The 45,453-nt window shown below is 69.6% G+C and carries 49 protein-coding genes and 3 pseudogenes (1 of these 52 cut by a window edge); 20 read left to right on the top strand and 32 right to left on the bottom strand.

Annotation, left to right across the window (positions count from 1 at the left end):
• From ACBJ59_RS52565 to ACBJ59_RS52555, 3 genes are all read right to left on the bottom strand, one after another.
• A partial coding sequence (locus ACBJ59_RS52565) for a transposase (RefSeq protein WP_375117509.1) occupies nucleotides 1-153 on the bottom strand: 153 nt, incomplete at its 3' end.
• Nucleotides 154-644: 491 nt separating this feature from the next.
• Nucleotides 645-830: a hypothetical protein gene (locus ACBJ59_RS52560; protein WP_375117498.1), complete on the bottom strand. Its 186-nt coding sequence runs from the start codon at nucleotides 828-830 to the stop codon at nucleotides 645-647.
• 96 nt (nucleotides 831-926) lie between these two features.
• Nucleotides 927-1,190, bottom strand: coding sequence for a hypothetical protein (locus ACBJ59_RS52555; RefSeq protein ID WP_375117497.1), 264 nt, complete (start codon nucleotides 1,188-1,190; stop codon nucleotides 927-929).
• Between the two features lie 286 nt (nucleotides 1,191-1,476).
• Between ACBJ59_RS52555 and ACBJ59_RS52550 the strand changes: the two genes are divergently transcribed.
• The 4 genes and pseudogenes from ACBJ59_RS52550 to ACBJ59_RS52535 form a co-directional block, all read left to right on the top strand.
• Nucleotides 1,477-1,770 carry a hypothetical protein gene (locus tag ACBJ59_RS52550; RefSeq protein WP_375117496.1) on the top strand — a complete coding sequence of 98 codons (294 nt, stop codon included), beginning with the start codon at nucleotides 1,477-1,479 and terminating at the stop codon, nucleotides 1,768-1,770.
• 401 nt (nucleotides 1,771-2,171) lie between these two features.
• Nucleotides 2,172-2,474 (top strand): lipopolysaccharide assembly protein LapA domain-containing protein, encoded by a 303-nt coding sequence (locus ACBJ59_RS52545; protein ID WP_375117495.1) that lies wholly within the window; start codon nucleotides 2,172-2,174, stop codon nucleotides 2,472-2,474.
• A gap of 154 nt (nucleotides 2,475-2,628) precedes the next feature.
• Nucleotides 2,629-3,591, top strand: coding sequence for an acyl-CoA desaturase (locus tag ACBJ59_RS52540; protein WP_375117494.1), 963 nt, complete (start codon nucleotides 2,629-2,631; stop codon nucleotides 3,589-3,591).
• A 70-nt stretch (nucleotides 3,592-3,661) separates the two neighbouring features.
• A pseudogene (locus tag ACBJ59_RS52535) lies at nucleotides 3,662-4,096 on the top strand (DUF5994 family protein); the annotation flags it as partial.
• 59 nt (nucleotides 4,097-4,155) lie between these two features.
• On the opposite strand, the gene ACBJ59_RS52530 reads toward ACBJ59_RS52535, so the two are convergent.
• Entirely contained in the window at nucleotides 4,156-5,082 is a 927-nt protein-coding gene (locus ACBJ59_RS52530; protein WP_375117493.1) for an AraC family transcriptional regulator, read from the bottom strand.
• Between the two features lie 82 nt (nucleotides 5,083-5,164).
• Between ACBJ59_RS52530 and ACBJ59_RS52525 the strand changes: the two genes are divergently transcribed.
• Nucleotides 5,165-5,995 carry an NAD(P)H-binding protein gene (locus ACBJ59_RS52525; protein ID WP_375117492.1) on the top strand — a complete coding sequence of 277 codons (831 nt, stop codon included), beginning with the start codon at nucleotides 5,165-5,167 and terminating at the stop codon, nucleotides 5,993-5,995.
• 278 nt (nucleotides 5,996-6,273) lie between these two features.
• Here the strand turns inward: ACBJ59_RS52525 and ACBJ59_RS52520 are convergent, their stop codons facing one another.
• Entirely contained in the window at nucleotides 6,274-7,038 is a 765-nt protein-coding gene (locus ACBJ59_RS52520) for an SDR family oxidoreductase (RefSeq protein WP_375117491.1), read from the bottom strand.
• 68 nt (nucleotides 7,039-7,106) lie between these two features.
• Here ACBJ59_RS52520 and ACBJ59_RS52515 point away from each other — a divergent pair, with 68 nt between their 5' ends.
• The 4 genes from ACBJ59_RS52515 (at nucleotide 7,107) to ACBJ59_RS52500 (ending at nucleotide 10,453) form a co-directional block, all read left to right on the top strand.
• Complete coding sequence (locus ACBJ59_RS52515; protein WP_375117490.1) at nucleotides 7,107-7,754, top strand: helix-turn-helix domain-containing protein; 648 nt, start codon at nucleotides 7,107-7,109, stop codon at nucleotides 7,752-7,754.
• 584 nt (nucleotides 7,755-8,338) lie between these two features.
• A complete protein-coding gene (locus ACBJ59_RS52510; RefSeq protein ID WP_375117489.1) occupies nucleotides 8,339-8,833 on the top strand; it encodes a SigE family RNA polymerase sigma factor in 495 nt (164 codons plus the stop codon).
• Nucleotides 8,826-10,088: a hypothetical protein gene (locus ACBJ59_RS52505; RefSeq protein ID WP_375117488.1), complete on the top strand. Its 1,263-nt coding sequence runs from the start codon at nucleotides 8,826-8,828 to the stop codon at nucleotides 10,086-10,088. Before ACBJ59_RS52510 ends, ACBJ59_RS52505 begins: the two co-directional genes overlap by 8 nt.
• Before the next feature lie 32 nt (nucleotides 10,089-10,120).
• Nucleotides 10,121-10,453, top strand: a complete 333-nt coding sequence (locus tag ACBJ59_RS52500) for a hypothetical protein (protein WP_375117487.1) — start codon at nucleotides 10,121-10,123, stop codon at nucleotides 10,451-10,453.
• Nucleotides 10,454-10,577: 124 nt separating this feature from the next.
• Here the strand turns inward: ACBJ59_RS52500 and ACBJ59_RS52495 are convergent, their stop codons facing one another.
• Nucleotides 10,578-11,882, bottom strand: coding sequence for an RIP metalloprotease (locus ACBJ59_RS52495; RefSeq protein ID WP_375117486.1), 1,305 nt, complete (start codon nucleotides 11,880-11,882; stop codon nucleotides 10,578-10,580).
• Nucleotides 11,883-12,430: 548 nt separating this feature from the next.
• Between ACBJ59_RS52495 and ACBJ59_RS52490 the strand changes: the two genes are divergently transcribed.
• Nucleotides 12,431-12,682, top strand: a complete 252-nt coding sequence (locus ACBJ59_RS52490; protein WP_375117485.1) for a hypothetical protein — start codon at nucleotides 12,431-12,433, stop codon at nucleotides 12,680-12,682.
• A gap of 125 nt (nucleotides 12,683-12,807) precedes the next feature.
• On the opposite strand, the gene ACBJ59_RS52485 is transcribed toward ACBJ59_RS52490, so the two are convergent.
• The gene (locus ACBJ59_RS52485) at nucleotides 12,808-13,977 is read right to left on the bottom strand and encodes an FAD-dependent monooxygenase (RefSeq protein ID WP_375117484.1); all 1,170 of its coding nucleotides are present in this window, start codon (nucleotides 13,975-13,977) and stop codon (nucleotides 12,808-12,810) included.
• A gap of 29 nt (nucleotides 13,978-14,006) precedes the next feature.
• Here ACBJ59_RS52485 and ACBJ59_RS52480 point away from each other — a divergent pair, with 29 nt between their 5' ends.
• Nucleotides 14,007-14,621, top strand: a complete 615-nt coding sequence (locus tag ACBJ59_RS52480) for a TetR/AcrR family transcriptional regulator (RefSeq protein ID WP_375117483.1) — start codon at nucleotides 14,007-14,009, stop codon at nucleotides 14,619-14,621.
• Here ACBJ59_RS52480 and ACBJ59_RS52475 read toward each other — a convergent pair.
• The 7 genes from ACBJ59_RS52475 to ACBJ59_RS52445 form a co-directional block, all read right to left on the bottom strand.
• The gene (locus tag ACBJ59_RS52475) at nucleotides 14,599-15,009 is read right to left on the bottom strand and encodes an anion permease (protein ID WP_375117482.1); all 411 of its coding nucleotides are present in this window, start codon (nucleotides 15,007-15,009) and stop codon (nucleotides 14,599-14,601) included. The two genes, ACBJ59_RS52480 and ACBJ59_RS52475, sit on opposite strands and share 23 nt — an antisense overlap.
• Nucleotides 15,010-15,084: 75 nt before the next feature.
• Nucleotides 15,085-15,825: an ABC transporter ATP-binding protein gene (locus ACBJ59_RS52470; protein WP_375117508.1), complete on the bottom strand. Its 741-nt coding sequence runs from the start codon at nucleotides 15,823-15,825 to the stop codon at nucleotides 15,085-15,087.
• 35 nt (nucleotides 15,826-15,860) lie between these two features.
• Nucleotides 15,861-16,694: an ABC transporter permease gene (locus ACBJ59_RS52465; RefSeq protein WP_375117481.1), complete on the bottom strand. Its 834-nt coding sequence runs from the start codon at nucleotides 16,692-16,694 to the stop codon at nucleotides 15,861-15,863.
• Nucleotides 16,691-17,647: an aliphatic sulfonate ABC transporter substrate-binding protein gene (locus ACBJ59_RS52460; protein ID WP_375117480.1), complete on the bottom strand. Its 957-nt coding sequence runs from the start codon at nucleotides 17,645-17,647 to the stop codon at nucleotides 16,691-16,693. Before ACBJ59_RS52460 ends, ACBJ59_RS52465 begins: the two co-directional genes overlap by 4 nt.
• Before the next feature lie 100 nt (nucleotides 17,648-17,747).
• A complete protein-coding gene (locus tag ACBJ59_RS52455; RefSeq protein ID WP_375117479.1) occupies nucleotides 17,748-17,987 on the bottom strand; it encodes a hypothetical protein in 240 nt (79 codons plus the stop codon).
• Nucleotides 17,988-18,048: 61 nt separating this feature from the next.
• Complete coding sequence (locus tag ACBJ59_RS52450; protein WP_375117507.1) at nucleotides 18,049-19,257, bottom strand: NAD(P)-binding domain-containing protein; 1,209 nt, start codon at nucleotides 19,255-19,257, stop codon at nucleotides 18,049-18,051.
• A gap of 44 nt (nucleotides 19,258-19,301) precedes the next feature.
• On the bottom strand, nucleotides 19,302-19,850 hold the full coding sequence (locus tag ACBJ59_RS52445) for an OsmC family protein (protein WP_375117478.1): 549 nt from the start codon (nucleotides 19,848-19,850) through the stop codon (nucleotides 19,302-19,304).
• A gap of 72 nt (nucleotides 19,851-19,922) precedes the next feature.
• Here ACBJ59_RS52445 and ACBJ59_RS52440 point away from each other — a divergent pair, with 72 nt between their 5' ends.
• Genes ACBJ59_RS52440 through ACBJ59_RS52430 form a run of 3 tightly spaced genes read left to right on the top strand, consistent with a single transcriptional unit; the run spans nucleotide 19,923 to nucleotide 22,931 of the window.
• Complete coding sequence (locus tag ACBJ59_RS52440; protein WP_375117477.1) at nucleotides 19,923-21,116, top strand: homoserine O-acetyltransferase; 1,194 nt, start codon at nucleotides 19,923-19,925, stop codon at nucleotides 21,114-21,116.
• Between the two features lie 13 nt (nucleotides 21,117-21,129).
• A complete protein-coding gene (locus ACBJ59_RS52435; RefSeq protein WP_375117476.1) occupies nucleotides 21,130-22,452 on the top strand; it encodes an O-acetylhomoserine aminocarboxypropyltransferase/cysteine synthase family protein in 1,323 nt (440 codons plus the stop codon).
• On the top strand, nucleotides 22,449-22,931 hold the full coding sequence (locus tag ACBJ59_RS52430) for a CoA-binding protein (RefSeq protein ID WP_375117475.1): 483 nt from the start codon (nucleotides 22,449-22,451) through the stop codon (nucleotides 22,929-22,931). The genes ACBJ59_RS52435 and ACBJ59_RS52430 overlap by 4 nt, the downstream gene beginning before the upstream one ends.
• Nucleotides 22,932-23,191: 260 nt before the next feature.
• Here ACBJ59_RS52430 and ACBJ59_RS52425 read toward each other — a convergent pair whose 3' ends face one another.
• Nucleotides 23,192-24,409 carry an MFS transporter gene (locus tag ACBJ59_RS52425; protein WP_375117474.1) on the bottom strand — a complete coding sequence of 406 codons (1,218 nt, stop codon included), beginning with the start codon at nucleotides 24,407-24,409 and terminating at the stop codon, nucleotides 23,192-23,194.
• A 61-nt stretch (nucleotides 24,410-24,470) separates the two neighbouring features.
• Here ACBJ59_RS52425 and ACBJ59_RS52420 point away from each other — a divergent pair, with 61 nt between their 5' ends.
• Nucleotides 24,471-25,487 carry a DUF5937 family protein gene (locus ACBJ59_RS52420; protein ID WP_375117473.1) on the top strand — a complete coding sequence of 339 codons (1,017 nt, stop codon included), beginning with the start codon at nucleotides 24,471-24,473 and terminating at the stop codon, nucleotides 25,485-25,487.
• Between the two features lie 561 nt (nucleotides 25,488-26,048).
• On the opposite strand, the gene ACBJ59_RS52415 is transcribed toward ACBJ59_RS52420, so the two are convergent.
• A complete protein-coding gene (locus ACBJ59_RS52415; RefSeq protein ID WP_375117472.1) occupies nucleotides 26,049-26,672 on the bottom strand; it encodes a LysE family translocator in 624 nt (207 codons plus the stop codon).
• A 109-nt stretch (nucleotides 26,673-26,781) separates the two neighbouring features.
• On the opposite strand from ACBJ59_RS52415, the gene ACBJ59_RS52410 reads away from it, so the two are divergent.
• The gene (locus tag ACBJ59_RS52410) at nucleotides 26,782-27,756 is read left to right on the top strand and encodes a LysR family transcriptional regulator (RefSeq protein WP_375117471.1); all 975 of its coding nucleotides are present in this window, start codon (nucleotides 26,782-26,784) and stop codon (nucleotides 27,754-27,756) included.
• On the opposite strand, the gene ACBJ59_RS52405 is transcribed toward ACBJ59_RS52410, so the two are convergent.
• Nucleotides 27,739-28,377, bottom strand: coding sequence for a nitroreductase/quinone reductase family protein (locus ACBJ59_RS52405; RefSeq protein ID WP_375117470.1), 639 nt, complete (start codon nucleotides 28,375-28,377; stop codon nucleotides 27,739-27,741). The two genes, ACBJ59_RS52410 and ACBJ59_RS52405, sit on opposite strands and share 18 nt — an antisense overlap.
• Nucleotides 28,374-29,153: a glucose 1-dehydrogenase gene (locus ACBJ59_RS52400; protein ID WP_375117469.1), complete on the bottom strand. Its 780-nt coding sequence runs from the start codon at nucleotides 29,151-29,153 to the stop codon at nucleotides 28,374-28,376. The genes ACBJ59_RS52405 and ACBJ59_RS52400 overlap by 4 nt, the downstream gene beginning before the upstream one ends.
• A 143-nt stretch (nucleotides 29,154-29,296) precedes the next feature.
• Here ACBJ59_RS52400 and ACBJ59_RS52395 point away from each other — a divergent pair, with 143 nt between their 5' ends.
• Entirely contained in the window at nucleotides 29,297-29,941 is a 645-nt protein-coding gene (locus ACBJ59_RS52395) for a TetR/AcrR family transcriptional regulator (protein WP_375117468.1), read from the top strand.
• Between the two features lie 230 nt (nucleotides 29,942-30,171).
• On the opposite strand, the gene ACBJ59_RS52390 is transcribed toward ACBJ59_RS52395, so the two are convergent.
• Nucleotides 30,172-30,519 carry an integrase core domain-containing protein gene (locus ACBJ59_RS52390; RefSeq protein ID WP_375117506.1) on the bottom strand — a complete coding sequence of 116 codons (348 nt, stop codon included), beginning with the start codon at nucleotides 30,517-30,519 and terminating at the stop codon, nucleotides 30,172-30,174.
• Nucleotides 30,479-30,847: a DDE-type integrase/transposase/recombinase gene (locus tag ACBJ59_RS52385; protein ID WP_375117467.1), complete on the bottom strand. Its 369-nt coding sequence runs from the start codon at nucleotides 30,845-30,847 to the stop codon at nucleotides 30,479-30,481. The genes ACBJ59_RS52390 and ACBJ59_RS52385 overlap by 41 nt, the downstream gene beginning before the upstream one ends.
• A gap of 44 nt (nucleotides 30,848-30,891) precedes the next feature.
• On the opposite strand from ACBJ59_RS52385, the pseudogene ACBJ59_RS52380 reads away from it, so the two are divergent.
• A pseudogene (locus ACBJ59_RS52380) lies at nucleotides 30,892-30,975 on the top strand (IS5/IS1182 family transposase); the annotation flags it as partial.
• Nucleotides 30,976-31,072: 97 nt separating this feature from the next.
• Here ACBJ59_RS52380 and ACBJ59_RS52375 read toward each other — a convergent pair.
• The 8 genes and pseudogenes from ACBJ59_RS52375 to ACBJ59_RS52340 form a co-directional block, all read right to left on the bottom strand.
• Nucleotides 31,073-31,882, bottom strand: coding sequence for a GNAT family N-acetyltransferase (locus tag ACBJ59_RS52375; protein WP_375117466.1), 810 nt, complete (start codon nucleotides 31,880-31,882; stop codon nucleotides 31,073-31,075).
• A gap of 374 nt (nucleotides 31,883-32,256) precedes the next feature.
• Nucleotides 32,257-33,236: pseudogene (locus tag ACBJ59_RS52370) on the bottom strand (catalase); the annotation flags it as partial.
• Nucleotides 33,237-33,386: 150 nt separating this feature from the next.
• Entirely contained in the window at nucleotides 33,387-33,737 is a 351-nt protein-coding gene (locus tag ACBJ59_RS52365; RefSeq protein ID WP_375117465.1) for a Fur family transcriptional regulator, read from the bottom strand.
• Nucleotide 33,738: 1 nt separating this feature from the next.
• Complete coding sequence (locus tag ACBJ59_RS52360) at nucleotides 33,739-34,464, bottom strand: HD domain-containing protein (protein WP_375117464.1); 726 nt, start codon at nucleotides 34,462-34,464, stop codon at nucleotides 33,739-33,741.
• 83 nt (nucleotides 34,465-34,547) lie between these two features.
• Nucleotides 34,548-35,534, bottom strand: coding sequence for a GlxA family transcriptional regulator (locus ACBJ59_RS52355; protein ID WP_375117463.1), 987 nt, complete (start codon nucleotides 35,532-35,534; stop codon nucleotides 34,548-34,550).
• Nucleotides 35,535-35,636: 102 nt separating this feature from the next.
• Nucleotides 35,637-35,849 carry a hypothetical protein gene (locus tag ACBJ59_RS52350; protein ID WP_375117462.1) on the bottom strand — a complete coding sequence of 71 codons (213 nt, stop codon included), beginning with the start codon at nucleotides 35,847-35,849 and terminating at the stop codon, nucleotides 35,637-35,639.
• A 328-nt stretch (nucleotides 35,850-36,177) separates the two neighbouring features.
• Nucleotides 36,178-36,522 carry a winged helix-turn-helix transcriptional regulator gene (locus tag ACBJ59_RS52345; protein WP_375117461.1) on the bottom strand — a complete coding sequence of 115 codons (345 nt, stop codon included), beginning with the start codon at nucleotides 36,520-36,522 and terminating at the stop codon, nucleotides 36,178-36,180.
• A gap of 412 nt (nucleotides 36,523-36,934) precedes the next feature.
• Nucleotides 36,935-37,867, bottom strand: a complete 933-nt coding sequence (locus ACBJ59_RS52340) for an RNA polymerase sigma factor (RefSeq protein WP_375117460.1) — start codon at nucleotides 37,865-37,867, stop codon at nucleotides 36,935-36,937.
• A gap of 523 nt (nucleotides 37,868-38,390) precedes the next feature.
• On the opposite strand from ACBJ59_RS52340, the gene ACBJ59_RS52335 reads away from it, so the two are divergent.
• Together ACBJ59_RS52335 and ACBJ59_RS52330 are read left to right on the top strand one after the other, a co-directional pair.
• On the top strand, nucleotides 38,391-39,548 hold the full coding sequence (locus ACBJ59_RS52335; protein ID WP_375117459.1) for an ROK family protein: 1,158 nt from the start codon (nucleotides 38,391-38,393) through the stop codon (nucleotides 39,546-39,548).
• Between the two features lie 14 nt (nucleotides 39,549-39,562).
• On the top strand, nucleotides 39,563-41,314 hold the full coding sequence (locus tag ACBJ59_RS52330) for a glycoside hydrolase family 36 protein (RefSeq protein ID WP_375117458.1): 1,752 nt from the start codon (nucleotides 39,563-39,565) through the stop codon (nucleotides 41,312-41,314).
• On the opposite strand, the gene ACBJ59_RS52325 is transcribed toward ACBJ59_RS52330, so the two are convergent.
• The 4 genes in view from ACBJ59_RS52325 to ACBJ59_RS52310 are tightly spaced (each overlapping or abutting the next) and all read right to left on the bottom strand, a layout consistent with a single transcriptional unit that may run on beyond the window.
• Nucleotides 41,291-42,877, bottom strand: a complete 1,587-nt coding sequence (locus ACBJ59_RS52325; protein ID WP_375117457.1) for a hypothetical protein — start codon at nucleotides 42,875-42,877, stop codon at nucleotides 41,291-41,293. The genes ACBJ59_RS52330 and ACBJ59_RS52325 overlap by 24 nt on opposite strands.
• A complete protein-coding gene (locus ACBJ59_RS52320) occupies nucleotides 42,874-44,094 on the bottom strand; it encodes a hypothetical protein (RefSeq protein WP_375117456.1) in 1,221 nt (406 codons plus the stop codon). Before ACBJ59_RS52320 ends, ACBJ59_RS52325 begins: the two co-directional genes overlap by 4 nt.
• Nucleotides 44,091-45,098: a hypothetical protein gene (locus ACBJ59_RS52315; protein WP_375117455.1), complete on the bottom strand. Its 1,008-nt coding sequence runs from the start codon at nucleotides 45,096-45,098 to the stop codon at nucleotides 44,091-44,093. The genes ACBJ59_RS52320 and ACBJ59_RS52315 overlap by 4 nt, the downstream gene beginning before the upstream one ends.
• A protein-coding gene (locus ACBJ59_RS52310) for a glycoside hydrolase family 97 catalytic domain-containing protein (protein WP_375117454.1) crosses the window boundary here: on the bottom strand, nucleotides 45,095-45,453 show its end. Its footprint extends 1,387 nt past the window's final position; only the last 359 of its 1,746 coding nucleotides appear in the window; its start codon lies beyond the right edge, outside the window — the gene reads right to left on this strand; it ends in the stop codon at nucleotides 45,095-45,097. Before ACBJ59_RS52310 ends, ACBJ59_RS52315 begins: the two co-directional genes overlap by 4 nt.

Here is a 45,453-nt window from a genome sequence, read left to right as displayed (position 1 = left end):
CGGCATCTCCCGCCACTGCCCGCCCGTCCGGAACCGCCAGATCACGCCCTCGAACTGCTGCCGCAGCCGCTCGGGGTACGGGCCGAACCCACCGATCGGCAGGTAGGGCTCGATGAACTCCCACTCCACATCCGTCAATTGCACTCGCGTCACGCAAAACGATCTACCGGATCGGACCCCGAAACGAGGGCGGATCCCGCAGATTGATCACAACCAAATACACGCCCTAGCCGGCCCGGCAAATCATCGGAACCCATCACCAAAAACCGCGCCCACGTGTGGCCCAGACTCAGACATTCATCGCCACCACGACCACGGGCGGATCGAACAGGCGGACGGGCACTCATCGTGCTCCTGGATCGCGGCGCCCTCGCGGTCGTACACCACAGGTACTCGGCCAGGCCGCGAGCGTAGGCATCGATCGTCCGGGGCGCACGACCCAGGGCGGTCCACATCGCCGGCCATTGGACCTCCCGCTCGTGCCGAGTGAGCACCGGCCCCTTCTTCCTCCAGCACCACCGTGCCCAACAGATCTCCCCTGTCCATGGTCGTACGATGATCATTCCTGCCGTCGGCTTCCACGTAACCCATACGGAGATGGTCCGCACGACGCGGCGGGTGGTTCGCGATCGCGTGCCGCGAGGCTACTGCTTGAGGTGCCGGAAGGCGGCTGGTGCGAGCGCGGCCAGGCCGAGTGCGATGACGGCGTTGATCACGCCGACTACGTTCTGGCCGCTGGTGAAGGCCTGTCCGGCTGCTTCCAGCAACCTGTCTCCCGAGCGCGATGCCCAGGGCGTTGCCCAATCCGCCTGGGCGCCCGACACCGACACGTCGAACTCGTTCAGTTGGAGCCGGCACTCCCGGGTGCCGTACCGGAAGTAGGCGATCCCGGGAAGGCTCCATCTCCAGTACCGATCATCGGGGCATCAGACAGGCTCATCGATGTGGCTGGTGGCCGTCGGGGCGTCTTCGCCGGGCGGTGGTCCGGCGGGCAGGGCGGCGGGCTCCAGCCAGCCGAGCCGTTCGGCGAGGCGTCGGGCGCTGTCGACGACGGTGGCGATGTGGGGTGAGGCGTTGGCGTCGTGCCACAGCAGTGTCAGCTGCTGCCCCCGCCAGGACCGGGCACGGAACGCGGGCGAGCTGTCCAGAGCGACACTCGATCGACAACGGCCCGGACCGGAGCCCGACACCGCGCGAAGCCCTCGGGCGATAACACGTGTCGGCGACCCTCGCCTCAGCAGCGTAGACGGGGCCCGGCGAGATCTTTCAGGAAAAGTCACTGGATCGTGCTGACCTGCCGGATCGTGGCTTTTGGGCCCCGCCGGCCCGCAAAATCGGCCGGATATTTTCACTGGCGTGGACCTCACACCACCTTATGCCGAGAGTGGAATTCGCTAATTTGTGCGACATTTCCTTGCTATTTCTTTCGGATGGGTATTGAATAAGGATGCAAGCCAAGGAAAAGGGGAGGCTCTTATGAGCTTCGTACAGATTCTGGAATTCGACACCAAACGCGCCACGGAAGTCGAGTCGCTCATGAACGAGTGGCGGACACAGACCGAGGGGACGCGCTATGTAAGACGCGAGGTCGTGGCGAAGCACCGCGATCGCCCCGATCACTACGTGGCCGTCGTGGAGTTCTCCTCCTACGAGGAGGCCCAGCGTAACAGCAAGCTTCCGGAAACCGACCGGTTCAACGCGCACATGGCCAAACTGTGCGAGGGCCCGATCGAGTTCTCCAACTACGATGTGATTCGCGACAAGAGCTGATCATCAGCTGAACATCGCAGAAAGCTCAACCTGTGCTGTGGCGTGCGAGAAGATTCTCGCGTCATGGCGCGGGCATTTTTTTGTGCCACCCCTCATGCGAAAGAACTGCCGGCGTTGCGGCGCCCCACAACCCGGGATTCACGCCGATGCCGAGTGCGAAGGCGAACCTCCCTGAGCATCGGAGTGGCCGCTCAGCGAGTACCCCTTGGTATGCCGGGCGAGTGACGTAAAGTCGAGGTATCCGGAAACGACGACATCCCGCGCTTTTGAGGTGCCTGCCAGGCCGGCTCACCGAAAGGGTTGTCATGGACATCCTGCGCCGCTTCCGTTCCGGATCCGGGCCATCTGCTGAGACGGCTGAGGCCGATGTGCCCCAAGGCGAGAGCTCGTCGGCGCCGGCCGTGCGCCCCGCGGACCCGGGCTCCGGCGTCGAGGACTCCCGGCCGGTGCCCGTCACCCGCACCAGCGTGGCCTGGGCGGGCGTATGGGCCGCCGCGCTCGTGTCCGTCGCCTTCATCGTGTTCATGCTGCAGAACACCGTCCCCACGCAGGTCTCCTTCCTCGGGTTGCACGGCACGCTGCCGCTCGCGGTCGCGATGCTGATCGCCATGCTCAGCGGGATCCTGCTCACCCTGGTGCTCGGCACCGCCCGCATCACCCAGCTCCGCCGCCTGGCCCGCCGGCGCCGCCGCCAGAACCGCTGACCGGCCAACACCCCCACGCCCAGAACGCTTTCGCCACCAGAGCACCCCGGCAATCCCAAAACAGCCCAAGGGGAGTGTGATCGCTGAAGGCGTGGGCAGGCGAACCAGTTCAAAGGGGGCGAAAGACGCTGCACGCTTGATGGGAGAAATTGGCATGGAGTCGACGGGGACAGGCGTCGTCGATCGGGAGCGGCTCAGCGCGGTACCCATCATCGACGGGCGTAAATCGGTCGCGGCGGTGGTCGCGTTGTGGGTATTCGTGCTGGTGCCGTTCGCGGCTCTCGCCGCCGCCGTGCCAGTGGCCTGGGGATGGGGGCTGAGCTGGACCGACGTAGCGATCGCCGCCGGCGCCTACGTCCTGACCGGGCTCGGCGTCACAGTGGGCTTTCACCGCTACCTCACGCACGGCGCGTTCAAGGCCGGGCGGTCGCTGCGGATCGGCCTGGCCGCGGCCGGGTCTCTGGCCGTGCAGGGCTCGGTCATCCAGTGGGTGGCCGACCATCGGCGCCATCACGCCTTCGCCGACCGCGACGGCGACCCGCACTCGCCCTGGCGCTACGGGCACAGCGTGCGCGGCCTGGCCAAAGGGCTGCTGTTCGCGCATGTCGGCTGGATGTTCGAGCGTGACCGCACCAACCGGCAGCGCTTTGCGAAGGACCTGCTCGCCGACGCCGACATGCGCCGGGTGGACCGGCTGTTCGGGCCGCTGGTGGCGGCCTCGCTGCTGCTGCCGCCCGCCGTCGGCCTGCTGGCCACCGGCACCTGGCGCGGCGCGCTGACCGCGTTCTTCTGGGGAGCCCTGGTACGGATCGCGCTGCTGCACCACGTCACCTGGTCGATCAACTCCATCTGCCATGTCTTCGGCGAGCGGCCGCTGAAAACCCGCAACGGGGACCGGGCCGCGAACTTCTGGCCGCTGGCGATCCTGTCGTTCGGCGAGAGCTGGCACAATGGCCACCACGCCGACCCCACCTGCGCCCGCCACGGGGTGCTGCCCGGCCAGATCGACATCTCCGCCCGGCTGATCCGGCTCTTGGAGCGGTTCGGCTGGGCCCGTGACGTACGCTGGCCGACTCCGGCTCGCCTGGCCGCACGACGCCGCGAGCCTTCCTCATGACCGGCCCTGAGCAGGTACGGCTCAGCCTGGATCCCGACCTCGCACGCCGGGGCCCGGTGGACGGGCATGGTGGCCCGCCGGCTACGACGCCGGCGCGGAGCTGCCCGCCCTGATCACCGCCATAGACCAGCACTTAGGAGCGGCGTGTCCTGCGCGTCGGCCTGCAGATCGACACTGGCACAACATCCCGCACCGCATCGCCGCCCCCGGCCGCCAGGTCAAAGTGGACTGGTTCCGCACCATCGGTCACCCATTATCTCAAGCATCGAGCACCTCGACCTGCTCGTCATCCCACCTGACACCACACCCGCCGCCACTCACGAAGCACTCGCCTTGGCCATCCGGTGTCGCGGCCGTACCCGTGTACCCGTCCTGGCGACATCCTCGCCGCCGCAGTCCAAGACGGCCCCGGCCGGCGCGCGCCACCGCCGAGCGGGAGCTGAGCCTGGCCGGCTGGGACAACGGCCCGGGCTGTCGCGGACGGGGACTTCGAGACGTGGCCTGATGCCGCGTGAGGTCAAGCTGGTCAGGCGTGGAGAGTGATGCGCGTGTCGATGCGACCGGTCACGCGTGCTGTGATCGATGGTTGCTCGGGCTCATGCCCTTGACGCGCTTGAATGCCGCGCTGAAGTTGAACGCGTCGGCGTAGCCCACGCGGTTGGCGACGTCGGCGATGGTCGCGTCCGGTTCGATGAGCAGGTCCGAGGCGATGGTCATGCGCCACTCGGTGAGGTAGGCCAGCGGGGGTTGGCCCACGAGCGTGGTGAACCGGCGCGCGAAGGCGGAGCGCGAGACGCCGGTCCGGGAGGCCAGCTGCGCCACCGTCCAGGGGCGCGCCGGGTCGTCGTGCATGAGTCGCAGCGCCTCGCCCACGATCGGGTCGCTCAGCGCCGTGTACCAGGCCGGAGCGCTGGTGTCCGGGCGGTCGAACCAGGCGCGCAGGGTGCAGACGAGCAGCCAGTCCAAGAGGCGGTCGAGCACCACCTGCTGTCCCGGCCGATCGAGCGCGACCTCCGCCGCGATGTACTCGCGCACCGCGGCGGTGTCGCCGTCCACGGGCACGGTCAGCACCGGAGGCAGCGCCTTGAGCAGCCGCCCGCCGATGTCGCCGCGCACCGGATACGCGCCCACGATCAGCGTCGTGGACCCGTCGGGGTCGCCGTAGGTCCGCCGGCCGGGACGGTGGACCGTGCCGCCGTTCGCGGGGATCGCGCGCTGCTCCCCGCCGTCGGAGGCCGCCGGCGCGTTCGTGGCCGGATCGTCGACGAAGAAGAACGGTTGTGGGCCGCGCACGACCACCGCTTCACCGACCGTGATGCGCTGAGGCGCCTGTGCCTCGGCCATGATCCACCCCTCGCCTCCAAGCAGGCCGCATAGTGTCAGCGGCGCGCCGTCGGCGAACCGCAACGACCACGGCGGCGACAGGATCGAGTGCCCGAAGACAGAGCCGTTGGCGCGTACCCCGCGCAGGAGATCGGCAAAGGCGTCCATGACCGAAGCGTAGACGGATGGACATGCGAAGCGCGGTTTTGACCCATGGAAAGTCCACGCCTGGCACGGTTTCCTGAGATGCATGAGCCAAGACGTATTCCTGGTACTGGGTGCCACGGGAAAGACCGGCCGGCGGGTGGCCGCCAGGCTGCGGGCCGCCGGCAAGACCGTTCGGGCGGCCTCCCGATCGAGTGAGATGCGCTTCGACTGGGCGGATCCGGCCACATGGGACGACGCGGTCGACGGTGTCTCAGCGGTGTACGTCATCGCGCCCGAGGTGCCGGGTCCCGCGCACGAGTTCGTACCCAGAGCGGTGGCCGCCGGCGTGCGCCGGTTCGTGCTGCTGTCCGGCCGCGGCGCCGACACCTGGGGCGACTCTCCTTTCGGCCTGGACGTGCGCTCGGCCGAGGAGGCTGTGCGCGCCTGCGGCGTCGAGTGGTCGATCCTGCGCCCGACGAACTTCAGCCAGAACTTCGACGAGGACTTCTTTCACGCTCCGATCATGGCGGGTGAGCTGGCGCTGCCCGCCCGTGGCATCGTGGAGCCCTTCATCGACGTGGACGACATCGCCGACGTGGCGGTGGCGCTGCTCACCGAGCCCGGGCACGCCGGCCGCACCTATGAGCTGTCCGGCCCGCGGGGGCTCACCTTCGGCGAGGCCACCGAGGAAATCGCGCGGGCATCGGGCCGGCCGGTCCGTTACGTCGAGGTCTCGCCCGAGGAGTTCGTCGCCGCGCTGGTGGCGCAGGGGTTCTCCCCCGAGGCCGCAAGCTACGCCCGGGAGATGTTCGACCTGATGCGCCGCGGTGTGACCGCTGAGGTCACCGACGACGTGCACCACGTCCTGGGTCGCCCGGCCCGCGATTTCGAGACCTATGTCGCGCGCGCGGCGGCAGCGGGGGCATGGCGTTGATGCCGGTCCTGGTGCTTGGCGCGACGGGGAGGGCCGGCCGCCGGATGGCGACGCTGCACCGAGCAGCCTGAGCCAGACCTGCTCCGGCCGGCCGTCGAGCTCCTGGAGGAGGTCGTCCAGCCGGACGCGGGCCCGTGGACCGAGGCTACGGTCACTGGCCCGAGGAGGTACGCGCGACCGCCACGGGCCGGTGGCCTTGGGTGCCGAAGGGACTGTCCTGGCCGAGCCCGGGGCCGGCGATGAAACGTCAGATGGCGGCGGTGGCGGGGGCTGTGGGGTCAGCTCCGGGCACCGAGGTGGAGGCCGCCGCTGGCGTCGATGACCTGGCCGGTGATCCAGCGGCCGTCGTCGGAGGTGAGGAAGGCGACGGCGTCGGCGACGTCCTCGGCCCGGCCGAGGCGGTTGAGGGCGGTCTGGCCGGTGATGAGCTCCTCGACGCCCGGCGCCTCGAAGACGGGCACGTTGACGTCGGTTTTGGTGGCGCCGGGCGCGACGGCGTTGACCGTGATCCCCCGGATCCCCAGCGCACTGGCCAGGGTCAGGGTCATCGTCTCAAGAGCGCCTTTGCCCATGGCGAAGGAGGTCTGGCCGGGCAGGGCCATCCGGGCGGCGACCGAGGTCAGGGTGATGATCCGGCCGCCGTCGCGCAGCAGCGGGAGCGCCCGCTGGATGATGAAGTACGGCGCCTTGACGTTCACCGCGAACAGCCGGTCGAACTGCTCCGGGGTGTCCGTCTCGATCGGCCCGGCCGGGAGGGCCGCGGCGTTGTTGACCAGGATGTCCAGCCCTCGCCCGGCCAGACCGCGCTCCAGGCCGGTGAACAGGGTGTCGACGTCCCCAGACGTGCCCAGTTCGGCCCGGACGGCGAAGGCGTGCCCGCCTGCCTTCTCGATCATGGCGACCGTCTCGTTCGCCCCGGATTCGCTACCGCCGTAGTGCACGGCGACGTCCGCGCCGTCGGCGGCCAGACGCAGGGCGATGGCCCGTCCGATGCCGCGCGAGGCTCCGGTCACCACAGCGGTCCTGCCAGCCAGTCTGCTCATCTCACGCACTCCGATGTGTTAGTGACTCTCGACATGTTAGTAACTACCAGTACGGTACTGTATCGCACATGAGTGGCGAAAGACCGAATCTGCGCGAACGCCGGCGGACGGAGACCCAGCGCATGATCCAGTCGCACGCGATGCGGCTGTTCGTCGAGCACGGCTACGACGCGACCACCGTCGACCACGTCGCCAGGGCATCCGGGGTCTCGCCGATGACCGTCTACCGGCACTTCCCCACCAAGGAAGACCTGGTGCTCTACGACCGGTACGACCCCCTCATCGCGGCCCGGGTCGCGGCCCGACCGGCCGACGAGCCCGTGGTGCGCCGGATCGGACGGACCCTCGTCGAAACCACCCGCACCCTGCTTGAAACGAGCCGTACTGCCGCCGAACCCGCCGACGACGCGTTCGGGGCGCGCTCATCGCCCGAGAAGGACCTGCTGCTCGCCCGAGTGCGGTTGATGATGGACACGCCGGCCCTGCGCGCCCGCCACCTGGACAGCCAGTTCGCCACCCAGAAGGCCATCGTCGACGCCCTGCTCGGCGACGCGCCGGACCCCGAAACGGAGTTCCGCACCTGGGTCGCGGCCAGCACCTGCCTGGCCGCGATGCTCGTCGCCCTGATGCGCTGGGCCCAGGAGGACGGGCGCCCTGACCTGCCCGGCCTGATCGCCGCCGCTCTCCGCGCCGCCTTCGACGACGACTTCGACTGACCATCCGCGCGGAGGCCACCACACCCCGTAACCCCTTCCGCTGGCCGCCCAGCTCCTGGCCCGGCAGCTGCTGGAGGGCGATCCGGCGGGTGCGGCCACCGCGCTCGGCATGAGCGAGGTCGTCCGCGGTGCGTTCGAGCGCGGCGATCTGGAGCTGAGCGCGCTCGTGCCACCCTTCTGGACCGGCTCGGCCGCACCGGCCATGCCAGGGCATGCCCTGGCATGAAGCGATCGACAACCTGATCAACATCCGTACGGAGTCACCGAGCTGATCGACGAGGCCGCCGCGGCCGCCGCGGCGCAGGACGCCGCACCAGGTCAAGGCTGCGTGGGCGGGCAACGCCGGAGCGGCGTCGTCATTGACACCGACCCCCGCCGCCCCGGGCAGTCGGCTCCCCTTTCCCCGGTCTTGCCTGCCGTCCTCACTTCGCCGGGCCCGCCGGATGCGGACCTGGCACCGCGCCGAGCAGAACACGGCATCCGCGCGGCGCCGGCAGCGCGTGCACGGTGGAAGTCTGCGACATTCTTCCGTCGCCACTCAACCATCCGACCGGCTGGAGTGTCCTTGGAGGCCGGAGGTATGAGTGGACGACCCGACGTTTGAGAGATTCGCGGCGCAGCGGCTGCCGGCGCTCTATCGCTACGCCATGGTCTTGACCCAGAACCGGCACGACGCCGAGGACCTGGTGCAGGAAGCGCTCACTCGAACTGGCCTGCGGTGGAACGCGATCAGACGCAAGGACGACCCGGAAGGGTACGTCCGCACCACCATGGTCCGCATCATGGCCAACCGATGGCGGCGGCCCAAGCGCGAAGTGAGCGTGTCGGCGCCCCCCGAGCCGGCGGCGGAGGACGTGGGACTGGAACGCCTGCTGGACGACGACGGCATCCGCTCCAGGATCGCCGGGCTGCCGCCGCGCATGCGGGCCGTACTGGTGCTGCGTTATGTCGAGGAACGCGGCGATGAGGAGATCGCCCGGTTACTGGGGTGCAGCCGCGGGACCGTCAAGAGCCAGGCGTCGCGAGGGCTCGCCCGGCTGCGTGAGGCCGTCAAGACCGAGGAGATCGAGCATGGATGACCTGGAACGCCGTCTTGCCGCGCTGCTCAGCGAGTCTTCCCCGGGCGATCCGCCGCCCGGTCTGGCAGATCGGATCCACCGGGCCGTGGCCACGCGCCGCAGGAACAGGCGGGCCTTGGCGCTGGCCGCCGCGGCGGGAGCAACGGCGGTCCTGGTGGCCGTACCCCTGGCCGTACGCGGCGGGAACGGTGAGGCCGCAACCACGGCGAACCTGAGCCCGACCCCCGCATCGACCCCCGGATCGACCCGGTCTTCCGAGCCGACGGTGACAGTGTCCACGCGGCCCGAACCGACCATGACCAAGACCGTGACACCCACCCCGGACCAGGCGAACGTCAACATCCCTGCCGGCCTCGGTATCGAACAGGCCCTGCGTCGCCTCCTGAACGTGGCGAGCGTCGTGGACGTCGAGAGCCGCACGGCGCGGGGCGAGCCGTTCACGCCCGCAGCCCTGGGCAGCGACGGAACGGTGCTGGGAACGACACCTGACGGGCAAGTGGCAGAGGCCGGCGCGAGTGGCGGCACGCCCCAGGAACTCGGCTTCCCGGCGCGGTCGGGGCTGGGGACGGCCACGGACTTCCGCACCTGGACGGAGCTGAACGGCTCGTCGGCCGCCCAACGGTGCCGCACGGCGGACGGGAGCACACGCACGATCAGCCCGCAGGGCACAGAGCCCGGAGGGCAGGTCTGGGTGGACGGCGGCGTGATCGTCGGCAACGACGTCATGCGGCAGCCCTGGGCGGCCAAGGGATGCGCGCAGGTGGGTACGGTCGTCAAGGCCGGGGACCCGGCGAGCGGGGTGGCGGTGGCGTTCTCCTACCCCCACCTGTTCACCGCCGACCGGGCGAACGACAAGGTGCTGCGCATCCTCGACGTCGAGACCGGAAAGGTGACGGCCGAGCATCCGCTGCCGGAGGGGGTCCGCGCGCAGACCATGGACGCTCCGGACCAGAAGTGGTACGCGGCCGCATCCGGCGAGTGGTTCGCCTGGGTGGCCGACGGCACGCTGCGGTGGATGCCGCGCGACTCCTGGGGGCCGATGTCCGCACTGCCCGGAGTTCCCGCACCGACGCAGGGGGTCTCCCCGTGGATGACGGCGGGCAACCGGCTCATCACCTACAACACCGGGGCCACCTCGGTCCTGCTCGATCCGGTCACCGGCACGCGATACAAGAGCCCGGACGTCATGCTGGCGGCGGGCGACTGGCTGCTGTGGCACAACGGCGACGGCTACCGTCTGGCCAACCTCCGTTGAGGTCTCCGGCAGGTGTCCTGCTGGTGCTCGTCATGATCCCCACGATCGCGAACCTGGCCGGCGGCGGTCCAATGTACATCTGGACGCCGTCCCTCCCTCTGCCCCTCCTGCGCCTGGTCGCGGAGGCGGGACTGCTGGACGCCTGGTTGGTCGCCGACCTGCTCGCCGCCCTCGGCATGATCGGCGTACTCGCGGCGGCGGCCACGGCCGTGAGGGAGTACGCCGTGGCCGCGACACTGCTGGCCCTGGTCGCCGCCGTCAGCCTCGCCGCCACGGCGGCCGGCGCCCTGCTCCCCCTCGGCTACGCCCTCCTCTACACGGCCGGGCTCGTGCTGGTACGGCAGGCGAGGCCCTTCTCCACCTGAGCGACCAGCCTTCGGTGGCGGTGGAGCAGTTCCACGCCTGCGGGGTGTGCGGACCATCTCGCCCAGCATGCGCGGCTGGTGGAGGGCGGGCGGAGTTTCCGACGAGGTCCGCCGACTACTTCCGTCAGTTCGTCAGTGTGAGCGGGTTGACCAGGTCGGCGTAGACCAGCAGGCCTGCCATGATCATCATCACCAGCGCAGCCGCGTACGTCAGGGGCAGCACCCTGGCGATGTCGACGTGCTTGGGCTTCGGCCGCCGCATGACCTTGGCGTAGGCCCGCTTGATGCCCTCCCACAGCCCGCCGGCGATGTGGCCGCCGTCCAGTGGCAGCAGCGGGATCAGGTTGAACATGCCGATCGCCAGGTTGAAGCCGGCCAGCAGGCTGACAAAGGTGGCGATCTTCTCCTCGTTGGACAGGTCGGAGGTCAGGATCTCGCCGCCCAAGCGGCCCGCGCCGACCACGCCCACCGGGCCCTCGGGGTCGCGCTCCTCGCCGGAGAAGGCCGCGTGCCAGATGCCGACCATCTTCTCCGGCATGTTGAAGATCGAGCCCGCCACCCTGGCCGTCAGCCCGCCCATGTAGCCGATCACCTGGCCAAAGCTCTGCCGTTCCATCACCTCGGTGGGCCGCACGCCGAGATAACCGACGTTCTTGTCGATCTTCTCGGGGTCGTCGAGGCTGGGCCGGTCTTGGGCGATGAGCGTGACGTCAACCGTCATCGGCTTGCCGTCACGCACGATGTCGAGTTCGACCGGGCCCGGACCATGGGAGCGGACCAGGCGGACGGCGTCGTCCCAGGAGCCGATCTTCTGGCCGTTCAAGGAGACCATGCGGTCGCCCGGCTTGAGGCCCGCCTGCGCGGCCGGGGTGAGCTGGTCGCCGGGCTCGCAGGCGGCGCGCCGCTCGGAACTGGGGATTACGCACGTCTCGGTGGCGGACGAGACGATCGGGGCATCGGTAGGCAGGCCGATGCCGACCAGCAGGATGGTAAAGAAGACGAACGCCAGCACGAAGTTCATCAACGGCCCGCCGGACATGATGATGACCTTCTGCCACCACTTCTTGCGGTAGAAGACGCGGTTCTCGTCGCCCGGACGCACCTCTTCCAGCGCGATCTCGCGGGCGGACTCTATGAGCCCCTGGAAGGGCCCTGTCGCCGTGCTCCTGACCTTGGCGGGATCATCTCCGGGGCGCGGCGGCAGCATTCCCACCATGCGGATGTAGCCGCCGAACGGGATCCACTTGATGCCGTACTCGGTCTCGCCCTTGCGCCGGGACCACGCCGTGGGGCCGAAGCCCACCATGTACTGGGTCACCCTGACGCCGAAGAGCTTGGCCGGCACCAGGTGGCCGAGCTCGTGCAGCGCGATGGAGACCATCAACCCAAGGAGGAAGAGGATGATCCCCACGACGTAGAGCCAGTTCATCCAGGGCGCTCCTCTGCAGACGACAAGGGCAGACGTGACGGACGAGACGAACGGTGCGACGCTCCAATGTAGAGGAACTCGCCACACCACAAGCAGCGTGCTGGAGTTCCTCGGCAGCACCGGGCTACGCGTCCTGTCCGACACCGGTACACCGCCCTGGCCGACGCAGAGAACGCCCGAGCGGGCTGTGGCCGCCCCGCGCGAGGCCGCCCCCACCGAGCGCGATGACCGTCCGGGGTAGGCCGCTTGGCGCCCCGACTTCGAACCGGCAGCCGCGCCGCCACGTCGACCGGCGCCTACGCTCCGTCGTCGACAGGGCCGACATCGCCCGACCGTGTCTACCACGAACTGATCCAGGCGGCGGCGCACGTCGCGGCCACACGCTGCCGGGGCGAGAACCACACCATGGAGGCTGCCGCCCGCGTCCGAGGCGGCCGGATCGTCACCGCGGTGAACGCCTATCACTTCACCGGAGACACCTGCGCAGAGCTGGTCCTGATCGGCCCGCCGCCACCCAGGGCATCTATGACCTCGGCACCATCGTCGCCGTGGGTGACCGTGACCGAGGCGTCGTGCACTCATGTGGCCGCTGCCGCCAGGTCCTCCTCGACTACGTCTCAGCCCTTGAGGTCATCGTCAGGACAAACGACGGGCTCCGGTTGGTGCCCGTCACCGGCCTGCTTCCCGAGAGCTACCTCTGGACGGACCACCAGCTCGACTACGAGAGGAGCGCACCACTCAGCACGAGCTGGCGCCCAAGACGGTTGGAGCGCGAGCATCGCCTGCTCCGGCACAGCTGACCAGCCCTTCGTGATCCGGCCTGGGGAGACGACACCGCCGGAAGGTGATAGTGGCCGTGGCTGCGATTCCCCGCCGGCGGCCAGTTTGCTTGTCACCGAAGTGGCGGGGATGGCTTCGGCCCGGTTCAGGCGGCCCGGGTGTAGTGGGGCAGGGGGCGGGCATTCCTGGCCTGGACACGGCGTTCCACTGTGCCGATGGCTTTCATCAGTGGCAGGCGGGCCACGAGGTCGCGGACGCAGCGGCCGCCTTCGGTCTTGGGCACCATGAGGCGGACGTTGGGGCCGATTTGCTGTTTGTTGTCCACCAGTGGACGGTGTGCTGCGTCGTAGCGGGGGAAAGCCACGCGGTGGTCGCCGCCTGCGGCGGCGAGCTCTCCGGCTAGGCGGTAGGCCCCGACCAGGGCGAGTTCGGCGCCCGCGCCCGATGCGGGGGACGCGCACCAGGCGGCGTCGCCGACCAGGACGACGCGTCCGTTGGACCAGGAGTCCATCCGCACCTGGCCCAGGGCGTCGAAGTAGAAGTCGGGGTCGGTCAGGGCCGAGTCGAGAAGTTCCCTGGTCCGCCAGGACGCCTGGCCCGCGAACGCCCTGCCGACCAGACGCTTGTGCTCGGTGATATCCCGGCGGTCGTAGTCCAGCGGAGCGGAGCGGAACATGAAGTACGCCTTGGCCTGGGCATGGTTTCCGGACCGGTAGATCCCGGTCATCTTGCCTGGGGTGTTGAACATCGTCACCCAGCGATCCTCACCGAGCACGGCGTCGGTGTTGGCGAAGGCGAAATAGTGGTTCTTGAACGCGATGAACTTCTCCTCCGGCCCGAAGGCGATCCGCCGGACGTTGGAGTGCATGCCGTCGGCCCCGGCGACCAGGTCGAAGCGGCGGGCGGGCGCGTGCTCGAAGGTGACGGTCACGCCGTCATCGTCCTGCTCCAAGCCGCGGATGGAGTCGCCGAGCACGATGTCCACATCGGTCACCTCGCGCAGCAGGGAGACCAGGTCGCCGCGCATGATCTCGGTGGAGGCCAGGTCCTGGGTGTCGATCCGGGCGACGGCCCGGCCGGCGGCGTCGACGAACTTCATGCCGCGCACGTCCGTGCCCAGCTCCCGTACCCGTGGCAGGAGTCCCATCCGGTCGACCACCGTGACCGCGTCGTCTCGCACGTCGACCCCGTTGCCGCCCAGGCGCAACACGGGCGCACGCTCGACCACCGTGGGCCGGAAGCCGTGCCGTGCCAGCCAGTGGGCCAAGGTCAGGCCGGCGATGCTTGCTCCTGAGATCAGGATGCGCTCGTTCATGCCAGCCTCTCACGCTAGACTTAAGTGAAATGCACATTCCAATTGATTATGTGGAAGGGCCATTCCAGTTGTCAACGCCCACGGGAAGCCGACGCCGTGCCGACGCCGTGCGCAACCGCCGACTCTCCCTGGAAGCGGCCACCGCGCTGCTGGCCGAACCCGGTACAACCCTCACGGTCGAAGCGATCGCCACCCGCGCGGGCCTGGGCGCCGCGACCGTCGTGCGCGCCTTCGGCGGCAAGGACGCTCTCCTGGACGCCGCCGTCTCCCGCCTGCTCGAACCGGTCGTTCAACGCGCCCGCGACCTGCTCACCGAAACCACGCCGTACCAGGCCCTGCGCACCTTCCTCCGCGAACTGCTCGCCTTCCAGGCCGCGCACCACGCCATCAACGACCAGTTGGGCGGTCTGGACCTGCCCGCCACCACCGCCCTGCGCGCCGACCTGGTCGCCACCGTGGAGGAGATGATCGAAGGCGCCCGCCGCGACGGCGCCGTCCGTACCGACCTCGACCCCGCCGTTACCACGACACTGATCAGCCAGACCGCCCTGGCCATCGCGCGCGCCCAGCCATCCTCACCCGACCTCGTCGATGCCTACCTCACCGTCCTGCTGGATGGCCTCAGCCCGCAAGGCTCGACCTGACCCGCCAGGGCATCGCCGCGCTCCCGGCCGGCCGCCGCCCAAGCCAGCGCTCCCGGAACCCGAAGTGGGACGAGGTGAAGATCACCGCCGCCGACGAGCCTTCGGCCGCGAAGCCCTGCGGTGTCTCGATGTCGGTCAACCCCTTGCCCAGGGTCCGGATCACCCGCCGGCCACCCACGTACGTGCCGAGCGCGATCGCGGCGGCGCTGGCCACGATGACCCGCAGCGGCGTGCCGGCGTCCTCGCTGAGGGTTCCAGCGACGATCATGGCCAGGGTGATGACACCCATGGTCTTCTGCGCGTCGTTGGTGCCGTGCGCCAGCGACACCAACGACGCCGACCCGATCTGCCCGAGGCGGAACCAGCGCTCGCGAGCCCGCTCCGGCACCGACCGGGTCAGCCGATGGACCAGATACGCCGACCTGGGGAAACGTCACTACCACCCGAGCCGTCCTGACCTGCGTCAGGACTGGTCGGGACGTAAGGGCACGCGCAGGCGGGTGAGCAGGTGGCGGCGCAGGGCGCCGAAGCCTGGATCGTCCTGCGCGCGCGGGTGCGCGAGCGTGACGGGGGTGTCCTCGGCGATGCGCCCGTCCTCCAGGACGAGGAGACGATCGGCGAGCAGCAGCGCCTCGTTCACGTCGTGCGTGACCAGGAGAGCGGCGAAGTCGTGCTCGCCGCGCAGGCGGAAGAACAGCGCCTGCATCCTGAGCCGGTTGAGCGCGTCCAGGGCGGCGAAGGGCTCGTCGAGCAGCAGAATGTCGGGCTCGCGGACGAGCGCGCGGGCCAGGGCGACCCGCTGCGCCTGGCCGCCGGACAGCTCCGCGGGCCAGGCCCGCCCACGGTCGGCGAGGCCGACCTCCGCCAGTGCCGCCGCCGTACGCCGGGCCAGGTCCGGTCCGCGCAGACCGAGCGCGATGTTGTCGGCGACCCGTTTCCACGGCAGCAGCCGGTGTTCCTGGAACACCACCGCAGTGCGCCCGCTGGTGCTCACCTCGCCGTCCGCTCCGGAGTCGAGACCCGCCAGGACGCGCAACAGCGTGCTCTTGCCGGAGCCGCTGGCGCCGAGCAGCGCGACCACCTCGCCTCTACGGATGCGCAGGTCGACACCGTCAAGGACAGTCGTGTCGCCGAACGCGCGCGTGACACCCTGCGCGGCGACCACCGCGTCCGCCGTCATGTCCGCCGTCATGGCCGCCGTCATGGCCGCCGCCATGTCCACCGCTGGGGTGGCGGGGCTCAGCTCGCCTTGAGGCCGCGCCGCCATGCCAGGGCCCTCCCTTCCGCCGTACGCAGCGCCAGGTCGGACAGCAGGCCGAGCAGAGCGTAGATGAGCAGCCCCAGCACGACGATGTCGGTCTGGGCGAACTCGCGGGCCTCCATCATCATGAAGCCGAGCCCGCTGTCCGCGTTGACCTGCTCGCCGACCACCAGGCTGAGCCAGCCCGCGCCGAACGCCAGGCGCAGGCCCAGGAACAACGACGGCAGCGCGCCGGGCAGCACGACGTGCCGCAGCCGGGCTGCGGCGGACAGGCCGCAGGTGCGCGCCGCCTCCACCAGCCGCTCGTCGATGTCGCGGATGCCGCTGTAGGTGTTGAGGTAGACCGGGAAGAACGCTCCCAGCGCGACCAGCGAGATCTTCAGTGGCTCACCGATGCCGACCCAGATGAGCAGCAGCGGGACCAGGCCCAGGTGGGGCAGCATGCGGGCCATCTGGACGGGCGGGTCCACCAGGTCGTCGCCGATCCGCAGCAACCCGGCGACCGCCCCGAGCGCGAGCCCGAGCCCGCCGCCGATGGCCAGGCCGATGACGGCCCGGATCAGGGAGTCGAGCAGGTTGTGCCAGAGCGTTCCGTCGGCGGCCAGCCGCCAGCCCGCGTCCAGCACGTCGCTGGGCGCCGACAACTTGTCCGGGGGCAGGATCCCGGCCCGGGAGGCGCCTTCCCAGAGGACGACGATGAGCAGTGGGGTGACGATCCGCCGCCAGCGCGTGGCCTGCGGCGGCCGCGAACGCTGCTGTGGGCGGGTCCGGTCGCGTTCCGTCCGCAAGGCCCGTACGGGTGTCGTCGTCACCGCAGCACCTCGCTGAACCTGCCGTCCACTCGGCCGGCGATGTCCACCTTGCCGGGGATGAGCGCGAGCGCGGCGAAGCCGTCGGCGATGCGCTGCAGCTCCGCGCCGATCGCGGGTGTCACCGGGGCGACGGGTCTGGCGCTGCGGGCCAGGGCGCGCTTGGCGACGTCTTCGGGGATCTTCAGCTCCGGAGCGAGGAGCCGGGCGCGCTCTTCCGGGTGGGCGATGCCCCACTCCGTGGCCTCGCGGAGCTGCTGGAGAAGCTGCTTGATCTGCGCGGACTTGGCCTCCAGCGCCTCGGGCGACGCGAGCAGGTACTCCCGGTTCCCCGCGAGCCCGGTCGCGTCGGCGAGCACCTTGACGCCGGGCCGCTCGGCGAGGGCGAAGTACGGGTCCCAGATGATCCACGCGTCGACCTGACCGTTGTCGAACGCGGGCCGTCCTTCCGCCGGCTTGAGGTACTTGACATCGACGTCCTTGATCGTCATGCCGTGCTTCTCCAGCAGCCGTACGAGCAGCCAGTTGACGTTGGAGCCCTTGTTGAGGGCGATCGACCTGCCCTTGAGATCTTTGAACGTCGTGATGCCGCCAGCCTCCTTGACCAGGACGGCCTCGCCCTGCGGCACTTCGGCGGACGTGCTGATGATCTTGAAGTCGGTCTTCCCCGCTGCGGCGAAGATCGGCGGCGCCTCGCCGGTGTAGCCGACGTCAATGGATCCGGCCTTGAGCGCCTCGGTCACCGCCGGGCCGCTCTCGAACAGCGACCACGTCACGCCGGGCGTCGCACCTCGGGCCTTGACGAGCGTAAGGGCGCCGAACCGCTGGTATCCCACCCGTAGCGTCTGGCCGCCCTCGGCGGCCTGCGACGTCTCGCCGCCGCAGGCGACGCCGCCGAGCAGGAGGACGAGCACGCCCATGACATTCACGAACAACCGTAAGGACCGATCACGCATGCCATATTTTACCCATATAACCTACCATTTGAATAGGTAATACTGAGGAGAAATGAGGCGCCGTGCCACTGCCCACGCGACCTCCGCGTGGCCGGAGGAGTCAGCGTCGCTGCAGGTTCCTGCCCCGGGCGACCTGCTGCGCGGCCTGTACGAGCAGTTCCGGCCCAACACCGGCCACATCCCGGGCGGCCCCTGTGCGGCCGGACGTCCAGCAGTGGTGGTGGACCTGCCGGGCGGTGCGCGAGTTCGCTCCCGCCACGGTCGGCGGTTCACGTTCTGCCTGCTGAGGCCGGTCGGCGAGGAAGGGGTTCACCTCATCACGCAGGTCCCGGTCCGGCATCGCCCGCCCGCACCGCGGCCACGATGTCCAGCTCGGCCGACATCCCGCATGTTCGCGACGTTCACCGCCGTACGGCCAGGTATCCCGCGAGGTGGTCGATCACCTCGCGGGAGTCGGCCTCGATGCCGTGGATGAACGTGGACCTGCGCCGCCGCAGCACGGGCAGCCCCAGCGCGTACAGCCCGGGGCCGTCGACGACGCCGCCGTCGTGGCGCAGCCAGCCCTTGTCGTCGATCACGGGGACGTCGAGCCAGCCGTAGTCGGGGCGGAAACCCGTTGCCCACACGATCGTGCGGATCTCGCCGCTACGCAGGTCGAGTTGCAGCCGCGCCGACGCGGGCACCCGGGTCGGCGCGAGGCGTTCCGGCGGGCCGAGCTCGAGGTCGCGCGTACGTGCCCATGCGTCGAACGTGGCCAGCAGGCGCTCCAGCTTGAGGTCCGCGAGGGAGAACACGTTGCGCAGCCCGCCGGAGAACAGCGCGCGGCCGTCGCGGACGGCGGCCCAGCGGCCCACCACTTCGACGCCCATCGAGGTGAGCGCGTTGAGGTCGAGCGTCGCGCGCTCGGGAGTGCCGACGAGCTGGGGCGAGGGCAGCCGCCGGGCCCGCGCGAGGTCGTCGATCTCGTCGTATCGCTGGTCCCACACACCGGAGGCGTCCATCCACCACAGCACGTCGCGCCCGCGATAGGTGCGGGGCAACCGCACGTGCTCCCCCACCGAGAGGATCACCGGCCGCCCGGAGCGCCGCAGCTCGGCGGCCAGTTGCACGCCGGTGGCCGACGCGCCGACGACGAGCACGCCGCCGTCGGGCAGCCGGTCGGGCGCACGGTAGTCGAACGGCGTCAGTTGCCGCACGGACGGCGGCACGGCCTCGCCGAACGGCGGCACCACCGGCCGGTTGCAGGCGCCGCTCGCGATGACCAGCGCCCGGCAGCCGATCTCGCCGCGGCTCGTCGTCACGCGGTAGCCGTCGTCGGCAGGTCGTACGGACGTGACGGTCGTGCCGGTCCTGACGGGAGCGCGCGAGAGCGCGGCGAAGCGCTCGATGAACCGTGTCACCTCCTTCGTGGTCAGGTAGCCGTCGGGGTCGGCGCCCGCGTAGGCGAGGCCGGGCAGGCGGCTCTGCCAGTTGGGGGTGAGCAGCCGGAAGGAGTCCCAGCGTTCGCGCCGCCAGGAGTTCGCCACCTCGCCGCGCTCGATCACCAGGTGATCGATGGACCGCTCGCTGAGGAAGTGGCTCGCGGCGAGGCCGGCGTGGCCGGCGCCGATGACGACGGTGGTGACGTGCTCGATGGTGGCTCGGCCTTCCGGGCTCAGGCGACGTCGACGGTGACGTTCGTCGGGTTCGTCAGGGCGTCGAACACGGCCGAGCGCTTCTGGGACTGGGCCACCAGCGCCTCGATGTCCTGCTTCGAGGCGTCCGCGTCGATGGTGAAGGTCACCTTGATGTCGTCGAAGCCGTTGCGCACGTCGGCGTCGACGCCGAGGATGCCGCGGATGTCATGCGTGCCTTCGAGCCTCGCCTCGACCGAGCGCAGCTGGATGCCGCGGTTCTGCGCAACGGACGCCACGCCGGCCGTCAGGCAGCTCGCCAGGCCGACGAGCAGGTACTCGATCGGCGTGATGCCGTTGTCCTCCGCCGCGAACACCTCGGGGTGGTCGGCGTCGAACACCGCTTCCCTCTTGTGGCTGCGCTCCTCACCGAGGCCGAAGAACTCCTTGACGGTCGTGGTGCTGTGCACGCCGTTCCGCCATGTGGAGGAGGCCCGCCAGACGAACCGGGCGGCCTCGGGCGCGCCCTTCAGCACCTCGCGCGCCTCCAGCAGCGCCTGCACGTTCACACCGTTCGCGACTGTGGTCATGGCCCCACCTATCTCCTGTATTTCCGGTAGGTATTTGAACATACACCTCCCGTGGCGGCTACCATAAGTCCCATGTCGCAGCCCGCCCCCACGCTCGCGGCCGGCAGTGTCGGCATCGTGGAGACCCGCTACCTCGACCTGCCGGAGCCGGTGCGCCTCGACTGCGGCCGGGAGTTACACCCGGTGCGCGTGGCGTACGAGACCTACGGCACCCTGTCGCCCCGGCGGGACAACGTCATCCTGGTGTGCCACGCGCTCAGCGGCGACGCCCACGCGGCGGGCCTGTCGAAGGCGCCGTCCGGGGAGAGCACGCGCGACGGGTTCGGGGCCGAAGGGCATGGCAAGGGGCTCGGCTGGTGGGACGGGATGATCGGCCCCGGCAAGGCGTTCGACACCGACCGCTTCTTCGTCGTCTCCACGAACCTGCTCGGCGGCTGCCGGGGGACGACGGGGCCGTCCTCGATCGACCCGGCGACGGGCACGCCGTACGGGCCGGACTTCCCGGTGATCACGGTCGCGGACATGGTGCGCACGCAGCGCGCGTTCCTGGACGCCATGGGCATCGAACGGCTCGCGGCGGTGGCCGGGGGCTCGCTCGGCGGCATGCAGGCGCTGGAGTGGGCGGTGCTCTTCCCTGACCAGGTCGACGCCGTCATCCCGATCGCCAGCACGCACGCGCTGCACCCGCAGGGGGTGGCCTGGAACGCGATCGCCCGTGACTCGATCATGCGCGATCCGGCCTGGCAGGGCGGCCGCTACTACGGCACGGGCCGCGCGCCCGACGCCGGCATGGGCATCGGGCGGATGGTCGGCCACATCACCTACCTGTCCGCGCCGGCGCTGGAGGCCAAGTTCGGCCGGCGGCTGCAGGGCTCCGACGAGATCCGCTACACGATCACCGAGCCGGAGTTCGAGGTGGAGAGCTACCTGCGCCACCAGGCCGACTCCTTCGTCAAACGCTTCGACGCCAACACCTACCTCTACACCTCGCGCGCGCTGACGTACTTCGACCTCGCCCGGCAGCACGGCGGCGGGTCGCTCGCGCGGGCGGTCGACGGCGTCTCGGCGCGCACGCTGCTGATCGCCTTTAGCTCCGACTGGCTGTATCCGCCGTCGGCGTCGCAGGAGCTCGAGCAGGCGCTGCGCGCTCTCGGCAAGCCGGTCGAGCTCCAGGTGATCGACGCGCCGTACGGCCACGACTGCTTCCTGCTGGAAGAGGCGCGACAGACGCCCATCATCCGCCGGTTCCTGGCTCAGCCCGTCTGAAAGAGAGGCTCATGTGACCGACCAAGTCCCCCGCGTGGAACAGGACCGCGAGTTCGGGTTCGAGACCCGGCAGCTGCACGCCGGGCAACGGCCGGACCCGAACACAGGCGCCCGCGCGGTGCCGATCTTCCAGACGACCAGCTACGTCTTCGAGGACCCGGAGTCCGCGGCCGCGTACTTCAACCTGCAGGAGTACGGGAACACGTACTCGCGCATCATGAACCCGACCGTCGCGGTGTTCGAGGAGCGGGTGGCGAACCTGGAGGGCGGCGCCGGCGCGGTGGCGTTCGCCAGCGGGATCGCCGCGCAGGCGGCCGCGCTGTTCACGCTGCTGCAGCCGGGCGACCACGTCGTGTCGTCCTCGGCGCTCTACGGCGGCACGGTGAACCAGCTCAAGCACCTGCTGCGCAAGATGGGCGTGGAGCTGACGTGGGTCGATCCCGACGATCCGGACGCCTGGCGCAAGGCCATCCAGACGAACACGAAGGCCTTCTTCGGCGAGACGATCGGCAACCCCGCCGGTAACGTGCTGGACATCGAGACGGTGGCGGCCATCGCGCACGAGCACGAGCTGCCGCTGATCGTGGACAACACGTTCGCGACGCCGTACCTGTGCCGGCCGATCGAGTGGGGCGCCGACATCGTGATCCACTCGGCGACCAAGTTCATCGGCGGCCACGGCACGAGCATCGGCGGCGTCGTCGTGGAGGCGGGCACGTTCGACTGGTCGAACGGGCGCTTCCCGGTGGTCGCGGATCCGTCGCCGGCCTACCACGGGCTGCGTTTCCACGAGACGTTCGGCGAGTACGGCTACCTGATGAAGCTGCGCGCCGAGACCCTGCGCGACCTGGGCGCGGCGCTGTCGCCGTTCAACGCCTTCCTGTTCCTGCAGGGCCTGGAGACGCTGTCGCTGCGCATGGACCGCCACGTCGGCAACGCGCTGGCGGTCGCGGCCTTCCTCCAGTCGCATGAGCTGGCCTCCGGCGTGACCTTCCCCGGCCTGCCGGACAGCAGGTACCGGCCGCTGGTGGACAAGTACCTGCCGCGCGGCGCCGGCGCGGTGTTCTCCTTCGACTGCGCCGGTGGCCGAACGGGCGGGCAGGCGTTCATCGGCGGGCTGACGCTCTGGTCCCACCTGGCGAACGTCGGCGACGCCAAAAGCCTGGTCATCCACCCCGCCAGCACGACCCACCGCCAGCTCGGCGACGACGAGCTGCGGGCGGCCGGTGTCGGCCCCGGCACGGTACGGCTGTCGGTCGGCACCGAGTCCGTCGACGACCTGATCTGGGACCTGGAGCAGGCTTTCGCCCGCGTCGGAGAGGTGGCCCCGGCATGACCGCACTCGACCGTTACCAGGACGCGCTCACGATCCAGCGCGTGCTGCATTCGACCAGGACGATCGCGATCGTGGGCCTGTCGGGGAACGAGCTGCGGGCCAGCCACTTCGTCGGCTACTACCTCAAGCGGCACGGTTACCGCGTCATCCCGGTCAACCCCCGGGAGAAGGAGATCCTCGGCGAGCGGAGTTACGCCAGCCTGCTCGACGTGCCCGTTCCGGTGGACCTCGTGAACGTCTTCCGCGCCCCGGACGCGCTGCCGGAGATCGCACGGGAGACGGTGGCGATCGGCGCCGCGGCCCTGTGGTGCCAGTTCGGCGTGGTCAACGAGGAGGGCGCGCGGATCGCCGAGAACGGTGGCGTGAGCGTGGTCATGGACCGCTGTCTCAAGGTCGAGCACGCGCGCTTTGTGGGGCGGATGCACTGGCTCGGTTTCAACACCCGGCGCATCACCTCCGTCCGCGCCGGGCTCCAGTAGCCCACCCGATCCGTCACCCCCGGCGGCCCTCGGATGGGTGGCGGGCAGCCGGTGCCGGCCGGGGCCGAGCAGCCGCTCGCGCGGCATCGAGTCGCCGTACACCCGCAGGCTGCGCCCGGCCAGCGGGCGCCCGGCGCGCTCGGTGAGGTCACCGCCGCGGGCCACGACGTCGTCGAGTGGACGGGGTCTCGGCCGTATGCGGCGGCGCGGCGGCGGGTGCCGGCGATGTCGTCGCGCAGCGCCCGCGGTAAGGGCCTGGATCAGACCTCGTGGCGGAGTGGACTGAGCCAGATCGGCACCCAGCTGAGCGCCATGATCGATGCGCCTGTCCACATTGCCGTCCCGATGCCCCAGACCTCCCCGAGGAGGCCCGCCAGCAGACCACCGACGCCGACAGCACCCATCAGGATCAGGCGCATGGTGGCGTTCATCCGGCCGAGCATCGGGTCGGGTGTGACCTTCTGCCTGAAGCTGACGAGCAGCACGTTGTTCACCCCTGTCCGGAAGCACAGGATGCTCCATGCGGCCGCCGCGATCCAGACGCTCCAGCCGACGAACGGCACCAGGAGCGCGAACGGCGCAGTGGCCACGCCGACGATCCACACGGCACGCCCGCGGCCGAACCGGCGGCCGATCAGGTGAGCCGTCGAGGAACCGGCCAGCACACCCAGCCCGCCGATGGCGAGGTAGACCCCAAGCACCCAGGCGGGATGTCCGAGCTCGTCAACGAGTAGCACGGGCAGCAGCGTCGAGCAGAGCGGGAACGCGAGGTTCGCCATGCCGCCTTGTGCCGCGATGGCGACGAGGACGCGGTTGCCGAAGAGGAATCGCATCCCCTCGCCGATCTGCCGTCCGAGTCGCTCGCCGGGTACGGGGACGGGCGTGAGCTCGGGCTTGGTGATCCGGCGTAGCCACACGGCCGACCACAGGTAGGTGAGCGCGTCGAGCAGGATCGCCGCCGGCGCGCCCGCGACAGCCACCAACACTCCGGCGGTGCTCCTGCCGCCCACGTCCATCGCCGCGCTCGTGCCGACGAGCATCGAGTTCGCGGCGGTGAGCCGGTCGCGGCCGACCAGGTACGGGACCGTGCTCTGAGAGGCGACGTCGAAGAAGAGCGTGCCGACTCCTGTCACGATGGCGACGCCGTACAGCTGGGTCATCGTGAGAGCGTCCAGCCACCACGCGACCGTTACCGACAGCAGGAACGCAGCGCGGACCAGGTCCGTCGCGATCATCACCGGGCGGCGCCTGACCCGGTCCACCCAGGCTCCGGCAGGTAGGCCGAGCACGAGCACGGTGATGGTGGTGAGGGCGCTGAGCAGTCCCACTTCGCCGGGCCCCGCGTTGAGGGCGCTCACCGCGAGCAGGGGCATCGCCACGTAGCCGACCTGGGTGCCGAACTGGCTGACCGCTGCGGCCAGGTAGAGGTTCCGGAACGAGGGGTCACGTAGCAGCGGTGCCTCGGCAACAGTTGTCATGCCCCCAAGAGGAGGGGATAGTGGCCCCTGAGTTCTATTGATTAACTAGAGGACGAATTGAATGGGACTCGAGCTGACATTCACCGCACAGGATGCCGCCAATGTCCGTTTCGCTGTTTCTCCTCTGTGGGAGGTCGTCGCGAGCGTGCGGGTGGTGAAGGACCCGGCCGCGCATGCCGTACTCAAGCCCTGGGTCGAGCGGGTGCGACGGCGGCTCGCCGATGTCGACTGGCGGTTGCTGTCCGACCTGGTGCCGGTGCCGACGACCTCGATCGTCGGCTTCGTGTGCCCGCCGCCCTCGACCTCCGTGCCCGACCTGGAGGTGGAGCTTGCCACGATGGCGGCGATGGCACCTCTGGTTCAGGAGAGTCTCGACGCCTGGGACGGCCCACGCACCCAAGCGCTCCAAGCGCTCCATGCCGACCCCGCGGGAGGCCTCGAAAGGCTCGCCAAGGAGATCCGCGACTACTGGGAAGCGGCCATCGCGCCCTACTGGCCCCGAATCAGCACCCTGCTCGAAGGCGATGTGCTCTACCGCGCCAGGTTACTGGCCGAGGGTGGCCTGCGGCGCATGCTCAGCGACCTTGACGCCGCCGTGACGTGGGAGGGAGAGACGCTGCGCCTGCCGAAGACGATCTGCGAAGGAGTGCGCCCGCTGGGCGGGCTGGGGCTGTTGCTCGTACCATCGGTGTTCACTTGGCCGCGCGTCTTCTCCATCACGACCCCGCCCTGGCAACCCACGATCCGCTACCCCCCGCGCGCCGTCGCGACGCTCTGGGAGCACCGCGAGAGCGACCCACCACAGGCGCTGGCCGCCGTGCTCGGCCGGACCCGCGCCCGACTGCTGGCCGAACTCGACCAGCCCGCCTCGACCAGGGAACTGGCCACCCGCCTCGGCCTGTCAGAACCAGGCACGAACCAGCACCTCACCGCTCTCCGCAGGGCCGGACTGGCCAGCGCGCACCGCACGGGGAGATACGTGCTCTATGCCCGTACGGCCGTCGCCGAGACACTACTCGCCGGCGACGCAAGTCCCATACCGAGCAGTCACGGGTACCCACGTGCGGGAACCACCTAACTCCCCGACCTCCAACCCCGCGCCCACAGGCCTGAGGGATCGCGACGCTGAGGTCGTCCGGACGATGCGAGGTCGTCACTCCTGAAGTGACAACCCCTCGAGCCGGGGAGAACCGCTGTCCGCCAACGTGGTACATCCCGTGTCCGCAGCTGGGGTTGGTCTTCTGCCCGCGAACACCTGATGTGCGGGGTCTGGTGTGCTCGGCTCACAGGGCCAGGGCGAACAGGTGGAGGCGAGCCGTGACGGATCGCTTGTCGAAGGTAGGCGAGCGTGGCGGATGAGAGCCGGCTGGTGCGAGTGCGGTCGCGGATCGGTGATCGTGCTCGGGCGGACAGCCGCCCGGTGTCGGCCGCGCACGCCTGTGTCTCGTACGCGGCGGACCTCGTGCAGCGGCTGGTCGATCCGCGCCTGCGGGCGCACGTCGGCGGGGGCGGCCGTGAAGGGACGGCTCACGTTCGTGATCGGCTGCGTGCTGGTGGGGGCAGTGCTCGTAGTGGCCGCCGTGTCGCTGGTGTGGCTGCCGTACGATCCCGCCACCACCACGGGCGGCCGGCCCGGCCCTCAGACACCTGCTACCACCGCGGCGCCCAGCCCCAGCAGGACGACGCCGGTGGTCACACTGAGTCCCCGCAGGACGGTCGGCTGCGATACCAGGGCGCGCCCTCGGCCGACGGCCCAGGTGAGCAACATGTACCAGGAGGCGCTCACGAGCGCCCACAGGACTCCCAGGGCGACGGTTGACAGGAACACCGGGCCTTTCGCGGTCACGAACTGGGGCAGCACAGAGACGGCGAACACGCCCGCCTTGGGGTTGCCGAGGTTGGTGATCAGGCCGGTGAGGTATCCGCCCGCGAAGCCAGTGCTGCGCCCGCTCTCGCGGGGCGGGCGGGTGGAGACGGTGGTGAGCGTGGTCCGTAGCGTGTTCAGCCCGAGGATCATCAGCACGATGCCGCCCGCGATCCGGAGCACCGCGTACGCGGTGGGGCTGGCCAGCAGGACGGCGGACAGCCCGGCCGCGGCGGCCGTGGACCACAGCAGGAAGCCGGTGGCGTTGCCCGCGAGCGTGCCTCGGAGCGTACGTTGGCCGCCTTCCAGAACCTGCCGGATCATCAGGGCTTGACTCGCGCCTGGCAGCATCGCCAGCAGCAAGGTGGTGGCGATGAAAACGGGCACATGCGTGGGCATGGGAAAGAACCCCTTCCGGGGATTGCGGCCGATGGGTGCACCACCAGGCTTCCTGCCTCGCGGCCCTAAGAAAAGTTAAAATAGATGGGTGCAGCGTTAGGATTAGTGAATGCTGGTGGATCCGGGACAGCTGCGGCTTCTCGCGTTGATCGAGCGGCACGGCTCCCTGACAGCGGCGGCTCACGCACTCCAACTCACCCCCGCGGCGGTCACCCAGCAGGTGGCCAAGGCCGAACGCGACTGGCAGGTGCCCCTGGTCGTCCGCGGCCCTCGCGGAGCAACGCTCACCGCGGCCGGTGCGCTGCTCGCCTCCCACGGTCGAACGGTGCAGGAGGCCTCGGACAGGGCCAAGGCGGAACTGGCCGCACTGCTCGGCCACCTCTCGCTCCGTCTGCGGATCGGGACGTTCCAGGCGGCTGCCCTGCACCTGCTGCCACCGGCCCTGACGGCTCTGCGACACCGCCATCCGGACGCCGACGTCTCCGTCATAGACGTGGCGTCCGGACGCGGAGCGGACGAGATCAGCGCGGGACGCCTGGACGTGGCCATCGTCGCGTCCTGGGGCACGCCGCTCGCGCCGCCCCCACACGTACGGGCCCACCCGCTCCTGTTGGACCCGATGGTCGTGGTTCTCCCCGATGACCATCCACTGGCCACCAGGCAGCCCGCGGACACCGAACTTCACCTCGAACAACTGCGCGACGAATCGTGGGTCTCCATCCTGGCCGGCCATGCCGCCCGCGAACAGTTCCACGACGCCGCGCGCGAGGCCGGCTTCACTCCCACCGTGCGGTTCGAGACCGAGTCCTACGACGTCGCCCAGGCCCTCGTCGGCACAGGCATCGCAGTGGCCCTGGTCTCACGCCTGGCCCTGACTCATGCGCCTGGCACCACCCATCGCGAACTGGCCCACCCCAGGCCCTACCGCCAGCTCTACGCCGTGACCAAAACCGACGCCGGCCTCACACCACTCGCAGACATGCTCATCGACCTCCTACGTGATGTCGCCCGCGACATCACCGCCACCTGGGAGGCTCCCCTGCAAGAAGAACAACGCTCATCGAACTCACCGAACGGAGCCTGAAAGCCCCCGGTTCTGAATCGACACCGCCTGGTCCGGAGCGGCCGCCCCCGCTCCGACCGGCCATCGACGCGGGCCGGCTTCACCACCGCCCTGACCGCCGACGTCATCACCGGCAAGACATCGACCTGATCGGCACCATCGGCCGTCACGTCCTGGGCGGAAGCTAATGCGCATCAGTCGGCTGTCGGCCCAATCTTCGAGCCGTGTCGGCCGGATGGTGCCGGGGTCGTGGGGCTGATTGAGATCCGCGACGATCTCCGCCAGCACGGCCTGACGCTCGGCTGGGTCGGTGACCGGCGTGGCCCGTGCGGGCAGATCTGCGGGGACCCCGTTCTTGAGGTGGAAGGTGAAGTCGGGATTGGCGAGAAGGTTCGCATGCCAGTCGGTCGCGGCCCCGCCGGCGCCGCTACACAGGTAGGTGGTGCCCGCGGCGCGGTAGAAGAAGATCTCGATGCGGCGTGGTCGGCCGGTGCGGCGCCCCAGCGTCGTGATGTCGATGATCCGTTCTCTGGTGCCCGCGGCGGGTGTGATCTCGATGGCTCGCCGGATGGGATCGGGCAGATGGGACAGAGACGCGTCCCGTGCGGAGTCGTTCGATCCGGTCGTGTCTGGAGTGCTCATGCGGTCTCGTTCTGAAGGGCGGGGCCGAGGAGGAGCCCACCGTCGATGACGTACTCCGAACCGGTGATGAACGACGCGTCCGATGACGTGAGGAAGAGGAGAAGACGGGTGACGTCGGTCGGCTCTCCGAGGCGGGGGATGGCGAACGGCTCGGGCGAGTAGAAGTCGGCGATCGCCGCGGTGGCGCCGGCTGCTGGTTCGTGGATGAAGGAGGTCGCGATCACGCCGGGGTGGATGGTGTTCACCCGGATGTGGTCGCGGCCGAGTTCGAGTGCTGCCGTTTGGGTGAGACCTCGTACCGCCCACTTGCTGGCGACGTACGGCGCGTAGTGAGCCGTGCCGCCCAGGCCCATGGTCGAGGCGATGTTGACGATGGCTCCCCCTGCCGCGCGGCGCAGAGCCGGGGCGGCGACCTTGATGCCGAGGAAGGTCCCTGTGAGGTTGATGTCGAGGATGCGTGACCACGTGGCCTGCTCCGTGTGCTCGATCGGCGCCGGCGGGTTCTGGACGCCAGCGTTGTTGACGAGCACGTTCAGGGCGCCGAAGGCGCTTTCGGCGGCTAGCACAGCGGCGGACCACGAGCTCTCGTCGGTGACATCGAGGCGGGTGAAGTGAGCGCGGGTTCCGAGCTCGTCGGCGAGAGCGGCGCCCCGTTCCGCGTCGATGTCGCCGATCACCACGTTCGCTCCCTCCGCGTGAAAGGCGCGTACGTGGCTCGAGCCCTGGCCGCCGGTCCCACCGGTCACGAGCACGGTCTGGTTGTCGAAGCGGTTCATCAGATGTTCCTTCGGTACGGGGTGACCGACCGGGATCTTCAGTGATGAACGCCGGCCGATGGTGAGCTGAGTGACTCACCACTGCCCTGACACTAGATCGGTGGCAATGGTGAGTCAAGCCACTCATCTTGTATGCTCGGTCCATGAGCAGGGTCGTGACGACGTACCACCAGCGCGTCGCCCAGGAGAAGCGCGCGCTGATCGTGACGGCCGCGACCGCACTGTTCCTCGAGTTGGGCTACGACCGGACGTCGCTGGCGCGGATCGCAGAGCGCTCGGGCGTTTCGCGGGCCACCTTGTTCAAGCAGTTTCCGAGCAAGGCTGCCCTGTTCGACGCCATCGTCACCGAGTCCTGGGCAACCGCTGACGAAGAGGATCCTCCACCGGCAGGCAACATCGTCGACGGGCTCAGCACCATCGGTCGCCGCTACGCCGAGCTGTTGAGCCGCCCCCAGATGACCGACCTGTTCCGAATCGTCATCGCCGAGCTGCCGCGATTTCCCGAACTCGCCAATGCGCAGTTCTCGCACGGGAAGATGCCCTACTTCGAGTCCGTACGCGGCTACCTCCTAGCCGAGCACGAGGCGGGAACGGTGCGGGTCGAAGACGTGGAGCTCGCAGCCACCCAATTCCTGGGCATGATCTCCAACTACGTCTTCTGGCCGACACTCCTCGTGCCGGGCTGGGAGGTGAGCGCCGAACGCGTCGCTCAAGTGGTCGACGAGGCCGTCCACACCATCGCCGCCCGGTACGCCGCGCCTGGACCAGAACCGTCCACCCACGACTGACCCGCCGACCGCGACTGAGTCCCACCGCCGCCAAAGGAGCGGCTGCCTGAGCAACCGAGTCTGTCGGCTCCGAGGGCGTTCGCGGGGTATCCCCGGAGCGGACACCGAAGGAGGGAGTGCAGATGTGTTCACCCACCTTGACCAGCCTGGCCCAGCACGGCCCGACAAGAGTCTTAGCGGCGGGCCCAAACCTCCACGACTCCGCTCTGGGGTGGAAACTGTCAACGACATCATGAGGGGCGGCCCAAGACCCGCGGGCCCAGGCCCGCGGCTACACCCTCAGTTGTGAAGACCCACTTTGATGTGCCCCGAGTTCGGTGGAGCTGACCTGGTTGGCTGTCATGCCGGCTGGGTCTTTGGCTGAAGCATCTCGTACTCGATCGGGTGAGCGTCCCCAACGAGCTATGTCGTCGCTGCCGGTTGTGGAAGATCTCCAGATACTCGAAGATCGCGTTCGCTGGTTCCAGGCGGGTGTTCCAGCGCCGTCGGTTGAGCAGTTCGGTCTGCATCCGGCCCCGGAACGACTCCATCAGGGCGTCATCGAAGCAGTCGCCGACGCTCCCCATCGAGGGCGACAGGCCGGAGGCCCTGACTCGCTCGGTGAATGCCCAGGAAAGCGTATTGCACCCAGTGATCAGAGTGGATCACCGTGCCGGGCTGTGGGTCGCGATCGGTGATGGCCACGCCCAGCGCGCTGGTCACCAAGGTGGCGGCCCGGGTCGAGTCGATCGACCAGCCGACCACGCGCCGGGAGTAGGCATCCAGCACGACGCAGCAGTAGAGCTCCCCCTCCCGGGTGGGATGCTCGGTGATGTCGGTAAGCCACAGCCATCTGGCCCGGTGCGAGCGATGCCGCGGTCGACCAGGTCGGCGGCGGTGGGCACCTGCGCGACCGAACGGCACCATCGGTTGCCGGACAGTCCCTACAGCCCGGCGCGCTGCATGAGCAGATGAAAAGCTGGAAGGCGCTGACCAAGCTGCGCTGTTGCCCGCGCCGTGCCACCGCACTCGTACAAGCGATCCTCGTGTCGTAGCTCGTCGAGGAGGGCCGCTACTCAGGATGAAATGGGCTCATATGCACCCCTTTGCCGTCGGCGGCAGGAAGCCTGCCGCCGACGGCGGGCCGATGGCTCAGAAGGCGCTCAACATCGTCCAGGTCTCCCGGGGGACGAAGCCGAGGCTCTGGAACAATCCGATCGAGGGGGCGTCGCCGGCGTGAAGGTACGCGGCGATGCAACCGGACCGTGCCGCCACCTGGAGCATGTGCCGGGTCAGGAGGCTGGCGTGGCCACGGCGCCGGAAGTCGGGCAATGTTGCGACGTTGCCAATGGCCACATGGCGGTCGGCCAGAACCGCGACTCCCGCCGCGACGGCAGTACCGTCGTGCTCGAGGACGTAGGCCTGGATGTCTGGCACGCCGAGCACGTCGCCGTCGTACACCTGCGAGACGATCTCCGCGGGCACGCCGAAGGCGGCCCCGATGATCTCGCCGAAGACCGCGAACTCTGCACCCGCAAGCAGGCGCACGCTCGGGGACAGGTTCGCCACGGACTCCTCAGCGGTCAATCCCTTCGTCATGAGAAGCTGCTGCGAGGCGACCGTCAGGTGGTGCTTGTCCGCTGTCTCGCGGATCTCCGCGGCCACGACCTCGCCCCGCACGCGGATGCTCCACGGCCGCCCGTCGCTGAGCTCGGCGGCCTTCGAGGCGAGCACGGCGATCTCGCCGGCGTCCGGTTCGCGGGACGGGCTCAAAATGGGGTTCAGCGCGGGGACAGCGGCGCGATTGAACGCCAGCAGCGTGCCGTGTGGAGCGATCTCGAAGTGTGCTCCGGCCAGCGATTCCGCGATTTTCGCCATACCCGTACGGAAGGCGAGGGCCGCCGCGTCCGTCGCCGCGTCCTGCGACAGCGACGGCGAGTTGCCGGGAGTGGTGGTGTCCATGGGTCTCCGATCAATGGTGGGTGGGATGGACGCCCGGCAAGACGCGTGGCGGAAGGGAAAGTTCGGTCCGGGAGATGTGACAGTCATCACCCGCGGCGGGGCGGTGCAGGCCGGTGCGCTGAAAAGTACCTCGAGCCTCATGGCCGGTGCCGGCGTACTGATGGGGCCGAAGGTGAGCAAGTAGGTAGCCGGCAAGGCGTGGAGCGATGCCGGGTGCAAGACCGCGGTCGCCGCCCATGGCGCCGGCCTGGGCATCGACGTGGAGGCGGTCCAGCACGCCCCGCACACCGTCGGCTTCGCGCCGCTGTCCAAGCGGTGCAAGGCCGAGCAGGTCTTCGGCACCCTGATGCAGCACCGCCGGCTGGGCGGCACCCTTATAGCACCCCGAGGGCTTCGCAGGCCTTCCGCACGCCCTCACCGTAGGCGGAGTCGGCCCTGGCGCAGTTCTCGATATGCCTTTGTACGGTTTCCTTTCGTGCGCCCTTGATCGCGCGCGGTGTTCTCGAAGAGTGCCTGCTGTTGTTCGGCCGTCATCAACCGGAACAGGTCTCCGGGCTGGGTGAAGTAATCGTCGTCGTCCTCGCGGAAATTGAAATGATCGGCCGTCGACACGCATCGCTCCGTCGCGGTGGTAGCTGTTGACCACATTGGCAGCGCGCGGGTAATTGACCGGGACCTGGTGATGGTTGACGCCGATCCGGTAGCGCGCCGCGTCACCGTAGGAGAACAACCGGCCCTGCAGCATCTTGTCGGGGCTGTGGGAGATTCCGGGGACGAGGTTGGCCGGGGTGAAGGCCGCCTGCTCGACCTCGGCGAAATAGTTGTCGGGATTGCGGTTGAGCTCGAATTCGCCGACCTCGATGAGCGGGTAGTCCTTCTTGCTCCATACCTTGGTGAGATCGAACGGGTGGAACCGGTAGGTCTCCGCGTCGGCCTCCGGCATGATCTGCACGTACAAGGTCCACTTCGGGAACTCGCCGCGCTCGATCGCCTCGTACAGGTCACGCCCGTGCGACTCGCGGTCCTGACCGATGAGGTTCACCGCCTCCTCGTCGGTCAGATTCTCGATGCCTTGCCGGGTACGGAAGTGGAACTTGACCCAATGCCGCTCGCCTTCGGCGTTGATGAGGCTGAAGGTGTGCGAACCGAATCCGTGCATGTGCCGGTAGGACTTCGGGATCCCACGGTCGCTCATGATGATGGTGACCTGGTGCAACGACTCGGGCAGGTTCGTCCAGAAGCCCCAGTTGTTCTCAGGGTCGCGCAGGTTGGTGCGCGGGTCACGCTTCACCGCACGATTGAGATCCGGAAACTTCAACGGGTCTCGGTGGAAGAACACCGGGGTGTTGTTGCCCTGTCGGCGACCGGCGCTCCTGCGGCTGTCGTCAACGGGTTGGTGTTCTCTTCGAACGCCATCATTTCTCCTTGGTGGTGGGCAGCGGATTTCCGTGGCGTGTACCGGTTCGTTGCCGCGTCCGGCAGGAGGCGTACAGGTCCCAGAAGGTCAGCCGACATCGGCTACGGCATTGCTCGCCCAGCACACGACGTGGTGGTGGTCCTCGTGTGTGCGCAGCTCGAAGAGGGCGGGCAGGCTCGCCGGCTCGATCTTGCCCACGAGGCCGGCGTCGCCCAACGCGGCCAGAATGTCGTGGACGGCCTGCGTCGACACTGCGCCCATTTCCTCGCGCACCGCCTGCGCGACGAAGCCGGCATCCGAGTGAGGATGTCGTTCCAGTACGCGGAGTACGGCGATGCGCTGTTTCGTGACGCGAAGCGACGCCTGGCGCAGTCGGTCCGCGGGATCGTCAGCAGACAGCGAGCGGCTCGCGCCGCCATGGCCGGGCCGATCCCGCACGTTACTCGGGCCAGGCGTTGTTCTGAATGATCTGGACGAAGTCCTTCCTGGAGAAGGACGGGTCGAAGTATGCGAGCACGTCGTCGTTCATGGTCCCGAAGGTGGTGTCGGGACGGTCGATCATGCCGTTGTAGAACGCCCGCAGAATGCGCTTCTTGAAATCCGGCCGCGGGTGTGCCGCGATGACCTCGGAGGTCTGCTCGTCGCTGATCTCGTCGAGGTCGAGACCGAGGACGTCGGTCTCCACACCGAGTGTCACGACCGCGACCTCCGGCGCGAGCTGGAGCGGCACTTCGGGAGTGGTGTGCAGCGCGATCGCCAGCCAGACATTCCGGGCCTGGGTCTCGTTCCGGCCGTGGTCGAGCAGGAACTTCCGCGCAGCCTCCGCACCGTCGAGCTCGAAACGTCGATCCTTGGTGGCGTAGGCGGAAGTGAGGCCGAGGTCGTGGAAGAGCCCTCCCACGTAGGCGAGCTCGGGATCGACCTCAAGGCCGCGTGCGGTCGCCTTGAGCATCCCCCAGAGAAACACCCGGCGTGAGTGGTTGAAGAGGGTATCGTCGGTGACCGCCCGTACGAGGGACGTGGCTTCCCTGACCAGCTCGGTGTCGGGAATGGTGATTCCTGCGATGGTCTCCGGCATGACGGTTCCTTGGCTGTGGGGCAAGTGGACTGCTTCCAGTCTTACGAGCCGCCACAGCCCCGGCACACAGCGCAGGCTGACATCCATCGCACAGATACTGACCTCACGCGGACGCCGTCACCGTCGTCCAGCAGCCACGTCACAGCGGTGAGAGGCCTTCGCCGGCGCCATCACCGATCGTTGCCCGGCTTCCGCTTACCCGGGCCGGTGGTCTCGAACCGGGCCCGGTACTGGCTCGGTGAGATGCCAAGGCGGGCGGTGAAGGTCCGGCGCATGGTCTCGGGGCTGCCGAAACCGGCTACCCGCGCCGTTTCCGCCACGCTGTGCCCCGCGGCCAGCAAGACCTTCGCGTGGTCCAGCCGCACCTGCTCAACGTACTTCGCCGGAGTCGTGTTCAGCTCGGTGGCGAACAGCCTCGCCAGGTGACGGGGGCTGACCGCGACGAGAGCGGCCAGCCTGCTCACACTGTGGTCGAGCGCCGGCTGCGCCGCGATCAGGTCAACGACGCGCCTGAGCGTGGGGGTACGGGGCGGCCGGACCTCCAGCGGAGCGGAGAACTGGGACTGCCCGCCGGGCCGCTGCATGAACATCACGAGACTGCGCGCGACATCACGCGCCAGGTCGGGGCCGTGGTCCTGTTCGACGAGCGAGAGCGCCAGATCGATACCCGCCGACACTCCTGCGGAGGTGAAGACGCCGTCGTCCTCGACGAACAAGGCCTCAGGCTGCACCTGAACATCGGGGTAGGCGCAAGCCAGGAGCCGGGCGTGCCGCCAGTGGGTGGTGGCCCGACGGCCCGCGAGCACCCCGGCCGCGGCGAGCGCGAATGAGCCCGTACAGATCGACACCAGCCGGCGGGCGCGAGGGCGGAGGCTCTGGATCGTGGTGATCAGGTCGGGCGGCACGGGGAGGCTCACAAGGTCGTCGCCGCCTACGACGATGACGGTGTCGGGATCGGGCTCGTCGTCAGCCGTTCCGTCCACGGGCAGTTCGACCCCCATGGACGTCAGGACCGGCTTCCCGGACGGCGAGACGTGACGCAGCGCGTACTTGGCGCCGAACAGGTTGGCTTCGGCGAAGACCTCGGCCGGTCCGGCCATGTCAAGCATCTTCATGCCGTCGAAGACGACGAACACGACACGGTGGTCACCTGCCATGATCTCCTCCTCTCGTCGTACCCCTCGCCGACAGGTGTCAGAAATGGTGGGATGCGCGGCTCGAGTGCAGGGTCCCTGGTCAAGAGCCCTCAAGTTCCGAGGCTAGTACTCCAGCCGGTGTGCCCGGAGGTCGAGGAGGTGGTCGTCCAGCGGCCATGCGGACAACGACCACCACGCCATCGTCACGCTGTGCACCTGGCGGGACGTGTCCCGTTCGGGCTGCCACGAGCGGCGCGAGCGGCCGGCCTCGGCCACCGCGCAACGCGGCGAGCTGCCGACCGGCTGCGACTCCACCGCCGCAAGCAGATCCGCCACCGGATCCCCACCGGGAATGGCCCGATCCGGCACCACAACCCATCCCCGGCGGTGTCCGCCGTGCCCGGAGAAAACCAGGGCCCACCTCCCGCAGCCGGTCCGCCCCGGCCTTCCTCTGCAGGGTGGATCGCCGTCAGCACGTCCGGATCACGCAATTCCGACAGCCCGTACAGCGCCACCAGCACCGCCACGCTCGGCGCATCGGCGGTGAACCCGGTGATGAGGTGGACCCTCCGCACGCAGGCCGCGCCAGGGCCGGTCACGTACCGGTTCCCCGTCGATCACCAAGCCGTACGGGGCGACCTCGCACGACCATACGTGACCAGTTTCACGAAGCCGCGGCCGGTGGCTCCTCGACGGGTAGCCAGGTCTCGGCCCAAATGGACAGCTCCCGTACGGCCGCCTCCAGGGCGCGGCCCTTTTCCGTGAGCCGGTATTCGATGGTCACGGGCGTGGTCGGGAGGATGACGCGTTCGATGACGCCTTCACTCTCGAAACGCTTCAGCCGTTCGGAGAGCAGCTTGTCAGAGATGTCGGGGATGGCAGCGCCGATCTGCCGGAAGCGGGTGGCCCCATGGAGCAGCTCACGCAGAATCACCCCGGCCCAGCGGCGGCCGATCATCTCGACGGCTGAGTGGTAGCGGGGGCAGAAGTCGGGCTCGTACGTGGACACGCTGACAGCTTACCAAGGGATAGCTACTTGCTCCTAGTTATTGCGCGTGTCAGCTTCTCACGGCAAGCCGCTTTCCACGCGTACGGTCGCATCCGCATGGTCCAGACCTTCACCAGGCGGATCACCGAGCCGGAGTGCTGCCGTGGGGATGTCCGGTGACGCGGCATCCGGCCGCGTGGTCATCCACGGCGCTCGCCGAAGAACGGCCACTCTCGATGGCACGATCTGCGGGGCTGCACCGTGCCAGACGAGTGGCCAACGCGAGGCCACACCAGATTGGATGGCACCTGACAGTCGCCGACCACCTCGGGAGCCGGCGCGGGTGCGCCCAGGAGGTGTGCAGGCTGGAGGCGCCAGGGATCCCGCGGGTGACGGCGAAGGAGCTCGCCGTGACGCCCATGGTTGCGTAAGTTCAGCCGGTGGGTGCGTGGAAGAGCCGCAACTGATCACACCGGCCGTCTTTCATGGACATGAGCCAGGCGACCGCGGGCGGGCAGTGATTCGGATCGTCCGGCGGGTTCACCAGGTCCATTTCCCAGATGGTGATGTCCTTGCCGGCGACGGCGGTGACGAAGCGCTGCCGTACACCCGCCTCCAGATCGCCCTCCATGCCGCGGACCAGGAAGTCCCGGCCGCCCACGCGTTCCCGGCCGACGTAGTAGCCGAAGTCATGGGTCCAGCGCTCGGCCACCAGTTCCGCGAACCATCCCTGCTCCGCCGCGGCCAGCGTCTCCTCCGCCTGCCGGGCACTGGCCCGGGTCAGTGTGACGGCGTCATCGTGCACCGAGTCTGCGGTCGTGGCCAGCGCCTGCGCCAGCTTGGCCCTGGCCTCGCTCAGCCTGCTGCGGACCGTGCCGACCGGCACGCCGTACAGGTCAGCCATCTGCTCGTAGGAGGGCGTTCGCGGGCTGAAATGCCGCAGCATCACCGTCATGCGCAGGGTGGGGGACAGCTCGTCGATCGCCCGCCAGAGCCAGTCCCGCATCGCGTGCCGGTCGATGACCTGCTCGGGACCGTCCTGTTGCGCGGGCGCCGCCAGGTCGGGAAGCGGCGCGGTGGGGACCGCCGCACGCAGGCGCGAGCGGCACACGTTCCGCACAATCATGCGCAGCCACGCGCCGACGGACTCTGGCTGCCGGACGTCGCCGATGCGCCGCAGGGCGATCAGCGACGCGTCCTGCACGGCGTCCTCAGCGTCCGGCACGTTGCCCATCACGCTCAGCGCGACCGCCCGCATCCCTGCCTGATGCCGGTCGAGGAGCGCGCCGAGCGCGGCGGCCGCACCGTTCCGTGCGCCACGCCACAGATCCACATCGGACGGAGATCCGGACTTGTCGCCTGTCACCCGTCCAAGCGTACGGACGCGCGCCGATGCCTCGAACGCGCGTCGAACCATCGGCCGGATCGCATCGCCCGGCCGCGATCTCCCCGTTGGCCGGCCCCTCGCCGAGGCAGCCGAGCCCGTCGCGCTCGCTCAACGCGTCGGCCTTCTCGGCGGCCGGTCCTGGTGTGGTCGCCGATCCTGGCGGAGCTCGCGATGAGGTGGCGGGCGGCGACCAGGGACAGCATGGTGCGCCCGGAGCCGCCACCGTGACGAGGGTCGCGCCCCTGCCGCCGCGCCCCGGGACGAGCAGCGACGCGGCGGCGCTCAGGCAAGCCGTCACCCGGACGGCCGCGATCTCGGGCACCGCCACCTCGAATCGCCGGTAGCCGCCGCGCATGGGAACGCTCCAGGCCGCCGAATCGCGGCGCAGTATGGTCACCGGGACTTCGGACCGCGGGACCGTCCATCGCACCGCGAGACGAGGCCCAACCCCCGATTCCGCATTCAATTCTTGACGAAGTTAATTAGTGGTACGATCGCGCACATGCCGCCTCGCCTCGCTGTCGCCACGCGCGCTGAGACCGCCGTCTTCACCATGGTGCTCGTCCAGGGTCCGGTTTCCCGGGTGGAGATCGCCAGGCGCAGTGGCCTGTCGTCCGCGGCCGTGACCAAGGCCGCCCGCCCGTTCATCGAGGCAGGCTACCTGGAGGAGTTGGCGGCCACCGAGCGGACAGGGCCCGGCGCCGGACGTCCGGCCAGCCCACTGGCCATCAGGCCGGACCGGGAGTTCTTCACCGGTGTGAAGATCACCGACGACGAGCTCATCGGCGTGGTGACCGACCTGCGCGCCCGGCCGGTGGCATCGGCGCACCGGAGACTGGCCACGACCTCGGCCGAGGGCGTGGTCGAGGCGCTGGCCGAGCTGGTCGGCGAGCTGCTCGCCACCGACCCCGCCTACCGCGAGCGCTGCCACTCGCTGGGCCTGGCCGTCTCGGGCGACGTGGACAAGGCGCACGGGATGGTGCGCTACTCCCCCTTTCTGGGCTGGCACCAGGTGCCGCTGGCGCGGCTGGCGGCTGAGGCGACCGGATTGAGCGTCACCGTCGAGAACGACGTCAAATCGCTCACCGTGGCCGAGCAGTGGTTCGGAGACGGAGTGGGCGCCTCGTCGTTCGCGCTCGTCACCGTGGGGATCGGAATCGGCTGCGGGCTGGTGGTGAACGACCGGGTGGTGGCCGGCGCCCATGGCGTGGCCGGGGAGATCGGCCACATCCCTGTCGGGGGCGACGAACCCGTGTGCCACTGCGGCGGACGCGGGTGCGTCGAGGCCATCGCGGGGAGGGCACCCCTCGTCGCGGCGGCGCGCGCGGCCACCGGCGACGCGTCCATGGACATCGACGCGGCCATCGACGCCGCTCACGCCGGGGATCAGGCCGTGCGTGAGGTGTTCGACCGGGCCGGGCACGCCATCGGCCTGGCCATGGCCGCGATGGCGAACCTGTTCGGCCCCGAGCGCATCATCGTGACCGGTGACGTGGGCGGCCTGGCCGCCTACGACCTGTTCGAGGAGCACCTCAACCGGTCCTTCGCGGCGCAGGCGTTCGGGGCGGCGGCCGACTGCCGGCTGCTGCTGCGGCCGCGCACGTTCGAGCAGTGGGCCCGCGGCGCCGCCGCGGTCGCCATCCAGACCCTCTTCACCTGAGCAGGGAGCGTCGAGTGAGCGTGGCCCCCGGAATCTGGCAGCCGCACGACCAGGCCGAACGGCGGGAGGAGGTACGCATCCCGGCGGCGGGGCTGGAGCTCACGGGCACGTCCGCGGCCGCGCTGACCTGGACGGTGCACGAGGAGAGCCCGGGCGTCGTGGAGGTGCGGGTCGTCCCCGACCGGGCGGCCGAGGTGCGGCTGGGCTGGCGGGTGCCCTGCGTGGACGCCACCGCCTTCTGGGCCGCCGACGGTGGTGAGCATCGCGGGCTGCCGCCCTTCTGGCGCAGGCCCCGCACGGCTGCGCTGGAGAAGAACGCACCGGTGGGGTGCCTGATCGGCGCCGGGGACGTGGCCCTGTGCACGTTCGCCGCCGGTGAGGTCGTCAGGCCCGTGCGCACCCGGACCGGAGTGGTCGAGGAGACCGGCGAGTTCGGGTTCTGGGTCGAGCACGAGGCCGGGCCCGGGACCGGGCTGCTGCTGCGGATCGACCTCTCCCGGCGGCACTTCGCGACGACGCTGGCCGGCGTGGCGGACTGGTGGGGCACGCTGCACGGCCTGGGCCGCGACGTCCCGCTCGCGGCGCGGATGCCCGCCTACTCCACCTGGTACGCCATGCAGCAGCACGTCGACGCGGCCGGCGTGGAACGGCAGGCGCGCCCGGCGGCAGAGCTGGGCTGCGAGGCGATCATCGTGGACGACGGCTGGCACAGCGACGACCGGGGGCGCGGCTACGGCCACGTCGGCGAGTGGCGGCCCTCCCCCACCTCGTTTCCGGATATTTCAGCGCATGTCGCGAAGGTTCGTGGCGAAGGTCTCGCCTACCTGCTCTGGTACGCCCTGCCCTTCGTAGGCCGCCACACCGAGCTCTGGGATCGCGTGCGACCGTACACGCTGGTCTACAAGGAGCACATGAACGCCGCCATCCTGGACCCGCGCTACCCCTACGTCCGCGACCTGCTCGCGGGCCACCTCACGCGGGCGGTCATCGAATGGGGCATGGACGGCCTCAAGATCGACTTCATCGACCAGTTCGCCGTCGAGGACCCGCCCCGGCCGGGCCCCGAGGCCGACTGCGCCACGGTGAACGAGGGCGTGCGCAGGCTCCTGGCCCAGCTGCCCGAGGAGTGCCTGGTCGAGCTGCGGCAACCGTACGTGAGCCCGGGCCTGTGGCCGTACGCCACGATGATCCGCGCCTCCGACTGCCCGCTCAGCCCGGCGCACAACCGGCAGCGCACCGTGGACCTGCGGCTGATCGCCGGGCCCATGGCCGTGCACGCCGACATGCTGATGTGGCACCCGGACGAGAGCCCGGAGCGGGTCGCCACCCAGCTCATCAACGTGCTGTTCGCGGTGCCGCAGATCTCGGTCGACCTGACCACGCAGACACCGGCGCAGGCACAGGTGCTGCGGTTCTGGCTGGCGTTCTTCCGGCAGCACGTCGATGTGCTGCAGCGGGGCGACTTCGCACCCGCGCGCCCTGACCTGGCCTATCCGCAGGTGACGGCCCGCTCCGGCGACACGGTGATCGTCGGCAGGTACGCGCCGATGCCCGTGGAGGCACCCGCCACCGGCACGCTGTGGGTGGCCAACGGTGACGCCTCCACTGACGTGCTGCTCCGGACCTCCCGTCCCGGTACGGCCCGGGCCACGGTCCTCGACTGCCGGGGCCGCACCGAAAGCGACGATTTCGTGGACCTGACCCCCGGGTCGGTGGAGATCACCGTCCCCGAGGGCGGGCTGCTACGACTGGAGACCACCACGTAGCCGGTCCAGGAACTGCGCCTCGTACAGCGAGGGCGGGAGGAGCCCCGGCTGGTTCGCACCCTCGATGTAGCCGGCCGGCTGCTGGAAGGGGCCGTCGCCGGTGATCGTGCCGTGGCAGCCGATCGCGTAGTTCTGCGCGGTCGGCGGCTTCTGGACGATCAGCCTGCTGGTCGCGACGTCGCAGTTCCAGGCCACCGAGTGGGCCGCCGACCAGCCGTGCGAGGTGCCGTAGCGGCCCCGGTTGTACAGGCCGAGGGTGTAGTCGTAGTGCGGGTCCACGTCCTTGTGGCCGTCGAACAGCAGGCCCTGGGACCAGCGGCGGTGACCCTCGCTGGAGTTGAGGGCGTACTCCGACGTGCCACGCAGGAACACCACACCCGACACCGTGCTGTGGCCGTTGGAGACGAACGCGTGCCTGGCCTTGTAGGCGTAGCAGTCGCGGAAGAGCACCTGCTGCGAGTAGACGTAGGTGTTGAAGTTGTAGCGCCTGCTGCCGGTGACGATGCTGACCGGGTCGATGGCCCGGCAGTTCGCGACGGTGGCCCGGGTGGTCTCCTGGGTGGCGACGCCGGCCTGGGTGAAGTGCAGCATGGTGCAGTCCCGCACCCACGAGTCCTCGGTCCGCAGCAGGACGATCGCGTTGTAGGCGTGCTCCTCGTCCTGCTCGGGGTCGCCGTGGTACTCGATGTCCACGCGCAGCCGTTCCACGCCCACCTCGGTGACGAGCCCGGCCCGGTCCCACCGGTAGAGGAAGGAGGTGGCGTGGGCGCGGTTGAGGTGGTTGAAGACCGGCACATCGATCTTCACGACATTTCCTGATACGTCGCGTACATAGCGGTTGTAGTAGATGGGGTGCTCGCCGACCTTCCACGGCGGCCCCACGTCGTGACCGCCGTAGTCGATGGCCTTGAGCCACTCCTCGGTGCAGGGATGGGTGATGATGATGTTGTCGCCCGGGCGCAGCGCCCCCGGGTTCGCCACTGCGAACTCGCGCGACCCCACCTGCACGAACCCGGTGGTGATGTCGGTACGGGTGCCCGGCACCTCGCCCGTCCAGCCGCCGCCCGCGGCGCCGCCGACCACGATGACGTCGCGATCCTCAGGCGTGTTCCCGGTGGCCTTGATGATCGTGTCCGTGGCCGGGTCTCCGCCGTCGCCCACGCCGCGGAGCACCGTGCCGCTGGCCCGCACGTACAGGGTGCCCGCCACCGGGTACACCCCGGGCAGCATGAGCAGGGCGCCGCGCCGGGCACGGGGCAGTGCCGCGATCGCGTCGAGCGCCGTCTGGATGTGAGCCGTGTTGTCGCCCTCGATCGGGCGGATGGTCTTGACGACCGGCACGTGCGGGATGGGCCGCTCGCCGTTGCGGTACCCGGCGTGGCTGAAGTCGGGGACACGGTTGCCCTCGGCGTCCTGCTCGTAGGCCAGACGTCCGTGCCGGTCGTGGCGCACGAGCCGGGACTGCCAGATCGTGGTGGCGCCCGCGGGCCGCGCACCGGCCGCCGCCAGGGCCAGCGCGCCGCCCGCGGTCAGCACGGCGCGCCTGCTGAGGTTCTGTCTCATGGGCTGATGACAATCTTGTCGAGCTCGGGTGAGCGAGCGGTGTGGCTGTAGAACCGGATGGTGTTGACGCCGGCCACCAGGTTCACCGGCACGGTGGCGGTGGTCACCGTGTCCTTGGTCCCGGTCATCGGCACCTGGACGGCGTCGCCGCCGTTGACGCTGACCGAGAACGTCTGTGAGCCGTCCGCCAGCGCGTGCACGGTCAGCCGCCGGGGCCCGGTGGTCCCCGACAGCACGCCCTTGACCACGGCGTAGTCGTAGATGTTGCCGCCGATGAGGATCACCTTCCGGCCGCCGGAGCAGACGGCGCAGTAGGCGGGCTCGACCGCGCCCTCCCAGACGTTGCCGACCCGTTCGGCCTCGTACGTGCCGGGGCTCCGGTCCGGCGGCGGCAGCCGCACCGGCGGTGTCGCCGGCTCGAGCTGCTCAGCCTTGAGGTCCTTGACCAGCAGGTACGTCTCCTGCAGCCCCGCGCTGTTGATGCTGCGGTAGATGCCCCACTTGGGCCGGTTGTACTGCTCCTGTGTCCACCACAGGTCGACGTTCTCGGCCTTCTGGTCGACGATCGTCCGCCGCCCGTCCTTGAGCACCCAGCGCAGGTAGCCGTCGTCGCCCGACCTGAACTCGATCGTGGTGTCGATCCACCGGTTCTGGATCGGCGCCAGGTCGGCCGTGGCGAAGTCGTGGGACTTGTTGTCCTCCATCGTCCAGTAGCGGGCCGCGATCTTCGGCACGCCGTTCACGACCGGGAGCGAGAGCTGCGCGAGCGGCGTGCCGACGTCAGAGTTCTTGAGCTGCCAGATGTGGGTGAAGCTCGTGGTCGCGTCGAGGGTGTCCGGGATGTACATCTGGTAGCTGATCCGCCAGGTCTCGTCCTTGCGGATCTCCAGCGGTCGGCCGTCGGCCGCACGCATGCCGCGTACCTCGTTGCGCATGCGGTCGGACCCGTCGCGGTCCTCGAGGTGGGCGTCGAACCGCCAGGCGTTGCCCTGGACGCGGACGTGCGGCTGCCCCTCGGGGTGCGAGCCGCGCCGGTCGTCCTCCAGCGCTTCGAAGGCGTTCACCCCGTCGCGCCACGGGTTCGGATTCCACCGCGTCTCCCAGCGGGGAGCCACGGCGTGGGCGGGCGGGGCGATCGTGAGGATCAGCGCGATCGCCGTGAGCACGCCCGCCGCCCGCCGGCCGCGCGTCCGCATCGAAGAGGTGCCGGGCGTCATGAGAGCGTCACCCCGTCCAGGTCGGGCGCGCCCGCGCTGTCGTTGGAGAAGCGGATGGCGTTGGCGCCCGCGGAGGAGGGCTGGACGTTGTGCGTGACCGCGTTCCCGGAGCCGCCGCCGATCCAGCCGACCGTGGTGCCGCCCGAGCAGCCGGAGCAGGACGCTGTCCGCGCCGTGCCACTGAAGGAGCTCTGCTCGGCCTCGTAGGACGAAGGATCCTCGGCGCTGCCGGTGAGCTGGTGCGCCTGGAGGTTCCTGATCAGGAGGTAGGTGTCCTGCAGGCCCGAGCTGTTGATGCTGCGATAGATCCCCCACTTGGGCCGCAGGTACTCGTCGTCGCCACGCCACAGGTCGGTGTCGTCCAGGCGCCTGTCGACGAGCGTGGTGGAGCCGTCCTTGAGCGTCCAGCGCAGGTAGCCGCTGTCGGCGGCCTTGAACTCGAAGGTGGTGCTCAGCCACTTGCCCTGGATCGGGTTGAGATTCGTGCTGCCCACCTCGTGGGTCTGCTCCGCTTCGTCCCAGTACCGGACGTTGATCTTCGGTGTGCCACCGGAGATCGGCAGCGACATCGTGTAGAGGGGCGCACCGGACCCGGGTGTCTTCATCTGCGCGATGTGGGTGAAGCTGCTGGTGGCGTCGAGCGAGGTGGGGATGTACAGCTGGTAGCTGATCCGCCAGGTCTCGTTCTCGAGGATCTTGAGGTACGAACTGCCGCTGCCGGTGCGCATGCCCTTGACCTCGTTGCGCTGCCGGTCCGAACCGTCGCGGTCCTGGGTGTGCATGTCGAAGCGGTAGGCGTCCCCGGAGACGTAGATGTGCGTCACGCCGGGATGGGAGCCGGCTCGGTCGTCCTCGATTCCCTCGAACGCCTCGGCGACGGTGTCGTCCGCCGGGTTCGGGCTCCAGCGCGGCGTCCAGGCGGCGGCCGAGGCGGCGGGGGCCTGCAGGGCCGCGACGGCGGCGAGGGCCAGGGCGGCCAAGCTCGCGGTCGATCGCTTCGTCATGGGGTTTCTCTCTTCAGGTGGAGGGTGAACCCGCCGTTGGGGGCGACGGCGAGGTCGAGCTTGTCCCCTGCGCAGACGGTGACCGTCTCGGCGAGGATCCGATCGTCCGGGGCGTCCCGGTAGATGTCGGCCGCCCACTCCCCGTCACCCAGGAAGCCGAGCGGCACCGTGAGCGTGCGGGCCTCGCCGGACACGCCGGCACCGACGTACCACTCGCCGCCGCTCCTCCTGGCCAGCACGATGTGGTCGGCGGGGTCGCCGGACAGCAGTCGCGTCGCGTCCCACGCCGTCGGGACGGCCGACAGCAGCCGCAGCGCCTCCGGCCTGGCTTCGTAGGCCTCCATGCTGTCGGCGA

The sequence above is a fragment of the Nonomuraea sp. MTCD27 genome (assembly GCF_041950495.1).
Lineage (GTDB): Bacteria > Actinomycetota > Actinomycetes > Streptosporangiales > Streptosporangiaceae > Nonomuraea.
The sequence above is the reverse complement of the archived record's forward strand: the minus strand, read 5'-3'. Positions and strand labels throughout refer to the sequence as shown.

Bases quoted from the DNA above. Each gene is read 5' to 3' on its own strand.
- ACBJ59_RS52385 (WP_375117467.1), bottom strand. From the start codon at position 30,847: ATGGTGCCGTTCGGTCGCGCAGGTGCCCACCGCCGCCGACCTGGTCGA.
- ACBJ59_RS52550 (WP_375117496.1), top strand. From the start codon at position 1,477: ATGAGCTTCGTACAGATTCTGGAATTCGACACCAAACGCGCCACGGAA.
- ACBJ59_RS52500 (WP_375117487.1), top strand. From the start codon at position 10,121: ATGATCCCCACGATCGCGAACCTGGCCGGCGGCGGTCCAATGTACATC.
- ACBJ59_RS52540 (WP_375117494.1), top strand. From the start codon at position 2,629: ATGGAGTCGACGGGGACAGGCGTCGTCGATCGGGAGCGGCTCAGCGCG.
- ACBJ59_RS52525 (WP_375117492.1), top strand. From the start codon at position 5,165: ATGAGCCAAGACGTATTCCTGGTACTGGGTGCCACGGGAAAGACCGGC.
- ACBJ59_RS52375 (WP_375117466.1), bottom strand. From the start codon at position 31,882: ATGGACACCACCACTCCCGGCAACTCGCCGTCGCTGTCGCAGGACGCG.
- ACBJ59_RS52520 (WP_375117491.1), bottom strand. From the start codon at position 7,038: ATGAGCAGACTGGCTGGCAGGACCGCTGTGGTGACCGGAGCCTCGCGC.
- ACBJ59_RS52480 (WP_375117483.1), top strand. From the start codon at position 14,007: ATGCACATTCCAATTGATTATGTGGAAGGGCCATTCCAGTTGTCAACG.
- ACBJ59_RS52320 (WP_375117456.1), bottom strand. From the start codon at position 44,094: ATGACGCCCGGCACCTCTTCGATGCGGACGCGCGGCCGGCGGGCGGCG.
- ACBJ59_RS52355 (WP_375117463.1), bottom strand. From the start codon at position 35,534: ATGGCAGGTGACCACCGTGTCGTGTTCGTCGTCTTCGACGGCATGAAG.
- ACBJ59_RS52400 (WP_375117469.1), bottom strand. From the start codon at position 29,153: ATGAACCGCTTCGACAACCAGACCGTGCTCGTGACCGGTGGGACCGGC.
- ACBJ59_RS52505 (WP_375117488.1), top strand. From the start codon at position 8,826: ATGGATGACCTGGAACGCCGTCTTGCCGCGCTGCTCAGCGAGTCTTCC.
- ACBJ59_RS52405 (WP_375117470.1), bottom strand. From the start codon at position 28,377: ATGAGCACTCCAGACACGACCGGATCGAACGACTCCGCACGGGACGCG.
- ACBJ59_RS52335 (WP_375117459.1), top strand. From the start codon at position 38,391: ATGCCGCCTCGCCTCGCTGTCGCCACGCGCGCTGAGACCGCCGTCTTC.
- ACBJ59_RS52530 (WP_375117493.1), bottom strand. From the start codon at position 5,082: ATGGACGCCTTTGCCGATCTCCTGCGCGGGGTACGCGCCAACGGCTCT.
- ACBJ59_RS52440 (WP_375117477.1), top strand. From the start codon at position 19,923: ATGTCGCAGCCCGCCCCCACGCTCGCGGCCGGCAGTGTCGGCATCGTG.
- ACBJ59_RS52485 (WP_375117484.1), bottom strand. From the start codon at position 13,977: ATGAACGAGCGCATCCTGATCTCAGGAGCAAGCATCGCCGGCCTGACC.
- ACBJ59_RS52495 (WP_375117486.1), bottom strand. From the start codon at position 11,882: ATGAACTGGCTCTACGTCGTGGGGATCATCCTCTTCCTCCTTGGGTTG.
- ACBJ59_RS52420 (WP_375117473.1), top strand. From the start codon at position 24,471: ATGGGACTCGAGCTGACATTCACCGCACAGGATGCCGCCAATGTCCGT.
- ACBJ59_RS52360 (WP_375117464.1), bottom strand. From the start codon at position 34,464: ATGGATGTCAGCCTGCGCTGTGTGCCGGGGCTGTGGCGGCTCGTAAGA.
- ACBJ59_RS52430 (WP_375117475.1), top strand. From the start codon at position 22,449: ATGACCGCACTCGACCGTTACCAGGACGCGCTCACGATCCAGCGCGTG.
- ACBJ59_RS52445 (WP_375117478.1), bottom strand. From the start codon at position 19,850: ATGACCACAGTCGCGAACGGTGTGAACGTGCAGGCGCTGCTGGAGGCG.
- ACBJ59_RS52515 (WP_375117490.1), top strand. From the start codon at position 7,107: ATGAGTGGCGAAAGACCGAATCTGCGCGAACGCCGGCGGACGGAGACC.
- ACBJ59_RS52410 (WP_375117471.1), top strand. From the start codon at position 26,782: ATGCTGGTGGATCCGGGACAGCTGCGGCTTCTCGCGTTGATCGAGCGG.
- ACBJ59_RS52460 (WP_375117480.1), bottom strand. From the start codon at position 17,647: ATGCGTGATCGGTCCTTACGGTTGTTCGTGAATGTCATGGGCGTGCTC.
- ACBJ59_RS52470 (WP_375117508.1), bottom strand. From the start codon at position 15,825: ATGACGGCGGCCATGACGGCGGACATGACGGCGGACGCGGTGGTCGCC.
- ACBJ59_RS52325 (WP_375117457.1), bottom strand. From the start codon at position 42,877: ATGAGACAGAACCTCAGCAGGCGCGCCGTGCTGACCGCGGGCGGCGCG.
- ACBJ59_RS52415 (WP_375117472.1), bottom strand. From the start codon at position 26,672: ATGCCCACGCATGTGCCCGTTTTCATCGCCACCACCTTGCTGCTGGCG.
- ACBJ59_RS52395 (WP_375117468.1), top strand. From the start codon at position 29,297: ATGAGCAGGGTCGTGACGACGTACCACCAGCGCGTCGCCCAGGAGAAG.
- ACBJ59_RS52455 (WP_375117479.1), bottom strand. From the start codon at position 17,987: ATGCCGGACCGGGACCTGCGTGATGAGGTGAACCCCTTCCTCGCCGAC.
- ACBJ59_RS52425 (WP_375117474.1), bottom strand. From the start codon at position 24,409: ATGACAACTGTTGCCGAGGCACCGCTGCTACGTGACCCCTCGTTCCGG.
- ACBJ59_RS52315 (WP_375117455.1), bottom strand. From the start codon at position 45,098: ATGACGAAGCGATCGACCGCGAGCTTGGCCGCCCTGGCCCTCGCCGCC.